This window comes from Roseibium suaedae, from assembly GCF_900142725.1.
GTDB lineage: Bacteria > Pseudomonadota > Alphaproteobacteria > Rhizobiales > Stappiaceae > Roseibium > Roseibium suaedae.
On sequence record NZ_FRBW01000008.1, the window covers coordinates 57,025 to 105,406 of the forward strand.

The 48,382-nt window shown below is 55.7% G+C and carries 35 protein-coding genes and 7 pseudogenes (1 of these 42 cut by a window edge); 23 read left to right on the forward strand and 19 right to left on the reverse strand.

The annotated features are described in order from the left end of the window. The 11 genes and pseudogenes from BUA94_RS22170 to repA all read right to left on the reverse strand — a co-directional run. Nucleotides 1-34, reverse strand: partial view of a methyltransferase gene (locus BUA94_RS22170; RefSeq protein WP_073015562.1) — the 5' portion only. 812 nt of this gene lie to the left of the window's left edge; only the first 34 of its 846 coding nucleotides appear in the window; it begins with the start codon at nt 32-34; its stop codon lies off the left edge, out of view. Nucleotides 35-37: 3 nt separating this feature from the next. Continuing rightward, entirely contained in the window at nt 38-493 is a 456-nt protein-coding gene (locus BUA94_RS22175) for a DUF3846 domain-containing protein (RefSeq protein WP_073015563.1), read from the reverse strand. A gap of 796 nt (nt 494-1,289) precedes the next feature. Next, nucleotides 1,290-2,684: a Fic family protein gene (locus BUA94_RS22185; RefSeq protein WP_073015565.1), complete on the reverse strand. Its 1,395-nt coding sequence runs from the start codon at nt 2,682-2,684 to the stop codon at nt 1,290-1,292. A gap of 213 nt (nt 2,685-2,897) precedes the next feature. Next, nucleotides 2,898-3,257: pseudogene (locus BUA94_RS23215) on the reverse strand (IS21 family transposase); the annotation flags it as partial. Between the two features lie 157 nt (nt 3,258-3,414). After that, nucleotides 3,415-4,644, reverse strand: a complete 1,230-nt coding sequence (locus BUA94_RS22200; RefSeq protein WP_073015568.1) for a type II toxin-antitoxin system HipA family toxin — start codon at nt 4,642-4,644, stop codon at nt 3,415-3,417. Next, complete coding sequence (locus BUA94_RS22205) at nt 4,637-5,227, reverse strand: helix-turn-helix domain-containing protein (protein WP_073015569.1); 591 nt, start codon at nt 5,225-5,227, stop codon at nt 4,637-4,639. The genes BUA94_RS22200 and BUA94_RS22205 overlap by 8 nt, the downstream gene beginning before the upstream one ends. Nucleotides 5,228-5,623: 396 nt before the next feature. Beyond that, nucleotides 5,624-6,035: pseudogene (locus BUA94_RS22210) on the reverse strand (PIN domain-containing protein). Then, a pseudogene (locus tag BUA94_RS22215) lies at nt 6,032-6,277 on the reverse strand (plasmid stabilization protein). Before BUA94_RS22215 ends, BUA94_RS22210 begins: the two co-directional pseudogenes overlap by 4 nt. A 67-nt stretch (nt 6,278-6,344) precedes the next feature. After that, nucleotides 6,345-7,616, reverse strand: coding sequence for a plasmid replication protein RepC (gene repC, locus BUA94_RS22220; RefSeq protein ID WP_073015570.1), 1,272 nt, complete (start codon nt 7,614-7,616; stop codon nt 6,345-6,347). Nucleotides 7,617-7,987: 371 nt separating this feature from the next. Beyond that, nucleotides 7,988-8,998: a plasmid partitioning protein RepB gene (gene repB, locus BUA94_RS22225; protein ID WP_073015611.1), complete on the reverse strand. Its 1,011-nt coding sequence runs from the start codon at nt 8,996-8,998 to the stop codon at nt 7,988-7,990. A 2-nt stretch (nt 8,999-9,000) separates the two neighbouring features. Then, nucleotides 9,001-10,239: a plasmid partitioning protein RepA gene (gene repA / locus BUA94_RS22230; protein ID WP_073015571.1), complete on the reverse strand. Its 1,239-nt coding sequence runs from the start codon at nt 10,237-10,239 to the stop codon at nt 9,001-9,003. Nucleotides 10,240-10,986: 747 nt separating this feature from the next. On the opposite strand from repA, the gene BUA94_RS22235 reads away from it, so the two are divergent. The 14 genes and pseudogenes from BUA94_RS22235 (at nt 10,987) to virB11 (ending at nt 27,318) form a co-directional block, all read left to right on the forward strand. Next, nucleotides 10,987-14,016, forward strand: coding sequence for a TrlF family AAA-like ATPase (locus BUA94_RS22235; protein WP_073015572.1), 3,030 nt, complete (start codon nt 10,987-10,989; stop codon nt 14,014-14,016). Between the two features lie 10 nt (nt 14,017-14,026). Next, on the forward strand, nt 14,027-14,959 hold the full coding sequence (locus BUA94_RS22240) for a DUF2971 domain-containing protein (protein WP_073015573.1): 933 nt from the start codon (nt 14,027-14,029) through the stop codon (nt 14,957-14,959). A 1,514-nt stretch (nt 14,960-16,473) separates the two neighbouring features. Then, nucleotides 16,474-16,829: pseudogene (locus BUA94_RS23995) on the forward strand (DDE-type integrase/transposase/recombinase); the annotation flags it as partial. Between the two features lie 633 nt (nt 16,830-17,462). Further along, nucleotides 17,463-18,185, forward strand: a complete 723-nt coding sequence (locus BUA94_RS22255; protein ID WP_175558109.1) for a lytic transglycosylase domain-containing protein — start codon at nt 17,463-17,465, stop codon at nt 18,183-18,185. Next, complete coding sequence (locus BUA94_RS22260) at nt 18,173-18,457, forward strand: TrbC/VirB2 family protein (RefSeq protein ID WP_073015576.1); 285 nt, start codon at nt 18,173-18,175, stop codon at nt 18,455-18,457. Before BUA94_RS22255 ends, BUA94_RS22260 begins: the two co-directional genes overlap by 13 nt. A 16-nt stretch (nt 18,458-18,473) precedes the next feature. Then, nucleotides 18,474-18,749: a VirB3 family type IV secretion system protein gene (locus BUA94_RS22265; RefSeq protein WP_073015577.1), complete on the forward strand. Its 276-nt coding sequence runs from the start codon at nt 18,474-18,476 to the stop codon at nt 18,747-18,749. Next, nucleotides 18,739-21,099 (forward strand): VirB4 family type IV secretion/conjugal transfer ATPase, encoded by a 2,361-nt coding sequence (locus BUA94_RS22270; protein ID WP_073015578.1) that lies wholly within the window; start codon nt 18,739-18,741, stop codon nt 21,097-21,099. Before BUA94_RS22265 ends, BUA94_RS22270 begins: the two co-directional genes overlap by 11 nt. A gap of 169 nt (nt 21,100-21,268) precedes the next feature. Continuing rightward, nucleotides 21,269-21,976, forward strand: a complete 708-nt coding sequence (locus tag BUA94_RS22275) for a type IV secretion system protein (protein WP_073015579.1) — start codon at nt 21,269-21,271, stop codon at nt 21,974-21,976. A gap of 5 nt (nt 21,977-21,981) precedes the next feature. Continuing rightward, on the forward strand, nt 21,982-22,437 hold the full coding sequence (locus BUA94_RS22280; RefSeq protein ID WP_073015580.1) for a hypothetical protein: 456 nt from the start codon (nt 21,982-21,984) through the stop codon (nt 22,435-22,437). Next, nucleotides 22,437-23,525 (forward strand): TrbL/VirB6 family protein, encoded by a 1,089-nt coding sequence (locus BUA94_RS22285; protein ID WP_073015581.1) that lies wholly within the window; start codon nt 22,437-22,439, stop codon nt 23,523-23,525. The genes BUA94_RS22280 and BUA94_RS22285 overlap by 1 nt, the downstream gene beginning before the upstream one ends. Nucleotides 23,526-23,540: 15 nt before the next feature. After that, entirely contained in the window at nt 23,541-24,221 is a 681-nt protein-coding gene (locus tag BUA94_RS22290; RefSeq protein ID WP_073015582.1) for a VirB8 family type IV secretion system protein, read from the forward strand. Continuing rightward, nucleotides 24,218-24,946 carry a TrbG/VirB9 family P-type conjugative transfer protein gene (locus BUA94_RS22295; RefSeq protein ID WP_073015583.1) on the forward strand — a complete coding sequence of 243 codons (729 nt, stop codon included), beginning with the start codon at nt 24,218-24,220 and terminating at the stop codon, nt 24,944-24,946. Before BUA94_RS22290 ends, BUA94_RS22295 begins: the two co-directional genes overlap by 4 nt. Nucleotides 24,947-24,949: 3 nt before the next feature. Beyond that, a complete protein-coding gene (locus BUA94_RS22300) occupies nt 24,950-26,329 on the forward strand; it encodes a TraB/TrbI/VirB10 family type IV secretion system protein (RefSeq protein ID WP_073015584.1) in 1,380 nt (459 codons plus the stop codon). Then, nucleotides 26,329-27,318, forward strand: a complete 990-nt coding sequence (gene virB11 / locus BUA94_RS22305) for a P-type DNA transfer ATPase VirB11 (protein ID WP_073015585.1) — start codon at nt 26,329-26,331, stop codon at nt 27,316-27,318. The genes BUA94_RS22300 and virB11 overlap by 1 nt, the downstream gene beginning before the upstream one ends. Nucleotides 27,319-27,678: 360 nt before the next feature. On the opposite strand, the gene acuI is transcribed toward virB11, so the two are convergent. From acuI to BUA94_RS22320, 3 genes and pseudogenes are all read right to left on the reverse strand, one after another. Beyond that, nucleotides 27,679-28,677, reverse strand: a complete 999-nt coding sequence (gene acuI, locus BUA94_RS22310; protein WP_073015586.1) for an acrylyl-CoA reductase (NADPH) — start codon at nt 28,675-28,677, stop codon at nt 27,679-27,681. Between the two features lie 156 nt (nt 28,678-28,833). Next, nucleotides 28,834-28,950, reverse strand: a pseudogene (locus BUA94_RS23985) (CoA transferase); the annotation flags it as partial. A 37-nt stretch (nt 28,951-28,987) separates the two neighbouring features. Beyond that, nucleotides 28,988-30,682, reverse strand: coding sequence for a GMC family oxidoreductase (locus tag BUA94_RS22320; protein WP_073015588.1), 1,695 nt, complete (start codon nt 30,680-30,682; stop codon nt 28,988-28,990). Nucleotides 30,683-30,842: 160 nt separating this feature from the next. On the opposite strand from BUA94_RS22320, the gene BUA94_RS22325 reads away from it, so the two are divergent. Then, nucleotides 30,843-31,769, forward strand: a complete 927-nt coding sequence (locus BUA94_RS22325; RefSeq protein WP_073015589.1) for a LysR family transcriptional regulator — start codon at nt 30,843-30,845, stop codon at nt 31,767-31,769. Nucleotides 31,770-31,828: 59 nt separating this feature from the next. Here the strand turns inward: BUA94_RS22325 and BUA94_RS23990 are convergent. From BUA94_RS23990 to BUA94_RS22335, 3 genes and pseudogenes are all read right to left on the reverse strand, one after another. After that, nucleotides 31,829-32,268: pseudogene (locus BUA94_RS23990) on the reverse strand (FAD-dependent monooxygenase); the annotation flags it as partial. 417 nt (nt 32,269-32,685) lie between these two features. Beyond that, entirely contained in the window at nt 32,686-35,850 is a 3,165-nt protein-coding gene (locus tag BUA94_RS22330; RefSeq protein WP_073015590.1) for an efflux RND transporter permease subunit, read from the reverse strand. After that, a complete protein-coding gene (locus BUA94_RS22335; protein WP_073015591.1) occupies nt 35,847-36,962 on the reverse strand; it encodes an efflux RND transporter periplasmic adaptor subunit in 1,116 nt (371 codons plus the stop codon). Before BUA94_RS22335 ends, BUA94_RS22330 begins: the two co-directional genes overlap by 4 nt. A gap of 85 nt (nt 36,963-37,047) precedes the next feature. On the opposite strand from BUA94_RS22335, the gene BUA94_RS22340 reads away from it, so the two are divergent. From BUA94_RS22340 to BUA94_RS22385, 8 genes are all read left to right on the forward strand, one after another. Next, the gene (locus BUA94_RS22340; RefSeq protein WP_073015592.1) at nt 37,048-37,653 is read left to right on the forward strand and encodes a TetR/AcrR family transcriptional regulator; all 606 of its coding nucleotides are present in this window, start codon (nt 37,048-37,050) and stop codon (nt 37,651-37,653) included. Next, complete coding sequence (locus BUA94_RS22345; RefSeq protein WP_235860677.1) at nt 37,650-38,189, forward strand: PaaI family thioesterase; 540 nt, start codon at nt 37,650-37,652, stop codon at nt 38,187-38,189. Before BUA94_RS22340 ends, BUA94_RS22345 begins: the two co-directional genes overlap by 4 nt. Before the next feature lie 45 nt (nt 38,190-38,234). Continuing rightward, on the forward strand, nt 38,235-40,748 hold the full coding sequence (locus tag BUA94_RS22355; RefSeq protein ID WP_139251257.1) for a 2Fe-2S iron-sulfur cluster-binding protein: 2,514 nt from the start codon (nt 38,235-38,237) through the stop codon (nt 40,746-40,748). A 191-nt stretch (nt 40,749-40,939) separates the two neighbouring features. Beyond that, a complete protein-coding gene (gene fabF, locus BUA94_RS22360) occupies nt 40,940-42,220 on the forward strand; it encodes a beta-ketoacyl-ACP synthase II (RefSeq protein ID WP_073015596.1) in 1,281 nt (426 codons plus the stop codon). Between the two features lie 128 nt (nt 42,221-42,348). Beyond that, on the forward strand, nt 42,349-43,164 hold the full coding sequence (locus BUA94_RS22365; protein WP_073015597.1) for an oxidoreductase: 816 nt from the start codon (nt 42,349-42,351) through the stop codon (nt 43,162-43,164). Between the two features lie 77 nt (nt 43,165-43,241). Continuing rightward, on the forward strand, nt 43,242-44,639 hold the full coding sequence (locus tag BUA94_RS22370; protein ID WP_073015598.1) for an MATE family efflux transporter: 1,398 nt from the start codon (nt 43,242-43,244) through the stop codon (nt 44,637-44,639). 41 nt (nt 44,640-44,680) lie between these two features. Beyond that, nucleotides 44,681-45,913 (forward strand): adenylate/guanylate cyclase domain-containing protein, encoded by a 1,233-nt coding sequence (locus BUA94_RS22375; RefSeq protein WP_139251258.1) that lies wholly within the window; start codon nt 44,681-44,683, stop codon nt 45,911-45,913. 403 nt (nt 45,914-46,316) lie between these two features. Continuing rightward, a complete protein-coding gene (locus tag BUA94_RS22385; RefSeq protein WP_073015600.1) occupies nt 46,317-46,781 on the forward strand; it encodes a GNAT family N-acetyltransferase in 465 nt (154 codons plus the stop codon). Between the two features lie 71 nt (nt 46,782-46,852). Here BUA94_RS22385 and BUA94_RS22390 read toward each other — a convergent pair. Both BUA94_RS22390 and BUA94_RS22395 read right to left on the reverse strand, forming a co-directional pair. Continuing rightward, nucleotides 46,853-47,847, reverse strand: a pseudogene (locus BUA94_RS22390) (IS30 family transposase). Between the two features lie 340 nt (nt 47,848-48,187). Next, nucleotides 48,188-48,382 (reverse strand): TRAP transporter large permease subunit (locus tag BUA94_RS22395; RefSeq protein WP_139251220.1); only part of this gene is annotated, 195 nt, incomplete at its 5' end.

Genomic DNA, 48,382 nt, shown 5'->3' on the forward strand with positions numbered 1-48,382 from the left:
GAGCCTTGCGCTGCGCTTTGGTGAGTTTCGCCATGACTCAAAACTCCCCGTCAACAACGATGACCGGCGCACATTTTTCTATCCGGATCGTGAAACCCGACAGGCTGAACCCGATCAGGTCTGGGTCTTCCAGAGTGATCATTTCCGGATCCATGACCGGGCGATTGACTGTAAGCATCGCCGCGATCTCCTCGACGTTCATGCGAGGCTCGGCAATTTCGCCGTTCTCGTCCCTGCCGACAATCACGAGATTACCGGCAAGCGGATTAGGGAAACCCTTGAGATAAACGATGGTGTGCAGACCGTCTGTAAGGCCGTTGTCATCCAAAAAAATATCGTGATGGTCATCGATGCGGACAATATCGAACAGGCTGCACCTGATGCGCTGTTTTATTTCCTCAAGATAGGTTTCTCTGTTCAGCGAGATATCTGCGATTGCCCCACTAAAGCTGTCATAGAAAAACGCGGTGACGTAGGCGGACGTGTTGGTCATGGTGTTCCCTCCCCTCAACCTGCAATCACAAGGCACAGGCCGAACAGGCCAGAGAGGAACGAGCTCAGGCTGATTACCTCGGCAATGAATTTGACGACTGTCATTTTGTGGGTTCTCCTTTTCCCTTTTCCGCGAAGCGGGTTCTGCCCCGAAGGGCAGGAGCCCAGCTCCTGCTCCTGAGACCTCGGCGGTGAGAGCGAAGGGGAGAGGGACAAGGGCAAAATTAGGAGGGGTATCGCCCACCGGAACGGCTGGGCAGCGGGTTCGCGGCACGCGGATCCGCTGCCCAAGTCCTGCACAAGCAGAATGTGCCGGCGCAGCCGGTTTATGAAGTGCGGAAGGATGGGGAGACCTGATTTTGCCCTTGTGGGAGAGGGGATGCCGCGCGGCCCCTCTCCTGCCCTGCTGGCAATGACCGTGGCAGCGGACCATATTAAGGGAAAGCAGAGCGCGCAGGACGGAAGTCCGGAGGCAAGAGGGATCGTTACCGGCAGGCGGAGACAGCTGCTTGCGGCAGGCTCCGTGAGCGAAGCGAAGAGAGCCCGGACCCGATAAGGGGATTGCCAAATCTAAAAAGCTCCGGGCTTCTTAGAAGTAATGCGGCAATGCAACGATTGCATGGGGTAGTATGACCAAACCCCAGATTGGGCGATGTCACCTTAACTTGAATTCGGATGCCAGGAAGGCTTCTACCTTGAGGATTAACCTCAGGAAATGACTCCGGCCGCAACTCACCACCTTGCCATCGTCTAATTCACCTGCATTCGGAGCTGGAACTAGAGTGGGCGGTTATTAGTCACTTCGATCCCCACACGTCTTGCCACGCCCTAAATTCCGATGGACTCACTTGATAGCGGGCGAAGTTACCTTCGTGCATTCCGATGAGCTCGTCCTCCACGATCTCAATAAACCTGCCTCTATCTTCTGGTTTGACTCGACTGCTCGCCCAGGCTGAGACCTCGGTTCCAACCTGCCTGCGCCCCACTTTCGCACGGATCAGCATGGCAACAATCTCGCGGAACTCGGCACGATATTTCAGCCGGAACGGATCGGGTTCACCGAGGGACTGCCGGACTGCCGCATACTTTGCAGCTGAGCGTTCATAGGCCCAGAAGAAAACGTCTCTAAGCAACGATACGTCGTTGAGTTCATAGACGCCAAGAATTGCATCTGTGTAGGCCCGCTGAGAAACATCAGTGAACGACAGTGGTGCGAGGTTGCTTCGGATCAACGGGATATTTGCGGCTAGGCGCGAGACCCGTTTGTTCACGTCGTCAAACGGTTGCAAATATGGCAGCTGGACCATAACGAAAAACGCCTGTTCGAATGGATCCTCTATTGCAGCCGCCTTTTGCAGCAGCTGATTAAAAGAAGTCTCGATCAGCTGAGGGACTTCGAGGGGATGAAAAACCGACTGATCAATACCAACAGCAATATAACGCAGACGACCGGATGCCGAGGGGTCTGCCAGCAGGTTATTTGATAGCAGGGCGTGAAGGTTCAGAAGTGTATATCTGTTGAAGTCGATCTCATCTGCGGTGCCAACCAAAAACTCGATCGCATCCTTATGGTTAAGGATCATCTGTGCTTCAATGTGGTTTCGGCCAGTCGCTTCTTCGCCAAATTCGATCAGGCGCCTCGTATCGAGCAAGGAATAGGTGTTGCCTTCGAGGCGGCTGGAGTTCCAGGCGAGGTCGATCAGCAACCGATTGAGAATGAGCTTCGCATAAGTGCCTGCCGGCTGGGGCGCGGTTTTGGACTCGCCAATTTCCTGGAGACGTTCGCGCTCTCCCTCTTCAAGATAGAATGTGGAATTTGGTTCGTACCTATCGAGGAAATCTACGTTATAGCCGACAGGCCTTCTGGCTCCAGTTGGCTGTACGATATAGGCACGAACTGCATACCCGTCCTTCGAAAGCCTGATCAAGCGGCCGTAGTCATCTTCTTGTTGTGTTGGCTCGCCAGCAGCGGGGTCTCCGGATGTCGAAAGGTGATACTTCGCCCATCGACCACTGCTGGTCATACGCAGTAGCCCTACTTCCACAAGCTGTTTTAGCCGATACTGAAGAGTACGGCGTGGGATAGCTTCGGAGAGGCTATTTGCAATATCTGATGCAGAAATGCCATCAGAATGTTCAGCAACGATATCCTGCAGCTTTTTCAGTGCATCTTCGGGTACTTTGTTCGCCATTGTCGAAATTCTTGCGCGTAGGGGTAGGCGCAATTATCGTTTTTTAGGCGCAACTTTCAAGCATATGCGCAAGCTTGGACGATAGGCGTAGGAATCATTGCGCGTAGGAGCCAGGAAGGCCAGCCTGTGAAAAGATAGATCAGGGGATACGTTGCCTATGACGTGATGACTGGCCTTGCCGAAATCGACCTCGGTGATTTGCAGCACGAGCGCCATCAATGCTACCCGCTCATCAGCCCAATCATCCGCGCTCGAACCGGACAAGGCTCCATGCGGCGTCTCCCGCCATAGGTCCTGGCAATACTGCTCCAGCCAGTCATTCAACGCCGCCAAATTTGGGAAGTCCGGCATCTGTTGCCATAGCTGCGGGCGGGCATCCTGGACGTTCGTTTCGACCCGCCCCTTCTCCCAGCCTGCTGCCTAATTGCAGAACTCAGAAGCAAAGACATAATGGTTCGTCATCGCCAGGAAGCGGATGTTGACCTGCCGTTCCTTGACGCGGCCAACGCGATCGACTGCCGTTTTCATATTGTCATAGATCACCCTCGCAGGCACGCCGCCGAAGACCCGGAAGCCGTGCATCTCAATGAACGTCAGCACTGGTTTCTTGAGCATATCGTTGACGGCGACCGATGCGGCGTCAGGAAACCAACGGCCATCCGATTTTAGATAGACTAACGCCTTGAATATGCAACAAGGCTTGATTAGTTGAATTCTGAGCGGCGAGGCACTACTTCGCGAACTCACGATACAGCTCGACCGTCGGTGCGTGCGTATCGACCGCGTCGGCGACCTTAGCTGCCATCGGCAGGTTCTTTTTCTCCGCCTCCCATACCGCCCTAAAACGTTCAACTGTCTCGCGTGCCGTGTCGATCACCAACTTTTCGGAAAGCTCCGCTTTCGCAGCCAGATGCTCCAGTTCGTCCTTCGACAGCGCCGCCATCTTTTTTGTGCGGGAGAAATTGAGCGCCGCCGTATCTTCCCCCTCGATGTACGGGATAGTCGACAACAGGTCATACGCTGGCGAGAGCGCAGGGGTACGACGATCAGGATAGATGAGCGACCAGTTCTTCAGATGCATGTCGCCATTGCCAATTAGCGTGCTGAAGATTAGACGCCGGATGAATTCCGCCACGTCGGCTGTGCTAGTTTCGATCCCCAGCACGCGGCCGATCATCCGGTAATTGCCCTTATCATATTTGTTGTCGGGAAAGACGCCGAAGACTTGCGCAAAATCCTCGATATGCACCGCTCCCTCCGGCGTGCGGTCAAAACGCTTGATCGCCAGAGCATGCCCGTGCAGTTCGCCCACCCCCTGCGGCAGGCCGCTCACGGCATCAAGATCAACCAGTTGGATCTCAGGCACGTCCATGCCCATCATGCGGGCGATGGTCATCATCGCGAACTCGTTCTCGGGAACGCCGCTATATTGCTGAGACGGCAGCTTCACGATCCACGAGCCCCCCGTGCCCTCGGCCGGAATGGTCAAGCCGCCACCCTTTCTTTCGTTCTTAAAGGCCGAGAATTTCAGCTGCACACCTGCCAGCGAAAAGCGCAGCGCGTTCGGCCGCGCTTCGACGATAGCCTGCTCGTCATCCGGAGGCACATCATCCCCTTCGGAGGGATGTACCGTCACAGCCCCAGGCAGGTCACGGCCGAGCATCCAGAGCAGGAAGAATTCCCGCGACGGCTTCACACCCGCACGATCAGCGAGGTATTTGCGCAACGGTCCTTCCGGCAATAGGTTCGAGAAAAAGGGTGGGACCACCATATTGTATGGCCTGAACTTCGTGATGAGCGTCCCGAACGGATCTTTCAAGGACAGGCTAAGCGTCGGCCGCTTTTCGTCTTCGATATAAGCATCGTTGAACGCGAAGATGGTGCGCCCGTCCTGCAGATTTGTAAGGGTCGCAACCGGCTCCCCATACAACCTGACATCGAGTACCGTGACCTTAGGCATTATCGTCTTCCTCATCTAGCGCATAGGCCGAGCGAATGACCGCGTCGTCACGGTCGCGGTGCACCGCGGCGTTGCGTAGGTGTCTTACGGCATGTGCGATCCTTTTCAGTTCCTGACGGGACGGAGGATCCGCCTGCCACCGGTCGAGGCGTGCAGTCGACTCTTTGAATGTGTCCATCTCCTCGGCAGACAGAGGAAGATGCCGTAAGACCGCGAGGCTATCTTTGAATGTATCTGCGTCGGAAGCACTACCGAACCCGCCCCTGTGCTGCGCAAACCACCGTTCAAGGTGCCCCACGAGTTTGCGCTGGTCGGATGTCAGAACATCGCTCGATGCCGATGTACTGTCGATGATATTGCGGATCGCCGGCATCAGTTTTTTCGGGGCAAGGACGATCTCAAGGTCGAGCGCGCGCGCCACATCCACCAGGCTGCCAAGTCCGGGCTCCATGGTGCCCCGTTCTATCTGAGAAATATGGCTTTGCGTCAGGCCCGACCGCGCGCTTAGCTCGCGTTGGCTCATTTTCTGCGCTTCGCGCGTAGCGCGCAGCTTCTGCGTTATATGCTCCGTTTTATACGTCATATCATTATCCTATATCGAAAGATACGAAACATATAGGATACTATATAGAGAATTCCACCGAGCGTCGCAATGAAGATATATGAAAAGGTATCAACACGATTATTTATATGGAATAATATATCATACTGCAGTCTTAGGACTCATAAATTACCCATCAGCTCCTATAGCACTCTCATCAGTGCGGGCAGCAGATCAACCTGCGCAAACCCTACAGGCAAAGTATCTGGACATTTATGTAGGCTTGCCCGACCGGTTTCCGCCGCGCATGTACGCCGAACTCCTCGAAAAACCGAAAGCCAACCGCCCCGACATCAATCAATCAGTGCATTGTAGCTTTCCTACTTCCCCCGAGTGCCCCATATCCGTATGGCCTGGCGCGATGCCTTATTCACTGTATCAGAACTCCCAGGGAGAAAAATTCGAGGCCTTTCGTCTGAAAGTCGTTCAGATTTTGCGTGGCCAACCGGCCACCGTTGATACGTGCGATTGCGGCAATCAATCCGTCCGGCGCTGACATGCCGCGTCCCTTTACGGGAGGCTCGCCGATGACGTCGCCATATGCCAGTGTCGCTGCTTCCGTCAGTCCAAAGATCCGATCAGCAAATCTGCGCCGCCAGTTCGAAAGCCCTTGTTCGAGACGATAGGCGCGCTGATCGGGACGGATTTCCTGTATGCCAAACGCTATCTCGGCGATAGCAACCGTCGACAACACCAATTCAGCAGCATGTCATACGAGCCACGCGATCACTCCCGGTTCAAGAGCCTTTTTCAGTGTTTCCGAGATCACATTAGTGTCCAGGAAAATCAAAACTCCGGCCCCAGATGGACCGTACAGTTCTCAAGATCACTTCCTCAAGATCGATATCGGTCCCAAAGTTTTCTGAAACTCGGGCGTAAAAGCCCGCAGCGGGTTCCTTGCCGACCTCCCTAACCTCGTATGCCTCAAGTGCTCGCTGGGATATCCGCGATCGAACGGCTATCCCAGCGAGCAAGGCGATGAGCCAAGTCTCGCGCCTTGGCACTGCGTACGGAAAGTTGAGGTTCTGCCATGAGGGATATCCTTTGTTCCCCAAATAGCGAATTGCCGTCAGCTGCCATCACTTTCGCCTGACTGAGGTTATTTCGCGGCCAACCCGAATAGAGACTTAGCCAGCGCCAGCTTTCCTTCCGCAGCCCGGTCGCAGCACGCCCGGAAATATCCACCTGGCGAACAGATTTTGTCTGGATCACGCAGGGCCTTCTCGGCAACCACTGCCAGAATTGCCGCAGCAGCTTGTTTTCCTAGCCTGCCACAAGCGTTTGCGTAGGCGGATTCACTGAGGCCAATGCCCACCCTCATGATTTCCGCCGCTGACATCAATTCTGGCCAGGTGCTGAGTGATAACTCAAAATCACTTTGCACGACCGTGCAGCCGCTTTCCAACAAAGATATGGAAACCGCATCCAGGGACGCTGTTCTCTGGAAATCCGCTCTACTTGAGCGGTTCTGCGGGCTCTTGGTGGCAGTTTGACCCGCTACCGGCTCCGCATGCTCCTTTTCAGGAGCTATTTCGGCGCCGTAGGCGACGTTAGTTAATAGATGAATTTCATCCGCGTGAGCGGATGTCCGATTATTAGTATAAGAGTCTGGTGAGTTTGTATTAAATAATTGGGTGACGTCTATGTCATGCTCGCATGTCATATTATTGTTTTCAGGTACTTTTTCGGCTGTCTGAGCCTCCGCAACTGCTTCAATCAAAAGATCGTACAAATCCAGCAAGGCTATCGCCTTTTCCTCGATATCCGAGCTGTTTGCTAAGATAGCATCCATATGTCCCAGAAAGCCTGCCAAGGACGGCTCTGAAGTGACGTCAAGGATATCGACGATTGCCCGGGAAACCCGAGTGACCGTGCGTTTCGCTTCCCGTCTGGCATTGAGTTCGGCCTGCCATTCATCCGCCAGCCGCTTGATTTCGTGGTAACGGATACGTGCCGGCGTAAAATCCAGGCCATAGGCGAAGGTAATGTCTCCGCGACCATTTCGGTGTACCCATCGGCGCCCTGTCGAACTATCCCTGTAGGCCAGCACCTGCGCTTCGACGAGTTGTTTGATCGCGCGGATAACCGTGCGCTCGCTTCGACCTACATAGGACGCCAGCTTTTCGTTGGAGATCGCTACGATCGGCCGAGCCGCCCCCTTCCAGTCCTCAGACTTCGACAGCCCTAGCAGAATATCGAGCACATGATAGGCCGTAGACGTGAGCCCAAGCGGTTGAGCAGCTCTCTTAAGAGCGATTGCGACTTCTGGCTTTCCGATGTCGGGGATGTCGTTGGACATCGCCAAACGTTGAGACGCAAGAATCCCTGGCGTCATCTTCCTGAAGGAAGAGACGTTCGAAACAGTAGGCATAACAACCTCCGTTCGCCGTAACCAAGCATGGCACGACGTCGATCAATTCGGGAGGTTCAACGATAGGAAATCGGCATAATCCTACTGTTCACACAAGATGGATCTTGCGCGTGATTCGGAATTCACCTAAAACAGAGAAGTGTTGAGGTTCCTGTTTGGGCTTTCCCTGCTGAACCGTGATTAAAGAGATCGATCGGTTGCCGCCGTTTCGGTCTCTTTTCATTTTGAACCTGTTTCTTCTTCGGTTCCTCCTTCTTCCTATTTCGGGACTTCACCTACCGGTTGTAGAGCAAATATGGGACCCGCGCTGATCGCTTTCCCCAACAAATTGCCGCACCGGTAAGAATGTTTTGGAGACTGCAAGGCGTCGTTTAGGTCTCCGAACTCTCCTCATCGTCTCGCTGCTGTTGAAAGCTCTGGTAAAGCTCCGGCAGCTTTTCACCGAGCCAATGGCTGAAGTCCGACTCCGATCGCGGGATGGAAATCGTCGTCGTCGACGCCGATGATTTCATCCTGGCGAACACCGTTCCATTTGAAGCTATTTCAACAACAGAGGGTTCAGAGGCCGCCGCTTTCTTATCCCGCCCCTTTGCTGCGCGCGCAGCCATTGAAACTCTCTCCTGAGCCGAAGCAACCTTGAAATCATCGCTTCCCAGGAGCTTCCGGACGCGCTTCTCTGCACCCGGATTTTCGAAGTGTTTCGCAAGGTCCAACCAGGCAGGTCGACCTACGTTTTTGGCACGGCCGATGGCACGGATAATGTCATGCGGGATGCTGTCGGCAATCTTCCGCATATTTGAAATAATGGTTTGAACCTGACCGAGCACCGGCTGCATTTCGCGTTGCTTGAGACCAGCCTGACGAAGCTGTTCAGCCCACAAAACCATTTCCGCAAAGGTTAGGTTTTCGCGTACGCCGTTTTCTAGGGATTGCTCCTTGATTAGCTCTGCATCGCTCAACTTGCGGACATAGGCTTTGACCTTGAATGTCTCGGGTTGCGTGGATTCACCCATCAGTGTCTGAATGGCCAACAAGCGCCGATGCCCGTAAGCCAGCTGGTAACGGTCTCTTTCGCTTGGATGTGGTCGCACAAGGACAGGGATCTTCTGGCCTTCGTCCTGAAGCGAGAGCTTCAACTCCTCGAGAGCTTCGCCAGCCTCCTCATCGGTCTCGAACCTGTCCGAGAAAGGGCTCGGATCGATTTTGGAAGGATCCAGCGAGACGATGCTATCCTCTCGCATATGTGACAGTGCGCGCCCCATTGAATTCACAACGGGAGCCGTCGTCGTCTTTTGGCTAGGCACCGGCGTCGGGACGTCGCTCTTTTCATCTGCTGCTGCAGCAGCGGCATCGGACATCATTTTGACGATTGATTTCTTCATCATCAAACCTCCCTGCCCCAGACCTTCTTGATCAGGTCTAGGATTTCCGCATTCACTCGGTCTGCACTTTCCAGCGCCCGCTTCAGGGTTTCGCGGCCGACTTCACCAGGTTCGATTTCGTAAAGGCTCTTCTTGGCGACACCGGCCGATGCAATCGCAGTGGACTCAATCGCTTCGGAGACAAGGACATCGGTGCCGAACAGATCCCGCATCGTGCCAGACATGATTTTCTGCGGACCGTCGTTGGGGTTGACGCGAGTCAGCAGGAACTTTGTGAAGTCATGTTCGAAGACAGCTCCGCCATCGGAAAGGGTATGCGTCACATCGGCAATCATCTTGAGGAATTGAGAACAGGATGAAACGTCGAGCATCGCCGGATGCACCGTAATGATAAGGCCAGTTGCGGCATAAAGCGCCGCCATCGTGGTGTAGCCAAGCGAAGGCGGCGTATCGAGAACCACGATGTCATAATAATCTTCGACTGACCGGATGACTGCGTCGAGACGCTGGAAAAAGAGCCCCAGTTCATCGGTCCGCCGCTCAGCCAAGGCCGTCGGCGTATCGTATTCGAAGTCCATGAGACGCAGGTTGCCGCAGGCAAGATGTATCCCCGGGAAGTAGGTCTCGCGGATAACCTCGGCAAACGGGATGCGATAATTGTCATAGCGCAGAGCGTCATAGGTGGTGTCCGTACGCTCGTCTTCCCCCTCCCCTGACCTCAGGTCACGGTCCGGCTGGATGCCAAACGTTGTCGTCATCGAGGCCTGGGGATCCAGGTCGACGCAAAGCACCCTATAGCCTTGCAAAGCGAGGTAATGAGCCAGATGGACGGAAGTTGTCGTCTTGGAGCTACCGCCCTTAAAATTCGCAGCTGCGATCACCTGGACCTTCTCGCCCGGCCGCCGATGGGGCACCAGACGCAAGGCATCGTCGGGGCGCAGGTCCGCAAGAAACCTCCGCAGCTCCCAGACCTGATCTACCGAATAGATCCTCCGGTTGTTGTCAGCCCGATGCGGCTGCGGTCCCCTCCCCTCCAGTGTCAGGGTTCGAAGTGTACTTTCGGGCACGCCAAGAAGACGCACGAGATCAGTCGTTGAAAACGTCCGGCCGAAAACCTTGCGCGCTTCCGGCGGATAGGTCATCTCGCGCATGGTCTGCAGACGGTCTGACAGCCTGTGCGTGAAATTCTCAATCTTCGCGGTCGTGTCGCGTCCGCCGGAAATTTGTTCGGTAACGGCCATTGATGCCCTCTGACGGTTTATGACCCGTTCCTACAGATCACTCCGTCATGGATGCCGGATTCCAACCAAACCTGCAAGGTATTTTAAGTTAACGAATTCCTAACGACATATCTCAACGGTGGGAAATTGCTCGGCAGCACAAAAACTCTTTGCCAGCAAACACTATTGGAAGACCTAACGAATTTACTTGCGTTCATGGCAAAAGTGGAATCTCTGAGTTCTTTCATAGAATTAGGGAAAACTCGCACCAACAGGAAAGAACCAGCCAGGAAACTTTGGAAACTCGAACCAAAATCATCCAGATCTGTTACCCGGACTGCAAGTTCTTTCAAGGAAACCGACGAACTCTCGGGATTCCCGAGCCATTGCCATCCTGCAGGTGAGAATCAGCGAATTTCATACTCGGCTATTTACCGAAACACATACGCTGATCATCCCGCACGAGCGACACGAAAGCGCCGCCAAGCCGGACGCCTGCGGATGCTCGGTCCGGACCATATAGATGCCGTTCGTTTTGAAATGGCGAATTACGTCCGATCAACATAGCTACTTGGCCTGTGGCTATTTCCGACACTGCCCAGGAGGTTCTTCGGTAAATTGCTGCCGCTCGTAAGATTCTACTGGGAATAGCGACGCCCGCACATTATTTTTTGGGTTGAGTACAAGAGGCGACACGAACGCCGCACAGAACCATGCGTACCTTTTGAGGGCCTTGAGGGCCTCGAAAACAACAGTCGGGGGAACGGCGTGACCGGAAGCAAATGGCCGCGGGGCGCAGAGTGGCGGAAGTGGGACCTGCATGTCCACAGCCCGGCATCGCACGGATTCACTGGCGGCTATAATCAGTTCATCATCCAGCTGGGCAATGCCGATTGCGACGTGATCGGCATAAACGACTATTTCTCTGTCGCGGGGTATCGTGAAGTGCTCCGGCGACTGGCCGATTCTGCCGGCGACACGGAAGGCAACGCGGCCTACCGCGACGCTCTCGAAAAGTTGCGCAGCAAGAGCCTGCTGCCGGTCGTCGAGTGCCGCATGACCAATGTGCTGATGAACAAGCAGGGTAAGGGTGGCCAGCGTCTCAACTTCCACTTGATATTCGACCCGGCACTCGATCCAAACGATATTGAGACGTTTTTGAAGAATCAGCAGGCCGGCGGCAGCTCGATCGGCGGGCGGTACGCCAGCAGCGAGTTTCTACTGGGCGTGCAGGTCGATTTCAACGAAACCCTGAAGAAACTGAGCACGGATGGCAGCTTCCGAGGGCGGTATCTCGTTTGGCTACCCTACGACGAGTATGGTGGCATCGACAACATTGATCCGCAATCCGATGGAATGCTCAAGCAGCACCTAATCCGCGACGCCGATATCTTGGGATCGGCCAACAAGGCGCAAGCCGACTTTTTTCTATGGAAGAATAACAGATTCAGCGAGGCCACCTACCGCGAGTGGTTCGGGAACCGGAAGCCTTGCGTCAAAGGAAGCGACTCGCACAACGTGAACGATGAGCTTGGCAAGCTCAAGGATCAAGATTCTCGGCCAACCGACAAATACTGCTGGATCAAGGCCGACCCGACCTTTTCCGGACTGCGCCAGATCATTAACGAGCCCGAGGACCGTGTCTATATCGGCCGCATACCGCCTAAGCTCGAAGAGGTGCGCGGCAACGCCACGCGATTTATCGACCGGCTTCACATTCGAAAGAACGCCGACGCCGACACACCTGATACTTGGTTTGACAGCGAACTACCGCTCAATGCTGACATGGTGGCCATCATCGGCAACAAGGGAAGTGGAAAGAGCGCACTTGCCGATATCCTCGCACTGGCCGGCAACGCGCACTGCGACCCACTGCATTTCTCGTTTCTTGTAAAAGACCGCTTCTGCGAGCGTAGCGGTAGGCTCGCAAAGCAGTTTTCGGTCCGCCCTGTCTGGGCCGACGGCACCGAAACGGCGCTGCTGCTGAACGCGAAGCCCGACACCACCGGCGTCGAGCGTGTGCGCTACATTCCGCAGACCTATCTGGAGAAGGTCTGCACCGAAACGGAGCCCGGCCAGCAGAGCGAATTCCAGGCCGAGCTGCGCAAGGTCATCTTCTCCCATGTCAGCGAAGCTGACCGGCTCGGCCAGCAATCGCTCGACGAGCTGATCGAATACAAGACTGAGGAACTGAAGGGGCAGATCGACAACGCGCGGCGCGAGATCGAGCGGGTGAACGGCGAGCTGGTGCGCCTCGAAGAAAAGGCGGCGCCCGCCTACGCCGCTCGGATCGAGGCGCAGCTGCGCCAGAAACAGCAGGAACTGAAGGCGCACAAGGAGATCGAGCCGGCGAAGGTCGAGCAACCGGGCGAAGTCAGCCCCGAACAAAAGGCCACCTACGAATCCATCGCGGAGAAGCTGGCCGACGAGCGGACCACGCTCAACCGGATCGACGCGGAGACAGCGGAGAAGACGCAGCAGCTGAAGACGCTGACGGAAAAGATTGCGCTCGCCCGGAAGGTAGAAGGCAAGATCGACAATTTTGAAAGCGAGTATGCCCGTCTCAACCGCGAGACCGCCCCCGACCTCGAAAAGCTCGGATTGTCGTTTTCCGCCCTGGTCTCCCTTGCCGTCGATAAGACGGACCTTACGACCGCGCGTGACAAGCTCAATGCCGAAAAGACGCTCGTCGATACCGCGCTGGATGATGCAAGCGCCAGCAGCCTTCCCGCGCAGAAATCCGCGTGCCTGCAACGCATAGCCGGTCTTCAGGGGCAACTCGATGCGCCAAACAAGCGCTTTCAAGAGTATAACGAGGCGCTCCGGGCCTGGCAGGAGAAAGGCCTTCTGATCGAGGGCGCCGCAGACAAGCCCGACACGCTGAAGGGCTTTGAAGCGCAGCTATCCTACCTGAAGACCGGTCTTCCCGGCGATATAGAGAAGCTACGCACGCAGCGCCGAGAGATCGCCCGCAGCATCCACAAATGTGTCGCCGCGATCCGCGACGCGTACAAGGAGCTGTTCTCCGCGGTACAGGAACTGATCGGCACCAGCGTCATAATCAAGGAAGGATTCAAGCTCACCTTCGAGAGCAGCATCATCGAGCGCAACCTCGAAGGCGACCTGTTCGACAAATTCGTTTCAACGGGCGTCGCCGGCTCGTTCTACCGCAAGGAAAAGGGTGCGGCGCTCGAAGAAATCCGAGCGGATTTTGACGTGAACGACGAAGACGAGGCGCTCGCCTATGTCGAGAAGATCATCGCCCATCTCGAACGCGACATGCGTACGGCGCAGCAGACGCCCACAGGCATCGCCACCCAGCTGCGCAAGAATGTCGAAGTGAAGGCGCTCTACGATTTCCTATGGGGGCTCGGCTACCTTGAGCCGGAGTATTCACTGAAGCTGGACGACAAAGACCTCAGCCACCTCTCGCCCGGCGAACGCGGTACGCTCCTGCTGGTCTTCTACCTGCTGGTCGATAAGAGCAACAAGCCGATCATCGTCGATCAACCGGAAGAGAATCTCGACAGTCAAACAGTGTATCGATTGCTGATTCCGGTCATCAAGGATGTGAAAAAGCGCCGCCAGATCATCATGGTAACGCACAGCCCTAATATCGCTGTGGTCTGTGACGCGGAACAGATTATTCACGCCCATATCGACCGCGCGGCCGGCAATGCTGTCATCTACACGATGGGCGCCATCGAGTCGCCCGCTATCAACCGTTTCCTCGTCGATGTCCTGGAAGGCACACGGCCCGCTTTCGACAATCGCGACGCCAAGTATCTCGATTCATAGGGCGACCGTAATGGCAAAGCGGAAAATTCCGGAGAGGCTTTACAAATACCGCGCGTTCAGCAACCGCACACTCGATGCACTGATCGCGGATCAGATGTTCTTTGCCGACCCGAGCACATTCAACGACCCGCTCGACACGAGGCCCACTCTCGACACGGATGTTGACGCCGACGCGCTGGCAGCAATCCTCACCCGCCTTGTTGAGCAGCGCGTCAGTGCCGAAATGAACGCGGCCGCAACGACGATCCGGTACAGCGGGCCGAAGACGATCAGCCACATAGCAGCCCACAGCCGTCTGCGCGCAGAACAGGTAGTCGCCGAAATCCGCTACAATGCGACGAACCCGGAGTACGATATAGAGGACCCGGCCCGCTTCCTCTTCGGGCAATATGTCGAAGACGAACTTCTAAGGCGCTACGGCAAGGGTATCGTTTCCCTGGCCGAACGGGCTAACTGCCCGTTGATGTGGAGCCATTATGGCGACCAGCACAAGGGCGTGTGCATTGGTTATTCCGTACCCGCGCGGGCGGCAGGCGACCTGCACAAAATAAGCTACGGCGGCAGCCGGCTAATCGCGGCGAGCGCTGTCGCCGCCATGCTTAACGGCGACGAGGACGCCCAACGGAAGGTGGATGACGCCGTCCTCACGAAGAAGGCCATCGACTGGCGTTACGAGCGCGAATGGCGGCTTATCGGCCCGCGCGGCCCGCAAGAATCCCCGCTAGAGATGGAAGAAGTCATGTTCGGGATGCGGTGCTCGCACACGGTCAAATTCGCCATAGTCAAAGCCTTCGCGGGCCGCAGCCGCCCCGTCCGGTTCTATGAGATACGCGAGCACCACGGAAGGTTCCTGCTGGGCCGCTACGCACTCGATATCGACGAGCTCTCCGTCTCGCGGCCGCAGCGCTCCCTCGATCTGTATGACCATTTCGAAGACCTATGAGTATAGGGAAATTCGCGATAGAATTACTTCGAAATTCGCCGTGTCTTTCGACTAGGTCCTAAGAGGCCTCTAACACTTGCGCTGCATGTATGTCTCGAAGAATATTCCAGAGGTCCTCGGGTATCGAATTCGCTCTCAAAGCGGCCTTGGTGATAATCCAACCTTCCGCGCATCCAACTGCGAGATCAGCAAGGATTCCGTCTAGAAAAGCAGGCTCAGCCTGATAAGCTATTATCTTAGCCGCGCGCACATTTCGTGACTTCAGCCAATATTCCAATATTGCCTTGGCATCAAATAACGCCTCATCGGAAGCCATGGCTTTGAGCCATCGACCCGCTGAGCCAGTTTCTCGCGATCAATCCAGCTTTCGAGCACTGCGTGTCGAGTTGGAAGTGGCAGCCACGAATAGACAGCGGAGAGAAGCGCATCCACGCGTGTCCGCAAGACGAAATTCCCGTCATGGAGCAATTGCGCTTTCTCAACTAGTAGCGAAAGCCGCTCCGCATGTTCACCATCAGACAGGCGCAACAGACGTAACAGCCTTCCGCGAAGGGCCATTCGCAAGGGAGCTTTAGCTTGTAAAGTGATACAAATCGCCTCGCAGAGTTCGTCGAGAGTTAGGCAAGCTACGTAGGCATGCAGTAAGCTACGTTCTATTCCGTACGGTGCCGGATTCTGCGCACATTCATAAATGCGTTCCAATTTCTCGCTTGACGAATACTCCATGACGATCAGCTTACCGGATTCTGACGGGAAAATGCTAGCAGGAATGGCCGATCACAATCGAAAATGCCGACGCATCGAATGACTACATTTGGGACACATAGCGGCAGCTCATCTAGGGATCGCCATACGGCAGCTTCGGGCCGGAAGCCACCACAGATATAGATCAAGCAAATGTCGGCTTGGCTGCTCTCTGGCCTGCCCCTAACCTCTTCCCGATTCTTCTCCTTGCGCGCCCCAAAAGCCGGCCACTGTCTTTTCTCTGGCAACAGCTCTCGTTTTGCTCCGGAACTCGCACTAGATCGCATTTCGATCCACATCACTCTTCAATATAGCAATTGCTATATTGCCCGTTTCGCGCCGTGGTTGCCTGAACGTGTGAGCGCTCAATAAAATATCGCAGTTGCTATATTCGCGTCGGAAAAGTTGGAACCACTCAATCTTGATCTCCTGATGCAGGCACTTCGAAGAAACGAGCACAGCGACAATACCTGCTCATGGTATCGGCGACGTCCCACCTAACGATGCGCCGAATGCGCAAACCAAGCTGCACCGCTGCCACCTATAACGTAAAACGGTCGCAAACGAGCCATAGCAAGTTTACGTTTGAAAATGACCCATTGATGCGACTGACAGTACCGTTCCGGTATTGCATCCAACAAAACCAGAGAGGGGAGGGGCATTCAACTGGAGCAGCCAGTGCAGAATTCCTTTCCCCTAAACCGCGCCGTAAGAGCCCAATGTCCCACACCGGTATTGCCAACTGTTGCTCACGTCCAGGCTTGGTAGCTGTTGAAGATCTCCCGACGGAGCGGTGGATTTGTACCAGCCGGGAACCGATCCGCAAATGGATTAACCGGTTTTCCCGACACCTTGCGCCTGCATTCGCCGGGACCTGCCAAAGCCAAACGCCAAGTAGCCACTGAATAAGACGGTGAACCGTCATTGGCGGGGCAAAATACGGGCTCTGGCGGGCAATTGACGGTGATGAAGACGTGCTCGATATCCAGGTTTAATCTCGCCGGAATGCAAAAGCGACCAGACGTCTCTCTGGCACGCTGGTCACGCAATTCGGCGAGCCCAGGATCGTGGTGACCGACAAATTGGCAGCGCCGCCAAGCCCGTTCAGGCTCTTGCCCCAGATGCCTAGCATCGCGTTCACAAAGGGCTGAACAACAGAATTGAGAACTCCCTTCGTCACATTCATGCACTCCGGCTTCATTTGAAACACCCAAATTCGGTGTCGACGAAATCAGCAGCAGGCCGGGCCGCTCCCTTGATCGTTGATGTGTCAACCCCGGAATAGACAGCAACACCGCTGCGCTCAAGCGTGGCCAGCAAACTCGGGCCTTAGGCAAAATCCCACCAGCCTACATGCGCGGTAGCACCCGACTTGAGTGTCTAATGCCGTTTGTAAGCTTGGTGGATCCATATGTGAAAGCGAGTTGTTGACACCCAAACACTGATAATGCGTGGCAAAAAATACACACCTAATACGATTGGCAAAATACATCCTATACGGGCATTGACACGTGGAGTCTCGTGATGGATTAGTGCGGGCACTTTCCAGACGGGAATAAGTGGCCTTTCGTTTAGGCAAGACTCAAAACAGGGACATATGATCTCACGAGTTCAATAAAGTCATTATTTACAGATACTTAGTCCATATCATGAAGTTCCCAATCTCGCCGTCATAGTCACGCAACGAATTCCCAAGACCGGAAACGATACAAGCAAAATGTTATATCATTATGCAATTATTGCGGGAGTCTGCTGCATCGTGGCGCTGCCTACTACAACTCGAGTTTCTGCAACTGTTATTGAGTGGGATTCCAACGGCGAAGCGATCATCCAGGAAGGCTCTTCTGACAAACGCAGCAACAGCCCAGCTGGCATTTCGACCAAAGCGTTTCCGCAAGTTCGTGCGCCCAATAGCCCAGCAGATCTTGAGCGCGCCCTGAACCAGAAGGTGACACGGGAAGTCGCGTTGAAGTTTTCCGGCGACGATGGGGTTGTTGCAGCCGGACTGACGGCATTGGAGTTCGTCGATCTGTTCGAGGCTCTTATACGAAGAGAGTCCGCGTTCGATCACAAAGCAGTCTCTGAAAAGGGCGCTCAGGGTCTGGGCCAGCTCATGCCGGAAACGGCAAAAGACCTTCACGTGAAGGAACCGTTTGATGCCTACGAAAACCTGACTGCGTCCGCGCGCTATTTCACGGCGCTGCTGAAAGAATTCGGACAGGCTGATCTTGCCCTTGCAGCCTACAACGCCGGACCTAGCCGAGTGAAAGAACGTGGCCGCGTTCCTCGAATTGAGGAGACGCAAAATTATGTCCGCACTGTCCTGACGAACGCCGGACAACCTGTCCCAGAAATGGTGGCCGCAGGAAAGTCGGCCAGCAAAGAGGCGGAACCGCCAAAGGGTTCGGAACCGCCCGAAACCCCGGTGAAGGCAACTGCTGGGGAACCACTCACAGGAGAATTATCAGTATGGGAATTTTGAACAATTTTGGCCGCTTGGCAGTTCTGTCTGCGTCTGCCGCTCTCGTTTTGGCAGGCCCGGCGATGGCGCAGGATCTCTCGCCGGTGACCACCTTCTTCACCACCATCGGCACGGCATTAACCGGCACTCTCGGCCGGGCCATCGGCCTGGTCGCAATGTGCGCGATCGGCTTCCTGTTTATGACCGGCCGCATGAACTGGATGTTCGCAGGTTCAGTGGTCCTCGGCCTCGTTATTTTGTTTGGGTCCGCCACCATTCTCGCTGGTTTCTAAGGACTTAGCCTAAAATATGCGAGCGCCATTGTTCAAAGGGCTGACGCGGCCAGTAAGTTTCATGGGGTTACCGATGGCTTATGTCGCGACACTCCTGATCGTCGTTGTGGGTGGCTTCATTGCCACCCTTTCAATTCTCTACCTCATGATCAGTTTCATCCTGGGGTATGTCACGCTGAGACTACTGGCGGCCTACGACGCTCGCATTTTCGATGTGCTGATCGTGACCATTCGCGCAACGCCAATCAAAAAAAGTCAGCTGCAGGGGAGGGGGGTTACATATGGTCCGTGACCAATCCCTCGCAGTCGGAAGCCTTTTGGATCCGTCGATAACAAAGCCGGAATCCCTCGCTGCACATCTGCCCTTCGTATCGCTTATAAACGACGAAACCATGATGTTGCGGGACGGCGACCTCATGGCATCGTTTGCGGTTGACGGCTTGGCTGCGCAAACGATGAACGAAACCGACATCGACACGCTGGCACAGTCCATTTCGAACCTGATTGCCCAGCAATATGGCGACGTTGGCTTTTACGTTCACCGCATCTCTTCAAAAGTGAAGCCGGAAATCAGTCCGATTGCGGATACTGAGACCTTTGCTGGCGCGATCGATGCCCGGTGGCAAAAGCATCTTCGCTCGGCCGAGCTTCGTCATCGCACGACTGTCTTTACGCTCACGCTCAGACCATCCAAGATCACAGGCCTCTTCGACAGGCTGCGCGGCGCTGGTAAAAAAGGGAATGCGGAGCGGATCGCCAGACGCACGCAGCGTCTAAACGACATCGCTTCCAGCTTCATAGAAATCGCACGGCCCGCCCGCCCAAGGCGCTTGACTGTTTCAAGTGGGGAATGGCTGGGGTTGTTCCGTGCCGTTCTGACGGGAGATTTCGCGCCCTTAAAGCCAAGCCGTGGCTATGTGCCGTTGAACGACCTGGTCGCGACAACGCCGATCCATTTTCATAACGATGCTTTCACGTTGTTCGGAACCCATTCGCAGACGACAAAAACCGGGACGATCCTAACGTTGAAGGATTATCCGGCAGAAACATATGCCGGCATCCTGGATCTGCTGGATTTAGGCATCGACATGTGTGTGACCAACTCGTTCACATCTCAAGATCCGGTCTCCGCTCAGGAAGACATAAGGCGCGTTATCCGGCAGATGAGCGTCGCCGACGACGCGGCAGTCTCATTGCAGTTGCAACTGAACAGGGCTCTTGACGACGTGGCATCTGGGCGCGTTGCCTTCGGTAAGCACCATTGCACAGTTGCGCTATACGCGGAAAACGACCGGCAACTCAATGAAAACATCTCCGCGGTAGACCGGATATTGACCGGCACCGGGGCCTCCGTCCTGCGTGAGAACTTCAGCGCCCGTCCGGCCTATTTTGCGCAGGTCCCAGGCAATTACAGCTATCGGACAAGAGCGTCCTCTATCAGTTCGTTGAACTTTGCCCACTTGTCGGCCTTGCACGGGTCCGCAAGGGGCTTGCCGAAAGACAAGTCCTATTGGGGAGAGGCGATTACCGTTCTTCCGACGGGGAACGGTGAGCCCTATAGGTTCAATTTCCACTTGGCTGGTTCGCCCGACAGTGAACCCGTTGTTGGTCATTCTCTCGTCCTCGGTCGTACCGGATCCGGAAAGACTCTAGGGACAGCATTTCTACTTGCCCAAGCCCTTCGCCTTTCCGCACGCCTGATCGTTTTCGATAAGGATCACGGCTTTGAAATGGCGATCCGCGCCTTGGGCGGCAGTTACAACACTGTCCAGATCGGCACGAACACGGGCTTCAATCCATTTTCGTCAGAGGCAGATGAGCGCGGTAGCGCTTGGCTCGCAGACTGGTTGGAAAGCCTGCTCAAGCCCAAAGATGGCGAACTGACCCCGGTTCAGATCGAGGCGCTAGGCCGTGCTTGCGCAGCCAACCGCAACGCGGAACAAAACCTTCAAACCTTGAGCCATTTCAGATCGCAGTTCCGTTCAACGAACGACGGCGGGGACCTTCATCAACGCTTAGGCCGTTGGGACAAGACAGGGCAATTCGGATGGTTGTTCAATGGTGAAGGCAAGGACAGTCTCACCTTCGAAAATGATATCACTGCTTTTGATGTTTCGGAGATTTTCGACAGCCCGCAAACAAGAACTGCCTGGCTCTCATACGTTTTCCGGCGCATCGAGCGAACAGTGGAAGACAAACGGCCGACGCTTATCGTCCTGGACGAGGCCTGGAAGCTCCTGGACGATGACTATTTCCGCACCCGTCTTAAAGACTGGATGCTGACAATGCGGAAGAAGAACGTCGCAGTCGTCCTGTTGACCCAACAAGCGTCTCACATCACGGAAAGCGCAGCCGGAAGCGCCATTTTGTCCGGCATTGCAACCTTGTTGATTTACCCATCGAACAAAAGCACTCGCGAAGAGTTTGAACCGCTTCATCTCACCGGCAATGAGCTTGATTTTGCTGTCAGCTCGAACGTCGGCCATCGCCTCGCGCTCGTGCGATCCGGCGATACCAGTTCCATCGTCGATATGAACCTTGCCCCCCTTGGACCTTTGATGAGTGTCCTGGGCGGAGGCAATGGCGAAGAAGCTCCTGCAGGGTGGCGTAACGATCCCGATTTTTGGAAGGGCTACGAATGACAAAGACAATATTGCTGCTCGCTGCGATTGCTCTGGGCTTATCGGGATGTGCGGGCATCCCCACGGAATACAAATCTCCCTGCGCCTGCGACTTCAGGCCTCTCAACACCGAAAGCGAAGGAATAGCTTGATGATGAGAACCGTCAGAACAGTGTTGTTGGCAGGTGCAATGTCCGCAGTCATTAGCGGAAGTGCGTCCGCCAGCGGCATCCCCGTTATCGATGCTGCCAGCATCGCCCAGGCCATCACCCAGGTTGAGAACCAGGTCAAGGACTATGCAGAGCAGCTGAAGCAGCTCGCGACCATGAAAGAGCAATTGACGACACAGCTTTCGCAGCTCACGGCGATGACCGGTACCAAGAACATTGCAGGCCTTCTAAATTCGCAGGACCTCAAGGATTTGAGACAGTCTGCGGAGTCGCTGAACGGCATCATGTCTTCTGTCATGAGTGGCGGCGGCATTGCGGGCCAATCCACCGCGATTAAAGCCAAGGTCGATGAGCTGAAAACCAATTTCGGGTTCACCAACCTGAATGCTCTCATGTCGTCGGAACACACCATTGATAGGGCAGCGGCACAACTGGCCGGGGCAGGGGTCACCGCCGTAGCTACTTCGGAAGACGGCTTTACCAAAGCCGATGCTGCCGCAAAGCGGGTCACGGATCTCATCGACGGCATCGACAGCAGAACCCCGGACCTGAAGGCCTCGATTGACTACAACACCCGTGTCCAGGCCGAGGTGGCAGTCCTTCTTGTCGAACTTCTGCGTGTTCAGTCTGCCAATGCCAATGCCGTTGGCATGTCCCAAGCTGCGACCGCCCGCGATGTCATCTCTGGCCGGAAGTTCATCCTCGTTGGCGATAAAGAAGAGGAGTAACCCGCATGATGAAGTCGCTATTGATCGCGGTAGCTTTGATAGTCGTTTCCGGCTCGGCCCAGGCTGGCCCACAAAAGTCGTTCGGATGCGGGTATGCGTCTCAATTCGGAGGAGGGGAATATAAGCAATTCCTCAAAAAGAACGCGCATAACCCGATGGCGGCGAATTTGCTGCGCCACTACACCGGCATTTGGCAATTCCAGGAAGAGAAGCGCATCTGTGATTCATATGGCCGCGGCGAACCTGCCGAATTTGGGTGCCTTATTGATCGCAGGGATTACGACGCCATCCTTGCTTTGATGCCCAAGAACTATCAATCCCGCAGCGCCGCAGAACTAAATAAGTGGGCAGCAGAGCGCGATGTCAGCCTTGCACAAGAGGGAACGCGATACAGAAACATCGCCTTTAATGCGTGTGTAAAGGCCGGCGCGTACAAGGGCAAACTAAGAGAGGTCAATTGATGGCCTCCTTTATTACCGAGACGCTTCAATTGATAGACGATGCCGTGTCGAGTTATGCGACAACTGTCTTTCAGGGCGTTTCATCAGAAATAAACACTGTCCTCGTCGCTGCTGGATTGGTTGGCCTCGCACTTATCGCAGTCAACTCGATCTTGGCATTTTCGACAGTCAGCATGCGCAGCTATATCACCTGGTCGGTGCGCTACATCATAGTGTTAGCGATCGCGACCACTTGGTCACAATTCGAACCAATCTACAAAATCGTTACAGATGTACCTCAAAATTACGGCGGTGCACTTCTGTCCGCCGCGGGTGCCGGCATCAGTGACGATGCTGGTCTGAATGCCGCGATGGACGAAATGGTCACATCCATTTTCGACTACTCCGACCAAATGAACGAGGAATCTGGGTGGCTCGGAATTAGCATTTCGGCGGTGCTATTAATGGTTTTAGGAGCGATCATGGCTTGTGTCGCGATCGTGATTTCTACAATCGGAAAAGTCGGATTGGGGCTGGCAATATCAATCGCGCCACTTGCCATCGCAGCTCTCGCCTTCAATGGTACCCGGCAATTATTTGAATCCTGGTCTCGCATGACCATAGGTATTGCCCTGATCCCGCTAGTGCTGGCGGGAATAATGGGTGCCGTAATCGGCGTCGCAACTCAAATTTTGAACAGTACTCCTGCGGCAACTGACCTTTCGGACATTGCTGGATTCGTGATCGTAGCACTTGCAGCCATTTTCATGATGAAAAACGTTCCTTCTTACGCAACCGGCCTAGCCGGAAGCGTCGTTGCTGTTGGAACCGGTGTAGCTGATGCAATTAGAATGACAAAGACGGTAGCCAGCGTTGCAGCATCGCCCGTCACAGCCGCCTATAGCGCAGCCGCCCGCATGGATGCCGGCAGGCAAGCTGCTGCAGGCGTTCAGGAACGAGGCGGCGGCCGGTCTGCTCAGATGGCGGCATTCATCACGCAAGCCTCACGCATGAGCCGAGACCGGCAACGTTACTCCGACCTGTCTTACATGCGCGGCCCCTCCGGCAGTCCCTCGGTCAAACACCCGAAAAGCCCTTCAGAAAAATAATAGGTCGCACGGACAATGCTTCAAAAAACGCCCTCTGAAGTCGCTCTCTCCTTCGAGGAAGAAGTCTTCTTTTCGCTTCGCCGGCAGAGAAATATCTGGGCGATTGTCGCCATTCTGTGCCTGATTTTGGCGATCTCCTGCATCGGCTTTGTCGCGATGCTTCTGCCCCTGAAGGAAGTACAGCCCTATCTCGTAATGGTCGACAGGACGACTGGCGAAGCGGAGCGCCTGGCCAGGGTCGAACCGCTGTCGCTGTCGGAGCAAGAAGCCGTGATCCAGGCAGAGCTTGTCCGCTATGTCACGGACCGGGAAACCTACGATGTTGCGGACAACGCAACCCGAATTCCGGATGTCTTGACGAGATCGAAAGACCAGGCTGCCGAAAGCCTCAGAGCGCTTTGGAATTCCGGGAACAAAGACTACCCGCCCAGCATCTATGAGGATCGAAACCGCCTGAAGGTAACCATCGTCTCTATGTCACTTCTTCAATCCAACCAGGCCCAGGTACGCTTCCGGAAATCTCTTGAGGAAAGCGGAATGCCGGACGTGGAGCGGGACTTCGTAGCGACGGTTCGCTTCGTGTTCGAACCAAAGGTTGAGCGCAACCTGCAGGCCGTCTGGGCAAACCCTCTCGGGTTCAAGGTTTCCAATTACCGCGTTGATGCGGAAACACTCACCAATAGGGGCACAAAATGACATTTCTAAAAATGTTGGGCGTTGCTTTGTGCACTGTGGCCCTTGCAACCTCGGCTATGGCCGAGTCCATGCCTCAGTCCCTACCAGCTGCGTCGCAGATCAAGCAATTTGTCTATAACGAATATACTGTTTACCGCTTGGACCTGCACACCAATTTCATCTCCACGGTCCAGTTTGGCCGTGGCGAGAACGTTCAGTCCATTCAGGTGGGCGATAGTGCGTCTTGGCAGATCATCCGCCTCAAGCGCGGCGACGTGATTTCCATCAAGCCGTTCAACTCGGATGCCATCACGAACATGACAATCTACACAGATCGTCGTGTCTATACCTTCGAGCTTCATTCGCACGCTGGAAGCGGCAGACGAACAGGCGGTTATAACTACCGCACCACATTCCAATATCCGACTCCGGTGGTTGCACAGTTCTCGGATGCCAGTTCGCTGAGCAGCCGCAACTACGATTATAACGTAGCCGGAAGTGCCGACTTTGCCCCCACGTCTGTATATGACGATGGCAAGCAAACCTACTTCGTCTTTGACAGCACCCGGCGCCAGCCCGGCGTATTTAAAGTGGGGCAGGGTGGTCAGGAGTACACAGTCAACTCCAGGACCACCGGCAGCACTCTCATTGTCGATGGTGTGAGCGACCGGTGGACCGTCCGGATCGGCGGCGAAGCCATCTGTGTCGCTTCAACCGCCGCTGTGGCGCGGCATGCAGGGTTCTAATCCATGAGCGATGAATCCGAAGACAAGCTCGCCGCACGGCGGCAACGCATGGAAGGGGGCAGCTCCTCACGCAGCCCCTTCCTCATGGTCCTCTTTTTCATTGTCATTGCGCTTGGAGCAGTGATCCTGCTTTTCCCGCAACAGCTAGGAAAAATCCTAGGTTTTTCGACCTCTGAAAGCGAGACAATTCAAAAGACATCCCAGACCGACAATAGCGGCCTGAACACGAACCTGCGACCGCGCCAAGGTCTGGACACCAATCAGCGCAAAGAACCGGAAATCATCATTCGACCGGTGGAGCGAAGTGCCCCGGAGATCCCACTAGCTCCGGACAGGTCTGCTGAGCTGGAAAAACAGATCGAAGCCGTGCAAGCGCAGATCGAGGCGCTTTTGCAAAAGCCTGCTCCAACCGTCAACTCGAACGCCGGCATCTCTCCCGAAGATTTGCAGGCGGCCCTGCGAGAACAGTCACAGCGTGATCGCGAAGCCGCTGAAAGCCGCGAGGCCCTGTTGCGCGCGGAAATGGAGGCAAAACTGGCTGGCTTGAGAGTCCCGGTGCCTGCTACTCCCACAGGTCCGGATCTTGATGAAGAGGAACGTCTCCGGCGGCTCAAAGAACTGGAAGAGCGCAGGGCAGCCCGTGAGGCTGAACTGCAAGAACGCCGTTTGAGCGATGGCAACATTTATGACGAGTCTGAAGAAGGATCCACATCTGGAACCAGCGAGAGTGGCGCTGGGGTACAGGACATGTCATCAAACGAACGGTTTCTCAGTCAGAATGCAAATGCCGAGGTAAAAACCGCCAAGGCACGCGACCTTGGCGACTTGTCGCGAATGATCGTCCAGGGAACGATCATCACCGCCGTTCTGGAGACCGCTGTAAACACCGAGTTGCCCGGGTCCATGCGGGCGGTGGTGTCGTCGCCGGTTTATTCATATGACGGCATGGAAATCCTCATGCCGGCCGGCACCCGGTTGATTGGCACTTACAACAGCGACGTTTCGATTGCCCAAAAGCGCGTCTTGATCGCTTGGAACCGTGCCGTCACACCTGAAGGAAAATCGATCTCTTTGGCTGCAACGGGTGTTGACCGGCTTGGGCGCGGGGGTGTTGAGGGCAATGTCGATACACGCTTTGCACAACGCTTTGGAACTGCGGCTCTCATCACCACCATCGCCGCGATCCCAACCTTCATTGCCGCCGTTGCCACAGACGGAAATGAATCGAGCGACGCAGCTACAACACTCGCATCTGATGTCAGCAAGGACTTCAAGGATCAGACAGAAAGTGTGCTCGAAGAATATCTCAAACTGCCTCCGATCATTCGGCTGCCCCAGGGCTATGAGGTCAAGGTGTTCGTCAATCAGGATCTCGTGTTCTGATGGAACCCGTCGCCTCGTATGTTGAAAGCAATCTGAAGACGTTGAAGGGGCTGCTCACGGCGGAGGATGTCAACGAGATTGTCATCAATCCGGACGGGGCAATATTCGTGGAATATTCCGGTTCAGCCTATATGGAAGCCACCACGGATTTCGCTCTGAGTGACGAGGATATCCATGCCATAGGCTATAACCTCGCTGGAGAGACCAAGAACACGCTCGGCGAGCAACAGCCAATCGTATCAGGCCGTGTCCACTTATTCGGGCATGACGTGCGCGTACAGGTGGTCATCCCTCCAGCCATCGAAGCCGGTGTGAGCATTTCGATCCGGAAGTTCGTGAACCGCACGCTCAGCGTTGACGAGATCAGTTTTGTGGCTGGCAAACCTATCGACGTGAACAAGCAGCGTCACGATGAACAGGAGCATCTTCTTGAACTGGCCGCTGAGGGAAGATTGGCGGAACTGCTGACAGACGCGATTGAAAAGAAACTCAACATCCTGATCTCAGGCGGCACGTCATCCGGAAAAACGACGGTCGCGCGAGCCTTGCTCTCTCTGACACATCCGGACGAACGCATCATAACCATCGAGGACGCTGTTGAGCTGCGGCCGGAGAACACAAACAAAGTCTCGCTGGTCGCGGAAAGGGTTGCCGGAAGCAACCGGACTGCCGCAAGACTGCTCGAATCCTCCTTACGCATGCGTCCGGATCGCCTGATCCTAGGTGAGATTCGTGGCGCTGAAGCCTATAATTTCCTCGAGGCAATCAACACCGGTCATCCAGGTTCAATATCGACCATCCATGCGGATAGCCCGGCTCTGGCGCTAGAACGCATGGCATTGATGGTGATGCAGACCGGTGTGCCTCTCTCCCGGCACGATGTCATCGAATACGCCAGCGCCACGATTGACATGATTATCCAGGTCGGCCGCCGAGATGGAAAACGGGGCGTGCTCGAAATTCTTATGCCTCAACTCTCGAAACAATAGGTCGTGGCCAACTATAGTAATTACCAGGCAATCGTTCTTTTAGCTGACCACGACCCAATGTTCTGGTTTCGCACTCTTCAAAAGGTCGAGCTGGAATGTTCTGAAGTATCAGGCCAAACCGGTTCACTTCTCATTGGAAGTCATCAATTGTTGCCGAATTTGTCGGCCGCCCGATACAGGTAAGGCCATTTGCCACAAGCCTTCATATGTTTCTCATCGCCCTGCCAGCCCCTCGATCGCGGCAGGCGCAGGTGGCAGCGCAGACGCTTTAATCTCCGGTGCGCATTTCTGCACCCAGCGATAGATCGCCGAATGATCGATGGGCCCACCGCAGGTCCCATCATTTGCTCAAGATGCCGATCACTCTAAACCGAGCAACGGATTGACCGGCACTAGATTACGGCCTCGGACCTGACCCTCGAGGAATTTCGGAGCGGTAGAAACGACATCGGCGAGCTCGACTTCAGTCGTCATGCCTTCAAGCTTTGCGATGTCCAGTTCCTGTGCAAGCCGCTGCCAGGCGATCGTCCGCTCAGGCTTTGGGCACATGACGCTATCGATCCCGGTCAGGGAAACTCCACGCAGGATGAAAGGCGCTACAGTGGTCGGAAGTTCCATTCCGCCCGCAAGGCCGCAAGCGGCAACGGCACCGCGATAGCGCATCGCGGCGAGGACATTGGCAAGCACCACGCCCCCGGCCACATCGATCCCGCCGGCCCAACGCTCTTTGGCCAATGGTCGTCCGGGTTGCGAGAGCTCGGCACGATCAATGATCGAACTAGCTCCGAGACTGGTCAGATAATCAGCTTCAGCCGGCCGGCCCGTTACGGCAGCAACCTTATAGCCCCGCGCGGCCAGAAGCATAGTGGCAATGCTTCCAACACCGCCGACAGCACCCGTTACCACGATCTCTCCGCTTTCAGGCGTCACACCACTGTGCTCCAGTGCTATGACGCAAAGCATTGCAGTGTAACCTGCGGTCCCGATTGCCATAGCCTGCCGCAAGCTGATCCCCTCCGGCAGAGGCACCAGCCAGTCTCCGCTGACACACGCCCTTTCTGCGAGACCGCCCCAGTGCTTTTCCCCGACGCCCCAGCCGTTCAACAACACCCTATCACCCGGCTTGAAACCGGGATTGGAACTCTCGGCAACTACGCCCGCGAAATCGATCCCGGGAACCATCGGAAAGCTACGCACCACGGGCGAAGCTCCCGTGATCGCCAAAGCATCCTTATAGTTCAGGGTTGACCAAGCGACATCCACTAGAACGTCCCCCGGTGGCAGCTGCGAGGTGTCAATCCTGGAGAGGCCGGCCACCTGTCCGCTATCAGATTTGTCTATGAGGACGGCGTTGAACATTCTAAGCTCCTGTTTTTGGCAGTCTTATGTCTGGGCGGCGGAAATTGCGCCGCCAACCTGCGAGTTGACCATTGCGTTCAGTGCCTGAGAAAGAGTCAGCAAACCTATCGCCTGCCCCTCTGCATCGCCGATCCGGCTCCTTGCCCGAGGGCAGGTCAATGTGACTCCAAGATCCCCGAGGATCATGGCGACGGCCGGACCGGCGATATAGTGACCGAAGTCGATGACCTTGACGCCATGTAGCGGGAGGTTTTCACGATTGTTGGATGCCATTGTCTTTGTCCTGATCGTGCCTTGGCTTTTCCAATGTTTATGCGCCTGCGGCAGCGTCCTGAAGAATGAAGGTCGCGGCTTTTTCAGCAATCATCAGTGTCGGCGAATTGGTGTTTCCGCTGGTAATTTTCGGCATGACGCCGGCATCAACGACACGCAGACCTGAAATGCCCAGCACCCGCAAACGACTGTCGACAACTGCCATCGGATCATCGTTCCGGCCCATTTTTGTGGTTCCAACTGGGTGGAATATCGTGCTGGCGATGTCACCGGCCAGCTTCGCGAGCTCCTCATCCGTCTGGTACTGAATACCCGGCTTCCATTCCTCAGGCTTGTATTTTGCCAGCGATGGCTGCGCGACGATTTTGCGGACCTGCCGCAAGCTGTCTGCCGCGATTTTCCGGTCCTCCTCCGTGCTCAGATAATTCGGCGCGATCGCCGGTGCGTCTGTGGCCTTAGCCGAACGAATGCGCACGCTGCCGACACTGGTTGGATTGAGATTGCAAACGCTGGCGGTGAAGGCAGGTATGCTGTGCAACGGCTCACCAAAAGCATCAAGGCTGAGCGGCTGAACATGATACTCGAGATTGGCGTGGACCTGGGTTTTGTCAGAACGGGTAAAAGCCCCAAGCTGCGAGGGGGACATGCTCATGGGGCCGCTGCGCTTCAGCACATATTCAAGCCCGATCTTCGCCTTGCCGACGGGGCTGCTCGCGAGCGTATTCAGCGTCTTCGCGTTACCGACCTTGAAGACCGCGCGGATCTGCAAATGGTCCTGAAGGTTCTCTCCGACGCCAGACATGTTATGCGCAACTTCGATACCATGACGCTTCAGAAGTTCCGCCGGGCCAATACCCGACAATTGCAGAAGCTGCGGAGAGCCAATCGCTCCGGCGGAAAGGATGACTTCTCTGCGAGCCCGGACCTCAATCCACTGCCCCCGCCGCTGAACTACGGCACCGGCGCACCGCTTGCGGCCAGAGTCCTCGGCCTCAAGGATCAGCTGCTCGGCATGGGACTGCGTCCAGATAGTCAGGTTCGGACGGCTTTTCGCCGGACGAAGGAATGCCTTGGATGTGTTCCAACGCCAGCCTGAGCGCTGGTTGACCTCAAAATAACCGACGCCCTCATTGTCACCGCTGTTGAAATCGTCCAGCCGTGGAATACCTGCTTCCACGGCTGCATCGGCGAAGGATTCAAGAATGTCCCATTTCAGCCGCTGCTTCTCGACCCGCCATTCACCACCATGGCCATGTACGTCGGAGAAACGGCTGTCGCCGCCAGTTTTTGGATCCGCGCCGTTGTCCAGGCGATAGTGATTTTCGTGCGCCATGAAATCAGGCAAACAGTTCTGCCAGGTCCAGACGTCGTCGCCGGTCTCTGCTGCCCAACCGTCGTAGTCTCGGGCCTGACCGCGCATGTAGATCATGCCGTTAATGGAGGAGCAGCCACCGAGTGTCTTGCCACGGGGATAGCGGAGCGAGCGGCCATTCAGACCTGCATCCGGCTCCGTATTGAACAGCCAGTCAGTGCGTGGATTGCCAATGCAATAAAGATAGCCGACGGGAATGTGAATCCATGGATAGTCATCCTTCCGCCCGGCTTCCAGCAGCAGGACGCGATTGCATGGGTCACGGCTGAGGCGGTTGGCAAGCAGGCACCCAGCGGAGCCACCGCCAACAATGACGTAATCGAAAGCCTCATCAGACGAAAGAGAAGCTTTGCGTATCATTGCACTGCCCACCCTATACGAGAGAGCAACGCACAGTCATAAGCTTCGACACCTTGCTGTGTCATGCGAACCTCTCTTCCTGCATTATTTTGAGGGATAACGGATGTCTGGCCGCGAAATCCAATGACAAATGGCGCATGAGATTATAAATTAAACTAATATGACGAATTCAGTCGACCTGAGAACATTGAGAGCATTCATCGCTGCGGCACGGGAGGGAAATGTCACCCGTGCCGCGGAACAGCTGCATGTCACCCAGCCAGCGGTCACGCTTCAATTGAAGCGACTTGCCGCGGACACCGGACTAACCCTGTTCCGGCGGACTGCAAAAGGCCTGGAATTGACGCAGGAGGGAGCTCTTCTGGCCGCCAAGGCGGAGCAAGTACTGGCGGCGCTGACGGATTTTGGACAGACCGCCGGACGTCTGTCGACGCGCGCCCGTGGAAAATTGCGGATCGGCACGATCATCGATCCGGAGTTCACCCGGCTCGGGGCTTTTCTGAAAGCGCTGATCGAAAGCGGACCAGGCCTGGAGACTACACTGCGCCACGGAATGAGCGGCGATGTGCCGGAGAGGCTGAAACGGAATGAACTCGATGCGGGCTTTTATCTCGGCGACCCACAAGACTATGACCCCGCCACCGAAATCGCTGGAGAGAACGCGGCGCCGCTGTTTCATGCCCGCGAACTGGCGCAACTGACGTATCGCGTTGTCGCTCCGCCATCGCTCGCCGCTTTCGTCCGTGGCGCGGATTGGGCAAAGCTTGCATCGCTACCCTGGATCGGTACACCATCGGCGTCCGTTCACAACAGGTTGCTGTCGCGCCTGTTTTCAGACCTTGGCGTCTGGCAGAACATCGTTGCCCAGGTGGACCAGGAGAGCTCCATGGTTGCTATGGTGCGGACAGGGGTGGGGTTAAGCCTTTGCCGCGAGACGATTGCCCTTCATGAACAGCAGGCGAACGGACTGACAATCGCGGACAACGTGAAGATTTCAACGAGCCTGAGTTTCCTCTGCCTGGATGCCCGAACCGGCGACCCGTCCATAAGATCTGCCTTCGACGCAATAAGGCGCGTTTGGGGCTGAACTTGGCAACCAACACTTAGAATGTCCACCGCGCTATCTGCCATAATTTCCCGATAGAATTAGGCATGGCTTGTCAACGGCAGACAGGGCACGAGCGGTCGGCAGCCCACACTAGAACGGCAGCAGCTCAGACCGACTAGTTTTTGCGCAAGCGCCGTTGATGCCGCTCGCGAGTGGGTCAGATAAACCTGCTTAGCTTCCTGCATCTTCTGGCCGAAGTCGAACGTATCCAGGAAGCGATGCACGATCGTTGTCGTCCACCTCGAGAAGCTGACGCCTACCAAATCCTCCAAGCATGCGGGACGAATAGGCTTCTTACCTGCGCCGGATTTTCTTGTAATGCTCGAGCCCCCTAGAAAAGGTAAAGCACGTCGTTCACCGCCGGGTACAGACACTTGGTGCCGTTGGAGGCACTATATGCGCCGCGTCACAGACTAAAAAGCAGCCGGTTGAATAGCATCGGCTCGGCAACGAAGAAACGCGGTGGCGCGATCAACTTATTGGCAATGGCATTCAAAATTATGGCTACACTCCGCTACATCAGGAGCGGAATTTCCTCCGTCGTGGTCAAAAGCCAGTTAACCAGAAGAATTTGCGACACATCACTGAAAGAAGTCTATTAAACGCGTGGCTAATCATCGCTTCTCTCGAAAGAGGTCACGAGACGCATTGCGGAAAGTTCTTCTTCAAGTTTTTGAATACGCTTCCCTAGGTCCAGAATCTCGTCATCGACAGGGTGATCCAGGCCCCCGATGGCCTCATTCCAAGCCTTCCATTCTGTTAACAATCGTCGCAACATTGCATTTCCTCTGCCGCTTCTTGGAACTTGGGAAGGTGCGCGGTTAGGTTCACTCTTGCTGATAGGCCTTCCCTGAACAAACAGGGAAGGCCGACCACCTTCACAATTGCTTGGCCGCTAGTGCGCCGAGACCTCGCCTGACACTGAGGTAGTGCTATGCCCACCTAACCTTTCATCGGTTTTGCCATTCGGCTGAGACTTGGCAACCAGCTCACTTCTGACATGGTGCTCATTGCCTGTCGGCTTGATCCGGAACCAGGTCATATAGAGAGCGGGCAGGAAGAGCAGGATGAGCACCGTTCCAACCGCCGTTCCTCCGATCAAGGTGTAAGCCATCGAACCCCAGAAGACGGAGTGCGTCAGGGGAATGAAAGCAAGGACAGCTGCAAGAGCGGTCAGTATTACAGGACGGGTCCTTTGCACCGTCGCCTCGATGACGGCGTTATAGGCATCAAGTCCAGCGTCGAGGTTCTCCTTGATCTGCTCGGTAAGGATCAACGTGTTGCGCATGAGGATACCGGCAAGACCTATCAGGCCCAAGATCGCGTTGAAGCCGAAGGGCTGGTTAAACAGGAGCAGGGCAGGCACCACACCGACAAGGCCAAGGGGGGCAGTGAGTAGAACCATCGCCATCATGGAGAAGGATCTGACCTGCAGCATGATGATGATCAGCGTTGCCGCAATCATCACTGGGAAGATTTTAGCGAGCGCGGTGTTGGCCTTGGCAGCCTCTTCGATCGACCCCCCCATTACGATGTGGTAGCCCGCAGGCAATGTGGCGATCAGCGGCTGCAGTGCCTCCAATACCTGCTTCGACACCTCCGGCGGCTGAGTGGCCTCATTGATGTCGGAGCGGACCGTGATGACGGACATGCGATCACGACGTTTCAGGATCGGCTCTTCCATCCGGATTTCCGCATGTCCGATCTGATCAAGAGGAATTGAACGTCCTTCACGGCTCATGAGCGAGAAATCCGACAGGCGTGCAGGATCCAACCTTTCGGCACCAGAGCTTCTGGCAACGACAGGTACGTTCCGAATATCCTCGCGAACTTCCGTGACGGGGATGCCAGAAAGCAAGAACTGAAGTTGCTGCCCCACCTCAGCCGGCGACAATCCGATGATGTTCAGCCGGTCCTGATCAGGAACAAAGCGAAGCACGGGTGTCCGGTTGCCCCAGTCGCGGTTGGCGTCCCGGACATCTGCGACGCTCCGCATAATTTCGAGAGCCTTCTCGGAAATCGTGTAAAGCTCCTCTGGGTCCGGTCCGGTGATCCGGAATTCCACAGGGAACACGGATGGTGGACCGAAGACGAATTGCGTCGCACGAACATAGGCTTCGGGAGCGAGACCTTCCATAACCGCGGCACGAAGCTTGTGCTTCAACACATCTCTTGCGTCTGCATCGGGTGTGAGCACCACAATTTTCGCAAAAGCTGGATCAGGCAACTCAGGTGCAAGCGCAAGATAAAACCTGGGAGCACCCTGACCTATATAGCTGGTGACGATTTCAGCCTCAGGCTGCTCGCCCAACCATTGCTCAATCTTTTTCACTGCATCGGTCGTCGTTTCGATGCTCGACCCTTCCGGCAGACGGACTTCCACCAGCACTTCCGGACGGTCAGAGGTCGGGAAAAACTGTTGCTTCACGCCACCCATGCCGACGATTGCAAACACAAAGGCGATGCCGACAATAGCGCATGTCAGAACCTTGTAGCGAACCGCAAAAACGATCAGCTTGCGCAAACGCCGGTAGTTTGGCGTGTCGTAAATGGCGTGATGACCACCTTCGATGGGCTTGATGTCAGGCAGCATCTTCACGCCGAGATAGGGAGTGAAAACAACTGCGACGATCCAGGAGACGATGAGGGCAAAGCCCACCACCCAGAAGATGTTGCCGGCATATTCGCCGGCCGTCGAGCTGGCGAAGCCCACCGGCAGGAAGCCCGCAATCGTCACCAGCGTGCCCGACAGCATCGGCGCAGCCGTGTGACTCCACGCATAGGCTGCCGCCTTGATGCGATCCATGCCCTCTTCCATCTTCACGACCATCACTTCGATAGCAATGATGGCATCGTCCACGAGAAGGCCGAGTGCCAGAATGAGAGCCCCGAGTGTGATGCGGTCGAAGAATCGGCCGGTCTCCAGCATGATGAAGAAAACGGCGGCAAGGGTCAGTGGGACAGCTGCCGCTACCACGATCCCGACGCGCCAGCCCATGCTGACAAGACTGACAAACAGTACCACGCCGAGTGCCATGGCAAACTTCAGCATGAATTCGTCGATTGCCGAACTGATGTTGACCGCCTGATCAGTCACCTTTTCGAGTGCCATACCCAAAGGAAGTGTAGAGGCTATGTCGCTGGTTTTTTGCTCCAGTGATTTGCCGAGGGCAAGGCCGTCCCAGCCCTCCTGCATCACGGCTCCAAGCATGATCGTGGGTTCCCCCTCGTGCCGGATGATGAAGGTTGGAGGGTCTTCGTATCCACGGTGAATTTCGGCTATATCTGAGAGTTTGAGTGTTCGCCCTGCGGCGGCAATTGGCGTGTCGCCAATCGCTTGGACACTGTCATATGCCCCATCGACTCTAATGAAGATCTGAGGGCCCCGGGCGTCGATCGATCCGGCTGGCGTGACGTTGTTCTGCCGCTGCAATGCGGCAACGATATCTTGGGCGGAAACCCCGAGCGTAGCCAACTTCGCAAAAGAAAAGGCGACGAAGATCTGCTCAGGACGTTCGCCTATAATGTTGATCTTTTTCACGCCAGGTACATGCAAAAGGTCCTGTCGGATGACTTCGGCCTGCCTGACGAGTTCCCGCATCGGCATTCCCTTTGCCTTGAGAGCGTAAAGGGCAAAACTCACGTCAGCGTACTCATCGTTGACGAAAGGGCCGAGAACTCCTGGCGGCAGGGAACGGGCTTCGTCCCCCAGCTTCTTGCGCGCCTGGTAGAATTCCTCCTGAACCTTGGACGGTGGCGTGCTGTCTTTCAGGGTAAGCGTCATGAGGGCGAAGCCCGGCCGCGTGGTGGTGTCTACGCGGTCGTACCATGCCAACTCCTGAAGACGCTTTTCCAGCGGCTCGGCGACAAGATCCTGCATCTCACGGGCTGTGGCTCCCGGCCAGACAGTCGTTACAGTGAGATTCTTGATAGTGAAGCTCGGATCTTCGGCGCGGCCAAGGTTAAAAAAGGCAAAAGCCCCTGCGGCAACGAGCAGAAGAATGAAGAACAAGGTTACGGAGCGTTCGCGAACCGCCAACGCAGAGAGGTTGAAGTTCATCGCTGCACTCCATGCGTCGCCACCGTGCGTACACTGGAGCCGTCACGCAGAAGATGCGCGCCGAGAGAAACAACCGAAACTCCAGCATCCAGGCCGGAAATCTCAGCCATCTCGCTACTCATTCTGACCAGGCTGACCGGTTGAAAATGCACGCTTGAGGTTGAGTGTTCGAGACGCCAGACGCCGGTCTTCTCGCCGTTATCGAGAATGGCACCGATCGGTACCTCGACCGTCGGCGCTGCGGACTTGCGGGAAAGGCGGATCGTGACAGTCGCACCAAGCGGCGCCGAAGCTGCTTTACCTTCCAATACATACCGCGCCTCGAAGGTTCGTGTCAAAGGATCCGCAGCATCCGAGAGCTGCCTAAGGCTCGCCTTGAACCGTTGATCGCCCCAGCCATAAAGGCTCGCCTCTGCAAGCGTTCCAATCTCGGGCCGAAATGTCTCGGGGAGCGAGATGACCGCTTCGCGCGGCCCGGCCTGGGCAATGCGCACTACGGCCTGACCTGCAGCAACAACCTGGCCAGGCTCACCGATAGCTTCAACAACAGTTCCATCCGCATTTGCGAGGAGAACCGCATAGGTCGCTTCATTTTCGGCAACCCGAGCCTCCGCTTCTGCGGCCGCAAGCTGAGCGGCAGCCGTATCCAGAGCTGCTTTCGCCTGTTCATAGCGTTGCGGACTTGCTGCTCGGCCGTCCTTCACGAGAACTGCATAGCGCTTTTCGTCCGCCTCCATCTGAACCATGATTGCCCGTGCCGCAGCCACTGCAAAACGCTTTGCGCTGACGGCAAGCTGCAGATCAGTCTCGTCGATCCTCATCAGGGGCTGACCGGCTTTCACTTGCTCACCGGTATCAACGAGGCGTTCGATGATTTTGCCCGGAACACGAAAGCCGAGGCTGCTCTCCACCTTGGCCCCGACTGTGCCCGTAAAGCTGAGCTGGGAATCAGCAGAGGTCACTGCCGTTGCTAGCATTACCAATGGGGGAACCTGCCTAGGGTCATCGACTGCAGAGGCTTCTGTAGTCGACAAGTGAGGAGCCAATGTCGCTGCTGCAGCTGAGATCGCGATCAGCGCTACCCCCAGGACAAGAGCGGTTTTCTTTTTCATGATCACGTCTCGCGCTCATTTAGATTGCATTCGAAATCTATATAGTCTAAATAGATTTCGAATGCAATCTAAAAGGACGTTACCGATGCGTGTCAGCCGCGAGAAAGCAGCAGAAAACCGAGAAACCGTAATCAATGTGGCAAGCCGCCTTTTCAGAGAGCATGGGTTTGACGGTATCGGCCTCAAGGATCTGATGAAGGGGGCAGGGCTGACCCAAGGGGCGTTTTACAAACAGTTCGCGTCAAAAGAGGATCTGGCCGTTCTGGCCTCCCGGCGCGCATTTGAGAGTGCTTCGCATCGTTGGTCCGACGCGATCGAAGCACACCCTGAGAACCCGCTCGGTGCAGTGTTAGCCTTCTATCTGAGCATGGATCACCGCGAGGAGAAGATGGAGGGCTGTCCGATCGTTGGTCTCGGGTCCGATGCTGCTAGGCAGGGCAGTGACGTGAAGTCTTCGTTCGAAGACGGCGTCAAGACGCATCTCGAAGTCCTTGGCGAGCTGGTTGGCAAGTCCGGCGACGCGGAACCCAACAGCAAAGCCATGTCCATTCTCTCTACCATGATAGGAGCGCAGGTACTCGCGCGCGTCGTCAACGACAAAAAGCTATCAAGTCAGATCTTGCATGCGGCCGCACAAAGCGTTCTGGCGCAGGCTTCTGCCGGTAGCGATGAACCTGGATCAGTCCAATGAGTACGAATCCTTTGATAGACGTTCATAATGCGCCTGCGCCTAATTCCGAACTGACAGAGTATACCGGATTTGAGCTGGTTGCGATGTTGGCGGAGGGAAACCTCCGCCGTCCACCAATGGCGGAAACGCTTCCTTTTACGCTGCTTGCCCCGGAAGAAGGCAAGGTTAAGCTCCTTGCTACCCCCGAGCCACGTTTTGGCAATCTGACGAATACCGTCCATGGCGGCTGGATCATGACAATGCTTGATACCGCCATGGCACTGGCCGCCCTGACCACGCTTTCGCCCGGTGAAACCTGTCCGTCACACGAAACCTCCGCCAAGTTCGTACGCCCGGTTTTCGCCAACTCCGGGGAGATGCTCATCACCGGTCATGTTGTCTCGCGCAGTCGAACCGTCATTACGCTGGAAGGCAGAGTTGAAAATGCCCAAGGCAAGCTTCATGCGCATGGCACATCAACGTGCCTTATCGTTGGCGCTCGGCCTCAGCAACACCTCTTGGAAAACTCGCTTGAGCTTCTGCAGCTTTTCTTCTGACGAGGAATGGGGTCGCAGCGGGTCGCCGTGAGTGTCACGGGGAAAATGTCATCGGCAGAAAATCGACTTGTAGACAAGGTGTATGGCATTATGAGACTTGAGGATCATCCTACGGTACGGCGGCTCCGCGAAACGGGCGCCGAAGACTCCAAGGCAAGCGAAAGGCGGCCGCTAGATGCGGAGGAACTGCGGGAGCTGGCGCTCGCTTGTGGTGCCGACGATGTCGGTGTTGTCGAGATTGGCCGGGCTGAACTCGACCCGCAACGTGCTGAAATTCTCCGTCACTATCCATGGACCCGCTCACTCCTGAGCATTGTGATCAAAATGGCGCGTGAGCCCGTCAGGGGTACGCCGCGATCTGTCTCCAATCTGGAATTCCATCGCGCCGGCCACGAGACCAATGAAGTTGCGGCGCGCATCGTTGCGCGTCTCCAGGACCGGGGCGTTCGTGCTGTAAACCCAGCGATGGGTTTCCCAATGGAAATGCAACAAAATCCGGGAAACGCAATCTGGATTGTTTCGCATAAGCCTGTCGCCGTTGCGGCCGGCCTTGGCCGGATGGGTATTCACCGGAACCTGATCCATCCGAAGTTCGGCAACTTCGTCCTGCTCGGGACGGTTCTGCTCGACCAGGAAATCGGTGCGGTCGACGAACCGATTGACTTCAATCCGTGTCTTGAATGCAATCTCTGTGTTGCAGTTTGCCCTGTTGGTGCGATCAAGCCCGATGGGGAGTTTAATTTTCAGGCTTGCTTCACCCACAATTACCGCGAATTCATGGGCGGGTTTAACGACTGGGTCGAGCAGGTCGCCGATTCCCGCGATGCGATCGACTATCGCAAACGGGTCAATGAGCCCGAAACCGCCTCAATGTGGCAAAGCCTGACCTACGGCGCCAACTACAAGTCTGCCTATTGCATGGCAGTTTGTCCGGCTGGCGAAGATGTGATCGGCCCCTATCTGAAAGACAAGGCGTCACACCGGCGCGAAATCCTGAGGCCGCTTCAGGATCGGCCTGAAACGATCTATGTGGTGGCCGGAACCGATGCCGAAGACGTGGCGCGGCGCAAATGGAAGAACAAAATCGTCAAACCTGTCGGCAACGGCATGACGCCCCGCACGATTTCGGGTCTTCTGACGTTCATGCCGATCGTGTTTCAGCCAGAGCAGTCACGTGGTCTGAACGCGGTTTATCATTTTACGTTCACCGGCGCTGAAAATCGCCAGGCGACGATTACCGTCAGGGACCGCAAGATAACCATTAGGGACGGATTGATCGGTGATGCCGATCTCCGGATGACGGCAGATTCAAAGACCTGGTTGGGCTTTCTCGCAAAGGAAAAGAACCTCTTCTGGGCGCTCGCGCGGCGCAAGATCAAGATCTCTGGCAACCCCAAGCTTCTGCTGGCGTTTGGCAAGTGCTTTCCGTCGCCGGAAATCAAGCGCGAGCATGTCGAGATCGTACCTGAAAACTCTTTGCTCGTGCCTGCGATCAGACCATTTGAGAAGAATGATCCGGCAAGCGGCAAGGTGCGCTGGTACGGCGAACTCGTTCTCAGTGAAATCGAGCAGGTCACGCATAACGTCAAGACCTTCCGTCTCGTCAATCCCCACGGTGGCGAGATGCCGTTCCGGCATGTCGCCGGGCAGTATCTGACACTCGACATCGAGCCCGATGGTATCGCCACCCGGCGGTCCTACACCATCGCTTCGCCGCCGAGCTGGCGCGACCACATCGAGATTACCCTCAAGCGCGAGGATCACGGACTGGTTTCCCGCTGGCTGCACGACACTGTGAAGGTGGGTGACCGCATTAACGTTGAAGCTCCAAGCGGCAGCTTCGTGTTTTCCGGCAGCGAGCGGCCGAGCGTCGTGCTGATTGGTGGCGGCGTCGGGGTCACACCGATGATGAGCATCGCGCGCTACCTCACCGACACGGGCTGGCCCGGCACAATCTACATGCTCAACAGCTTCCTGACCCCGAAGGATTTCATCTTCGAAAGCGAGATCGAGAGCCTGAGGACACGCAATCCGCGGATGCATGTCGCAACCGCGATTACGAACCCGGAGGGGACAAGCTGGTCTGGGGCAACCGGCTTCATCAATGCTCGGTTTCTTCAGGCCAATGTCCCCGACATTGCACTCCATCCCGCGCTTATTTGCGGACCGACCCCGATGATGGACGCAGTCAAGGCCACGTTGATCGGCCTAGGCGTTCCGGCCGGTCAGGTCAGAACGGAGTCCTTTGGCACCGACAAGCGCGATCCGACCCAAAAGGCCGACAAGTCAGCCAAGGTCGTTGCCAAGGTTTCATTCTTGGGTACTGGCCTGAGTGCTCACGCTCGCGCGGGTATGTCCCTGCTGGATGTCGCGGATGAGGCCGACGTTTTCATCGACAATGCCTGCCGTTCGGGGACATGCGGCACATGCCTCGTTAAGCTAAAGAGTGGCGAGGTCCGGATGGGGACGGATGAAGCGCTCAGCGATGACGAGAAGAAGGATGGCTACATTCTTGCCTGCCAGGCGGAACCCTGCGGCGACGTGGAGTTGGAGGTTTGAACTTGTCAGAACCAGACAGTTCCCGGGCTTTCCCGACCCGTCCCGCCACAACACGGGAGCCTTGAAGGTTTCCGGACAATAGCTTTCGAACTGCAGCATGGCGCAGCAACCGGTTGCCCGCGGACACTGACATGGCTTTCGGCCATCTCGCGGGCAGCGATGGTAACTTACCCCAGAAAATAGGTGTTTAAATGCGGAAGATAGTTGTTACGGGTCTGGGGGCGGTCACGCCACTCGCCACAGGCGTCGAAATGTCTTGGTCCCGTATTCTCGACGGTCGCTCCGGCATCAGGAGGCTTGCAGACGAGATTGTAGGTGACTTGCCAGCAAAGATCGGCGGTGCCGTTCCTTCTCTGGAAGAGGATCCTGAAGCAGGTTTTGATCCCAATACGGTCTTCGCACCAAAGGACCAGAGAAAGGTTGACCGGTTTATCCCGTTTGGACTCGCCGCCGCACAAGAGGCATTGTCTCAGGCTGCATGGGTACCTGACTCGGAAGAAGACCGCCTGCGCACGGCGACGATCATTGCTTCTGGCATCGGCGGGTTTCCGGCGATAACCGAGGCGGTTCGCACCGTCGATACGCGCGGCGTCCGCCGTCTGTCACCATTTACGGTACCGTCTTTCCTTGTGAACCTTGCAGCTGGCCACATCTCCATCCGTCATGGCTTCAAGGGCCCGCTCGGCGCACCGGTAACAGCCTGTGCGGCCGGGATCCAGGCGATCGGCGATGCGGCACGCCTTGTCCGTGCCGGTGAGGCCGATATCGCCGTTTGCGGCGGAACGGAGGCTTGCATGAATATAGTCAGTCTGGGCGGGTTTGCGGCGGCGCGGTCCCTTTCGACCGGCTTCAACGAAAACCCGGCCCAGGCTTCGCGTCCCTTCGACACCTCGCGCGATGGCTTCGTGATGGGGGAGGGAGCTGGCGTTCTGGTTATCGAAGAACTGGAGCATGCCCTCGCGCGTGGGGCCAAGCCTCTTGCCGAACTCGTCGGCTACGGCACGACGGCGGATGCCCATCACATCACTTCTGGGCCTGAAGACGGTGATGGCGCACGCCGGGCTATGGAAATCGCGATCGCTCAAGCCGGCATTTCTGCTGGAGATATCCGCCACCTCAATGCACACGCGACGTCCACTCCCCTTGGTGACCTTGGAGAAATTGCGGCGATCAAGCGCGTTTTCGGCACAAATTCAAAGGTTGCGGTCAGCGCGACAAAATCGGCTACCGGACACTTGCTCGGGGCCGCAGGCGGGCTTGGCGCGATCTTCGCAATCCTTGCGCTCAGGGACCAGATGGCGCCACCTACGCTCAACTTGGACGCTTTAGACCCCGCAGGCGAGGGAATTGACTTCGTGGCGCACCGGGCCCGGCCAACAGAGATGGATTATGCGATCGCCAATGGCTTCGGTTTCGGGGGCGTCAATGCCAGCGTGCTCTTCCGGCGCTGGACCGGAATGTCGGCAAGGTAAGCGGCAGGAGAGTCCAGCGATCGAACCTCTCCCCAATCTCCAGTTTTTTCGAAATCACCAAATCTAGGTGCTGCTCAACGGGCGTCTCAACCCGATGCTAAGACCTTACAGAGAAGGACATGAACTAAATGAAGACATCCAATCTCGGCACCGCCCTCGTGACCGGAGCATCTTCCGGCATCGGATTCGCCGCGGCCAAGGCCTTGCAGGATGCAGGATATCGTGTGTTTGGGACCAGTCGCCGGACCGGAGCAGCAATGCCTGCTGGCGTAACTGCGCTGACCTGCGACGTAACCGACAATGCTTCTGTGGCGAAGGCAGTCGAAAACGTTCTGGCTACAACAGGACGCATCGATCTGCTCGTTAATAACGCTGGCGTTGGCCTATTTGGCGGCGCCGAAGAATCGTCAGTAGTCCAGGCCCAATCACTATTCGACGTGAACGTATTCGGCGTCATTCGCATGACTAACGCCGTACTGCCGGATATGCGTAGTCAGCGGAAGGGCAAAATCATTAACCTCAGTTCTGCGCACGGGTTCATTCCTGCACCTTATTTTGCGCTCTATGCGGCGACCAAACATGCCATAGAAGGTTACTCGCAATCACTTGATCATGAAGTGCGCACGCTCGGAATTCGCGTTGCGCTGGTTGAACCGGCCTATACCCGTACATCTTTCGACGAAAACCTTATAGAGCCGGATCATTTGCTCGACAGCTACGATGCCGCGCGTGTGCGGATGGCAGCGGTCGTCAGCGAAGAGATAAAAAAAGGCGCTACGCCGGAGATCGTTGCCGCAACCATCTTGAAGGCAGCAACAGATCCAGATCCGAAGTTGCGCTACCCGGCAGGAAAGTTGGCAAGTCGTGTCAGCGTTCTGCGCCGTTTTGTCCCCGCCGCCGCATTCGACAAGAGCCTGCGCAAGATGCTCCGGCTGCCAGTCTAGCCAGGTCATAGCGGCAGGCCAAAGGACCCGCATGAGCCCGATCGCAATAGCTTAAGGGTCCGACGAGAGATCTACTCATGAGAGAAGTGTCCCACACGAACACATCGACGGTCCAAGTGCCCGCGCACAAGGCACCACCCAGCGTGCTCGAAGGCGCCATTGTACCAACGATGCTTCGTCTAGCGTTGCCGACGATATTAGTGCTCGTCGTGCAAACACTTGTCGGTGTGGCTGAAACCTATTTCATTAGCTTTCTCGGGACGGACGCGCTGGCCGGAGTCACACTGGTGTTCCCGGTCCTTATGCTCATGCAGATGATGTCGAACGGGGGCATCGGAGGAGGGGTCGCATCGGCGGTGGCGCGATCCCTAGGGAGCGAACGTTATGCCGATGCAAGCGCACTTGTCTGGCACTCGATCATCGTGGCCTGTGCATTCGGTGTTGCTTTCTCGGCGGCCGCCTTCTTCTGTGGCCAGATGCTCTATCGGTCAATGGGAGGAACCGGTGCAACGCTTGAAGCGGCGCTCACCTATTCGGGTGTGGTGTTTGCAGGCTCGGTCCCGATCTGGATAACCGCGGTGCTGTCATCAGCGCTTCGCGGGGCGGGGAATGTGAAGTTCCCGGCTCTGGTCATCTTTCTGGGTGTCTTCCTCCTGGTCCCACTATCGCCAGCCCTGATCTTCGGGTGGGGGCCATTTCCGCGGCTTGGAGTTGCCGGTGGTGGGGCCGCAGTGGTCATATACTACATACTGGCCGCTGTTATGCTGCTTTTGTACTTGCGCTCACCCCGCAGTCTGCTCAAGCTCAGAATTGTGCCTCTGGAAGGACGCCTGTTCAGGGACATCATGGGTGTCGGCATCCTGTCGGCGATCGGAACGGTCCAGGTCAATCTCACAGTCACTATCGTTACAGCCACCGTTGGCGGGTTTGACGCTAGCGCCATCGCCGGATATGGTATCGCCTCACGCCTCGACTATATTCAGATCCCGGTTATATTCGGCCTTGGAACCGCGCTGGTGACGATGGTCGGTATCAATATTGGAGCCGGGCAATGGGAACGCGCTCGCCATATCGCCTGGACCGGTGCAGCCATTGCTTTCGGATTGACTGAATTGGTCGGCCTATCCGCTGCGATCTTCCCGCAAACCTGGGTCGGCCTCTTCAGCGACGATGCCGATGTTATGGCGATGGGAGTTCTCTATCTGCGAACCGTTGCCCCGGTCTACGGCGCTGTGGGCTTGGGCCTGGCGCTCTACTTTGCCAGCCAAGGGGCAAACCGGGCTCTGTTTCCTGTGTTGGCAGGAACTATTCGCATGATCATTGCAGCTGCTATCGGCTGGTTGGCTGTCTACTTCTTGGGTGCTGGTATTTCTGCCTTGTTCCAGATCGTCGCTCTGGCATCCGTCGCCTACGGAGTACTGACAGCTGCAGCGATGATCAGTGGCACTTGGAAAAAGCGTCCTTTCGACCAGTAAGTTCTAGCCAACCTCTCGACACCGTAAATTAGGACACTGCATTGAAGCGGCTGTACTCAATAGAATTCGAGCCAAATGAGGAACGTGCGTACGCGAAACAGCTAATGCAGCGGTTTGTTCCACTTGGTAGGCTGGGAACAGGTATCGGGCTTGTCGCATTTATCGGCTACGGGTTTTGGGACGCGGTGCTGGATCCAAACGCCTGGGAACGAACTGCCTATCTGCGTGCGACGGCTGTGGCACATTTCTTGGCATGCATAGGGTTGTCTTTTCTTCCCTCTTTTCGCACCAATCCAAAACTCTGGCCGTTTCTCATCTTGTACACCTACCTTGGGATCGCGGTCTTGTTTCCCCTGATTTTGGCTCAACTTCCCGGTGGGCTGGTAGCCGGTATCAGTGGGCTGACCACCGGGATGATATTCGTCCCGGCAATGACCAATGGTGTGCTTCAAACCTCAGGTATCCTGGTGCCATACCTTCTTATCGCTGTTTTCACTATTGCACTCGCGGGTGGTACCAACTTTGAAGTGGTCAATGCTCTGGCCTGGACCAGCGGCGGTGTAGGATTTGCCGTTGCTTTTTCATATCAGCTTGATGTCATCAATCGACGCGCATTTCGGCTGGAGCGTTTGCTGGAAGACGAAACACGGCGCTCCGAGGTACTCCTTCTGAACATTCTTCCTGCAAAAATTGCATCGCGTCTTAAAGCCCATGAGGAGCCTGTTGCCGACAAGCATGAAAGTGTGTCGATCTTGTTTGCAGATCTTGCGGGGTTTTCCAACATAACTCGAAAAATGTCGGCGGATGAGCTTGTGAGCTTACTAAATGATCTGTTTTCCCGATTTGACAGGCTCGTTGACGAGCATCACGTGGAAAAAATTAAGACCATCGGGGATGCATATATGGCCGCTGCCGGCCTGCACGGAAGCGTCGTGGATCACGCAGCGAGAATCGCAAATCTTGCTCTTGAGATGCAAAGTGCTGTTCGTGAGTTTCGTCAACGAAACAGCATTGATTTAGAACTGCGTATAGGAATTCATTCCGGGCCGGTCATTGCCGGAGTAATCGGGAAACGCAAATTTTCCTACGATCTGTGGGGAGATACCGTGAATGTTGCCAGCAGGATGGAATCTGAAGGTATACCCGGAAAAATTCAGATATCCGAAGAGACGCAGAAACTTCTTCCGGTTAGCTACTTTGTTTCCACGCGCGGCGAAGTGCAAATCAAGGGAGATCTACCGAGAACCACATATTTTCTAGAAGGCTGCAGTTAGCGACGCGGCTGTTCAACGCCTGCGTGATCTGATCACTAAAGTCTCACCTTATTGCAACGCGGTACCTATGGGCCGACGTTCCCTGCATGTGACAGATAAACTAAAGTTTCCAATGGTTTTGGTGTGGTTGACGCGGCTCGTCCTCGGCCCAGATAAGCCGTTCCCCGTTGAATGATGCATCCTTGAATCAGCTTAACTCAGTGTCCATGAAACCGGGTGGCAGGCAAAGCAGACACAGCAACACCAAGAGACCGAACAGTGCATTGGACTACCGCCCATCGGCACCTGAAACGATCAACCCGATGGACCGGAGGCCGGACATGGACTAACAATCACATTAGCCTCATGAAGTGTGGCTGTTCATGTTCACTTCTTCCTTGGTACGACAAAAAAGGTAGTGAGAATGTCCGCAGGTCTGTCAATTCGCTCCCTCAATCAAGGAGATTTTGACCAATGGTTCCGCCTATGGGAGGGGTATAATGCATTTTATGGCCGCTCGGGCACGACGGCCCTCTCACCTGATATTAGCCAAATGACCTGGCAGCGCTTCTTCGACCCTTATGAGCCAGTGAAAGCGGTCGTGGCCGAGAGCCAAGGACACCTTGTCGGCTTCGCGCATTACATTTTCCACCGCAGCACAACCGCAATTGAACCCAGTTGCTACTTGCAGGATCTATTCACGCATCCAGAGTCGCGCGGGAACGGGATAGGAAAAGCGCTGATACATGATATTTATAGGCGTGCGGAAAATGCAGGCGCGGCACGCGTTTATTGGCAAACACATGAAACAAATTCCACGGCAATGAAGCTTTACGACAGTGTCGCGGAACGCTCCGGTTTTATTGTTTATCGAAAGATCTTTTCATGAAGCACGTTCTAGCAAAAAACCAAGAATTGTGAAATGCACCTTCAGCTTGGATGAGGGTAGGGGCCTGCTGATCACCTTGCCATCATTTTTTCTCTGAGTACTTCGGCGGGCGTCTTCCAGCCCAAGAATTTCCGTGGTGTGGCATTAAGCTTGTCGCTGAGACTCTTGAGGTCCGCCTCACTCACGTGTTTCAAATCCAGCTTGCGGGGCAATCTTCTTCGAGCTCGCCTGTTGGTGTTCTCAACGGTCCCTTTCTGCCATGGGGAAGACGGATCGCAGAGCCAAGTCTGCGTGCCCGTTTCGGCCTGAAGATGCGGCCAGGCAACAAACTCGGTTCCGCGGTCAAATGTGATCGACTTGCGAGCCTTGAGCGGCAAATGTGCGATTGCATCGATTACCTTACCCAGCACGTTTCTCGTCTTCTTATCGTCGTTCTTCAGAAGCACCGTAAAGCGGCTGACGCGCTCAACCAAAGATGTGATGTTGCGCAACCCAAGATGCTGCATGAATATCATGAGATCACCTTCCCAATGGCCAAACTCCCGCCTATGCGCGACAACCTCCGGGCGGAACAGAATACTCACGTCACGATGGAACTTGGCAGGGCGCCGTTTCCTGGCCCGTCTGGGTCTGCGCTCCTTGCGGTGCGTTGGCAGATACCACCACAGCTCCTGAGCGAGACCTTCCTTTGAATAGATAAAGCGGTAGATGGTTCCTGGCAGACCCTACGCGCGGCACCTTCGTAGCGCATGCGGCCGGCTATCTGTTCTGGTGTCCAACCGGCCTTGATGCGCTCGGCTACTAGGTGCCGTAGATCCTCATGTTTGATGAGTTTGCGCTTTCGAGAACGGCGCCTGGCGGTCTCATCCTGTGCGACAACAGCAAAATACCCAGCCACGTCAGGCATTTGCGCGTCACTGAAATGACTCCGCCTGAGCTCGCGAAAGATCGTGGAGCGGTGGCGTCCTAGGACCTGCGCCATTTTCGCTGGGGACACGTTTGCCTGACGCCAGCGTTCGATCTTGCGGCGTTCTTCAAGTGTGAGATGGATGTAATTCAAGCCCATAGTGATTTCCTCCTATCTGATAACCTATTGGTTTCAATAAGAAGTCGCACTTGGGTATAGCGCGCACCCGTTATATACAAATTTCGGGTAAGATAGCTTATGGAACTTAATTTTCACCACAAGCTGGAGCACTTGGTATTTGATCGAGTGAAGCTGCTGTTCGCGAAACCGGAGGTTTCCCCGCTTGCATCGCTCTAAATGGCCATTGTGATGCTGCGATAGCACAACCGGATGCTCTCTCCCCTCGACTTCGGGTACAGACATCAATTCTGAGCCAGCACCTTTCGACGGAACCTGGGGCTGCTTTCAGCGGCAAGATTCAGGAGCTCACCAATGACCGTCAACGGCTCATCAGGTCAGGCAGAAACAGCGTGATTTGCGGGAAAGCCAGCAGCAAAATGAGGATCACAATCTCCATGAAGAGGAACGGCACAATTCCCCGGAATATTGTGCCGAGCGGAACCTTTGTCTGAGCCGCGGCCACATAGGCATTCAATCCGAGCGGCGGTGTCAGCAGGCCGATTTCAACTGTCTT

Coding starts and splice junctions, on each gene's coding strand:
- BUA94_RS22175 (WP_073015563.1), bottom strand. CDS start 493: ATGACCAACACGTCCGCCTACGTCACCGCGTTTTTCTATGACAGCTTT.
- BUA94_RS22185 (WP_073015565.1), bottom strand. CDS start 2,684: ATGGCGAACAAAGTACCCGAAGATGCACTGAAAAAGCTGCAGGATATC.
- BUA94_RS22200 (WP_073015568.1), bottom strand. CDS start 4,644: ATGCCTAAGGTCACGGTACTCGATGTCAGGTTGTATGGGGAGCCGGTT.
- BUA94_RS22205 (WP_073015569.1), bottom strand. CDS start 5,227: ATGACGTATAAAACGGAGCATATAACGCAGAAGCTGCGCGCTACGCGC.
- repC (WP_073015570.1), bottom strand. CDS start 7,616: ATGCCTACTGTTTCGAACGTCTCTTCCTTCAGGAAGATGACGCCAGGG.
- repB (WP_073015611.1), bottom strand. CDS start 8,998: ATGAAGAAATCAATCGTCAAAATGATGTCCGATGCCGCTGCTGCAGCA.
- repA (WP_073015571.1), bottom strand. CDS start 10,239: ATGGCCGTTACCGAACAAATTTCCGGCGGACGCGACACGACCGCGAAG.
- BUA94_RS22240 (WP_073015573.1), top strand. CDS start 14,027: ATGGCAAAGCGGAAAATTCCGGAGAGGCTTTACAAATACCGCGCGTTC.
- BUA94_RS22260 (WP_073015576.1), top strand. CDS start 18,173: ATGGGAATTTTGAACAATTTTGGCCGCTTGGCAGTTCTGTCTGCGTCT.
- BUA94_RS22265 (WP_073015577.1), top strand. CDS start 18,474: ATGCGAGCGCCATTGTTCAAAGGGCTGACGCGGCCAGTAAGTTTCATG.
- BUA94_RS22270 (WP_073015578.1), top strand. CDS start 18,739: ATGGTCCGTGACCAATCCCTCGCAGTCGGAAGCCTTTTGGATCCGTCG.
- BUA94_RS22275 (WP_073015579.1), top strand. CDS start 21,269: ATGTCCGCAGTCATTAGCGGAAGTGCGTCCGCCAGCGGCATCCCCGTT.
- BUA94_RS22280 (WP_073015580.1), top strand. CDS start 21,982: ATGATGAAGTCGCTATTGATCGCGGTAGCTTTGATAGTCGTTTCCGGC.
- BUA94_RS22285 (WP_073015581.1), top strand. CDS start 22,437: ATGGCCTCCTTTATTACCGAGACGCTTCAATTGATAGACGATGCCGTG.
- BUA94_RS22290 (WP_073015582.1), top strand. CDS start 23,541: ATGCTTCAAAAAACGCCCTCTGAAGTCGCTCTCTCCTTCGAGGAAGAA.
- BUA94_RS22295 (WP_073015583.1), top strand. CDS start 24,218: ATGACATTTCTAAAAATGTTGGGCGTTGCTTTGTGCACTGTGGCCCTT.
- BUA94_RS22300 (WP_073015584.1), top strand. CDS start 24,950: ATGAGCGATGAATCCGAAGACAAGCTCGCCGCACGGCGGCAACGCATG.
- virB11 (WP_073015585.1), top strand. CDS start 26,329: ATGGAACCCGTCGCCTCGTATGTTGAAAGCAATCTGAAGACGTTGAAG.
- acuI (WP_073015586.1), bottom strand. CDS start 28,677: ATGTTCAACGCCGTCCTCATAGACAAATCTGATAGCGGACAGGTGGCC.
- BUA94_RS22320 (WP_073015588.1), bottom strand. CDS start 30,682: ATGATACGCAAAGCTTCTCTTTCGTCTGATGAGGCTTTCGATTACGTC.
- BUA94_RS22325 (WP_073015589.1), top strand. CDS start 30,843: ATGACGAATTCAGTCGACCTGAGAACATTGAGAGCATTCATCGCTGCG.
- BUA94_RS22330 (WP_073015590.1), bottom strand. CDS start 35,850: ATGAACTTCAACCTCTCTGCGTTGGCGGTTCGCGAACGCTCCGTAACC.
- BUA94_RS22335 (WP_073015591.1), bottom strand. CDS start 36,962: ATGAAAAAGAAAACCGCTCTTGTCCTGGGGGTAGCGCTGATCGCGATC.
- BUA94_RS22340 (WP_073015592.1), top strand. CDS start 37,048: ATGCGTGTCAGCCGCGAGAAAGCAGCAGAAAACCGAGAAACCGTAATC.
- BUA94_RS22345 (WP_235860677.1), top strand. CDS start 37,650: ATGAGTACGAATCCTTTGATAGACGTTCATAATGCGCCTGCGCCTAAT.
- BUA94_RS22355 (WP_139251257.1), top strand. CDS start 38,235: ATGTCATCGGCAGAAAATCGACTTGTAGACAAGGTGTATGGCATTATG.
- fabF (WP_073015596.1), top strand. CDS start 40,940: ATGCGGAAGATAGTTGTTACGGGTCTGGGGGCGGTCACGCCACTCGCC.
- BUA94_RS22365 (WP_073015597.1), top strand. CDS start 42,349: ATGAAGACATCCAATCTCGGCACCGCCCTCGTGACCGGAGCATCTTCC.
- BUA94_RS22370 (WP_073015598.1), top strand. CDS start 43,242: ATGAGAGAAGTGTCCCACACGAACACATCGACGGTCCAAGTGCCCGCG.
- BUA94_RS22385 (WP_073015600.1), top strand. CDS start 46,317: ATGTCCGCAGGTCTGTCAATTCGCTCCCTCAATCAAGGAGATTTTGAC.